This is a genomic window from Paenibacillus amylolyticus (genome assembly GCF_050990605.1).
Classification (GTDB): domain Bacteria; phylum Bacillota; class Bacilli; order Paenibacillales; family Paenibacillaceae; genus Paenibacillus; species Paenibacillus amylolyticus_H.
Genome location: NZ_CP158832.1, coordinates 980417 through 1038087, shown reverse-complemented (window position 1 = coordinate 1038087; position 57671 = coordinate 980417). Strand labels below are relative to the sequence as shown.

Annotated in this window: 49 protein-coding genes (2 of these 49 running past the window's edge); 12 read left to right on the top strand and 37 right to left on the bottom strand. The window is 46.7% G+C overall.

The genetic code is table 11. The features are described from left to right. Together ABTV53_RS04680 and ABTV53_RS04675 are read left to right on the top strand one after the other, a co-directional pair. Positions 1-812 carry the 3' portion of a S8 family peptidase gene (locus ABTV53_RS04680; RefSeq protein WP_433751195.1) on the top strand. 445 nt of this gene lie to the left of the window's left edge, so the window shows 812 of its 1257 coding nt (coding positions 446-1257); its start codon lies off the left edge, out of view; its stop codon occupies positions 810-812. Positions 813-1107: 295 nt separating this feature from the next. After that, positions 1108-2874: a DNA/RNA non-specific endonuclease gene (locus ABTV53_RS04675; protein WP_433754056.1), complete on the top strand. Its 1767-nt coding sequence runs from the start codon at positions 1108-1110 to the stop codon at positions 2872-2874. 728 nt (positions 2875-3602) lie between these two features. Here the strand turns inward: ABTV53_RS04675 and ABTV53_RS04670 are convergent. Further along, positions 3603-5108, bottom strand: a complete 1506-nt coding sequence (locus tag ABTV53_RS04670; protein ID WP_433751192.1) for an alpha-glucosidase/alpha-galactosidase — start codon at positions 5106-5108, stop codon at positions 3603-3605. 134 nt (positions 5109-5242) lie between these two features. Beyond that, positions 5243-6256 (bottom strand): AraC family transcriptional regulator, encoded by a 1014-nt coding sequence (locus ABTV53_RS04665; protein ID WP_433751190.1) that lies wholly within the window; start codon positions 6254-6256, stop codon positions 5243-5245. A 182-nt stretch (positions 6257-6438) separates the two neighbouring features. Between ABTV53_RS04665 and ABTV53_RS04660 the strand changes: the two genes are divergently transcribed. After that, positions 6439-7065 (top strand): histidine phosphatase family protein, encoded by a 627-nt coding sequence (locus ABTV53_RS04660; RefSeq protein ID WP_433751187.1) that lies wholly within the window; start codon positions 6439-6441, stop codon positions 7063-7065. Between the two features lie 219 nt (positions 7066-7284). Here the strand turns inward: ABTV53_RS04660 and ABTV53_RS04655 are convergent, their stop codons facing one another. Together ABTV53_RS04655 and ABTV53_RS04650 are read right to left on the bottom strand one after the other, a co-directional pair. Further along, a complete protein-coding gene (locus tag ABTV53_RS04655; RefSeq protein ID WP_433754054.1) occupies positions 7285-9621 on the bottom strand; it encodes a rhamnogalacturonan lyase in 2337 nt (778 codons plus the stop codon). A 497-nt stretch (positions 9622-10118) separates the two neighbouring features. Next, positions 10119-11105: a LacI family DNA-binding transcriptional regulator gene (locus tag ABTV53_RS04650; protein ID WP_433751184.1), complete on the bottom strand. Its 987-nt coding sequence runs from the start codon at positions 11103-11105 to the stop codon at positions 10119-10121. Positions 11106-11190: 85 nt separating this feature from the next. On the opposite strand from ABTV53_RS04650, the gene ABTV53_RS04645 reads away from it, so the two are divergent. Continuing rightward, positions 11191-12018: an HAD-IIB family hydrolase gene (locus ABTV53_RS04645; protein ID WP_433751181.1), complete on the top strand. Its 828-nt coding sequence runs from the start codon at positions 11191-11193 to the stop codon at positions 12016-12018. Between the two features lie 149 nt (positions 12019-12167). On the opposite strand, the gene ABTV53_RS04640 is transcribed toward ABTV53_RS04645, so the two are convergent. From ABTV53_RS04640 to ABTV53_RS04610, 7 genes are all read right to left on the bottom strand, one after another. After that, positions 12168-14594, bottom strand: coding sequence for a glycoside hydrolase family 6 protein (locus ABTV53_RS04640; protein ID WP_433751178.1), 2427 nt, complete (start codon positions 14592-14594; stop codon positions 12168-12170). 523 nt (positions 14595-15117) lie between these two features. Next, entirely contained in the window at positions 15118-16194 is a 1077-nt protein-coding gene (locus tag ABTV53_RS04635) for an efflux RND transporter periplasmic adaptor subunit (RefSeq protein WP_433751176.1), read from the bottom strand. Positions 16195-16222: 28 nt separating this feature from the next. Then, entirely contained in the window at positions 16223-17593 is a 1371-nt protein-coding gene (locus tag ABTV53_RS04630) for an ABC transporter permease (RefSeq protein ID WP_433751173.1), read from the bottom strand. A gap of 18 nt (positions 17594-17611) precedes the next feature. Further along, the gene (locus ABTV53_RS04625; RefSeq protein ID WP_433751171.1) at positions 17612-18295 is read right to left on the bottom strand and encodes an ABC transporter ATP-binding protein; all 684 of its coding nucleotides are present in this window, start codon (positions 18293-18295) and stop codon (positions 17612-17614) included. A 202-nt stretch (positions 18296-18497) separates the two neighbouring features. Further along, positions 18498-19661 carry a hypothetical protein gene (locus ABTV53_RS04620; protein WP_433751168.1) on the bottom strand — a complete coding sequence of 388 codons (1164 nt, stop codon included), beginning with the start codon at positions 19659-19661 and terminating at the stop codon, positions 18498-18500. Then, positions 19658-21124 carry a sensor histidine kinase gene (locus tag ABTV53_RS04615; protein WP_433751165.1) on the bottom strand — a complete coding sequence of 489 codons (1467 nt, stop codon included), beginning with the start codon at positions 21122-21124 and terminating at the stop codon, positions 19658-19660. Before ABTV53_RS04615 ends, ABTV53_RS04620 begins: the two co-directional genes overlap by 4 nt. After that, positions 21121-21834 (bottom strand): response regulator transcription factor, encoded by a 714-nt coding sequence (locus tag ABTV53_RS04610; protein WP_433751162.1) that lies wholly within the window; start codon positions 21832-21834, stop codon positions 21121-21123. The genes ABTV53_RS04615 and ABTV53_RS04610 overlap by 4 nt, the downstream gene beginning before the upstream one ends. A gap of 211 nt (positions 21835-22045) precedes the next feature. On the opposite strand from ABTV53_RS04610, the gene ABTV53_RS04605 reads away from it, so the two are divergent. Continuing rightward, positions 22046-22522 carry an RNA polymerase sigma factor gene (locus tag ABTV53_RS04605; RefSeq protein ID WP_433751159.1) on the top strand — a complete coding sequence of 159 codons (477 nt, stop codon included), beginning with the start codon at positions 22046-22048 and terminating at the stop codon, positions 22520-22522. A gap of 183 nt (positions 22523-22705) precedes the next feature. Beyond that, on the top strand, positions 22706-25492 hold the full coding sequence (locus tag ABTV53_RS04600) for a DUF5689 domain-containing protein (protein ID WP_433754052.1): 2787 nt from the start codon (positions 22706-22708) through the stop codon (positions 25490-25492). 96 nt (positions 25493-25588) lie between these two features. Here ABTV53_RS04600 and ABTV53_RS04595 read toward each other — a convergent pair whose 3' ends face one another. The 5 genes from ABTV53_RS04595 to ABTV53_RS04575 form a co-directional block, all read right to left on the bottom strand. Beyond that, the gene (locus ABTV53_RS04595; RefSeq protein ID WP_433751156.1) at positions 25589-25849 is read right to left on the bottom strand and encodes a hypothetical protein; all 261 of its coding nucleotides are present in this window, start codon (positions 25847-25849) and stop codon (positions 25589-25591) included. Positions 25850-26165: 316 nt separating this feature from the next. Further along, positions 26166-26972: a phosphonate ABC transporter, permease protein PhnE gene (gene phnE, locus ABTV53_RS04590; protein ID WP_139331943.1), complete on the bottom strand. Its 807-nt coding sequence runs from the start codon at positions 26970-26972 to the stop codon at positions 26166-26168. Beyond that, complete coding sequence (phnE, locus tag ABTV53_RS04585) at positions 26969-27820, bottom strand: phosphonate ABC transporter, permease protein PhnE (protein ID WP_433751153.1); 852 nt, start codon at positions 27818-27820, stop codon at positions 26969-26971. Before phnE (ABTV53_RS04585) ends, phnE (ABTV53_RS04590) begins: the two co-directional genes overlap by 4 nt. Continuing rightward, positions 27817-28614 (bottom strand): phosphonate ABC transporter ATP-binding protein, encoded by a 798-nt coding sequence (gene phnC, locus ABTV53_RS04580; RefSeq protein WP_433754050.1) that lies wholly within the window; start codon positions 28612-28614, stop codon positions 27817-27819. Before phnC ends, phnE (ABTV53_RS04585) begins: the two co-directional genes overlap by 4 nt. Before the next feature lie 178 nt (positions 28615-28792). Then, entirely contained in the window at positions 28793-29788 is a 996-nt protein-coding gene (locus ABTV53_RS04575; RefSeq protein WP_433751151.1) for a phosphate/phosphite/phosphonate ABC transporter substrate-binding protein, read from the bottom strand. 179 nt (positions 29789-29967) lie between these two features. Between ABTV53_RS04575 and ABTV53_RS04570 the strand changes: the two genes are divergently transcribed. After that, on the top strand, positions 29968-31578 hold the full coding sequence (locus tag ABTV53_RS04570; protein ID WP_433751149.1) for a bifunctional metallophosphatase/5'-nucleotidase: 1611 nt from the start codon (positions 29968-29970) through the stop codon (positions 31576-31578). Positions 31579-31670: 92 nt separating this feature from the next. Here the strand turns inward: ABTV53_RS04570 and ABTV53_RS04565 are convergent, their stop codons facing one another. The 19 genes from ABTV53_RS04565 to ABTV53_RS04475 form a co-directional block, all read right to left on the bottom strand. Beyond that, positions 31671-32006, bottom strand: coding sequence for a hypothetical protein (locus ABTV53_RS04565; RefSeq protein ID WP_433751146.1), 336 nt, complete (start codon positions 32004-32006; stop codon positions 31671-31673). Positions 32007-32281: 275 nt separating this feature from the next. Continuing rightward, the gene (locus tag ABTV53_RS04560; RefSeq protein ID WP_433751144.1) at positions 32282-34120 is read right to left on the bottom strand and encodes an ABC transporter ATP-binding protein; all 1839 of its coding nucleotides are present in this window, start codon (positions 34118-34120) and stop codon (positions 32282-32284) included. Next, positions 34101-35909 (bottom strand): ABC transporter ATP-binding protein, encoded by a 1809-nt coding sequence (locus ABTV53_RS04555; RefSeq protein ID WP_433751141.1) that lies wholly within the window; start codon positions 35907-35909, stop codon positions 34101-34103. The genes ABTV53_RS04560 and ABTV53_RS04555 overlap by 20 nt, the downstream gene beginning before the upstream one ends. Before the next feature lie 364 nt (positions 35910-36273). Continuing rightward, a complete protein-coding gene (locus ABTV53_RS04550; protein ID WP_433751138.1) occupies positions 36274-36840 on the bottom strand; it encodes a hypothetical protein in 567 nt (188 codons plus the stop codon). Between the two features lie 138 nt (positions 36841-36978). Then, on the bottom strand, positions 36979-38082 hold the full coding sequence (locus ABTV53_RS04545; RefSeq protein ID WP_036606281.1) for a toxic anion resistance protein: 1104 nt from the start codon (positions 38080-38082) through the stop codon (positions 36979-36981). Between the two features lie 11 nt (positions 38083-38093). Further along, positions 38094-38846 carry a hypothetical protein gene (locus ABTV53_RS04540; RefSeq protein ID WP_433751136.1) on the bottom strand — a complete coding sequence of 251 codons (753 nt, stop codon included), beginning with the start codon at positions 38844-38846 and terminating at the stop codon, positions 38094-38096. Positions 38847-38929: 83 nt separating this feature from the next. Further along, the gene (locus ABTV53_RS04535) at positions 38930-39979 is read right to left on the bottom strand and encodes an ATP-grasp domain-containing protein (RefSeq protein WP_433751133.1); all 1050 of its coding nucleotides are present in this window, start codon (positions 39977-39979) and stop codon (positions 38930-38932) included. Beyond that, positions 39980-40828: an HAD family hydrolase gene (locus ABTV53_RS04530; protein ID WP_433754048.1), complete on the bottom strand. Its 849-nt coding sequence runs from the start codon at positions 40826-40828 to the stop codon at positions 39980-39982. Next, positions 40828-41979: a cysteine protease StiP family protein gene (locus tag ABTV53_RS04525; RefSeq protein ID WP_433751130.1), complete on the bottom strand. Its 1152-nt coding sequence runs from the start codon at positions 41977-41979 to the stop codon at positions 40828-40830. Before ABTV53_RS04525 ends, ABTV53_RS04530 begins: the two co-directional genes overlap by 1 nt. Beyond that, positions 41976-43409 carry a phosphoribosyltransferase family protein gene (locus tag ABTV53_RS04520; RefSeq protein ID WP_433751127.1) on the bottom strand — a complete coding sequence of 478 codons (1434 nt, stop codon included), beginning with the start codon at positions 43407-43409 and terminating at the stop codon, positions 41976-41978. The genes ABTV53_RS04525 and ABTV53_RS04520 overlap by 4 nt, the downstream gene beginning before the upstream one ends. Then, positions 43339-44559, bottom strand: a complete 1221-nt coding sequence (locus tag ABTV53_RS04515) for an HpcH/HpaI aldolase/citrate lyase family protein (RefSeq protein WP_433754046.1) — start codon at positions 44557-44559, stop codon at positions 43339-43341. The genes ABTV53_RS04520 and ABTV53_RS04515 overlap by 71 nt, the downstream gene beginning before the upstream one ends. 117 nt (positions 44560-44676) lie before the next feature. After that, entirely contained in the window at positions 44677-45927 is a 1251-nt protein-coding gene (locus tag ABTV53_RS04510) for a TerD family protein (protein ID WP_433751124.1), read from the bottom strand. Between the two features lie 26 nt (positions 45928-45953). Then, positions 45954-46535 carry a TerD family protein gene (locus ABTV53_RS04505; protein ID WP_433751122.1) on the bottom strand — a complete coding sequence of 194 codons (582 nt, stop codon included), beginning with the start codon at positions 46533-46535 and terminating at the stop codon, positions 45954-45956. A 93-nt stretch (positions 46536-46628) separates the two neighbouring features. Then, positions 46629-47204: a TerD family protein gene (locus tag ABTV53_RS04500; protein ID WP_433751120.1), complete on the bottom strand. Its 576-nt coding sequence runs from the start codon at positions 47202-47204 to the stop codon at positions 46629-46631. 90 nt (positions 47205-47294) lie between these two features. Beyond that, complete coding sequence (locus tag ABTV53_RS04495) at positions 47295-47888, bottom strand: TerD family protein (RefSeq protein WP_315938033.1); 594 nt, start codon at positions 47886-47888, stop codon at positions 47295-47297. Positions 47889-47923: 35 nt separating this feature from the next. After that, complete coding sequence (locus ABTV53_RS04490) at positions 47924-48370, bottom strand: tellurite resistance TerB family protein (RefSeq protein ID WP_076253393.1); 447 nt, start codon at positions 48368-48370, stop codon at positions 47924-47926. Between the two features lie 314 nt (positions 48371-48684). Continuing rightward, positions 48685-49584, bottom strand: coding sequence for a hypothetical protein (locus ABTV53_RS04485; protein ID WP_433751117.1), 900 nt, complete (start codon positions 49582-49584; stop codon positions 48685-48687). Between the two features lie 267 nt (positions 49585-49851). Next, the gene (locus ABTV53_RS04480) at positions 49852-50583 is read right to left on the bottom strand and encodes a nuclease-related domain-containing protein (RefSeq protein WP_017690394.1); all 732 of its coding nucleotides are present in this window, start codon (positions 50581-50583) and stop codon (positions 49852-49854) included. A 276-nt stretch (positions 50584-50859) separates the two neighbouring features. Next, on the bottom strand, positions 50860-51753 hold the full coding sequence (locus tag ABTV53_RS04475) for an NAD(P)-dependent oxidoreductase (protein WP_433751113.1): 894 nt from the start codon (positions 51751-51753) through the stop codon (positions 50860-50862). Between the two features lie 195 nt (positions 51754-51948). Here ABTV53_RS04475 and ABTV53_RS04470 point away from each other — a divergent pair, with 195 nt between their 5' ends. From ABTV53_RS04470 to ABTV53_RS04460, 3 genes are read left to right on the top strand one after another with little or no spacing between them, the layout of a single operon-like run. Then, positions 51949-53070 (top strand): GerAB/ArcD/ProY family transporter, encoded by a 1122-nt coding sequence (locus ABTV53_RS04470; RefSeq protein WP_433751111.1) that lies wholly within the window; start codon positions 51949-51951, stop codon positions 53068-53070. Continuing rightward, positions 53042-54544 carry a spore germination protein gene (locus ABTV53_RS04465; protein ID WP_433751108.1) on the top strand — a complete coding sequence of 501 codons (1503 nt, stop codon included), beginning with the start codon at positions 53042-53044 and terminating at the stop codon, positions 54542-54544. Before ABTV53_RS04470 ends, ABTV53_RS04465 begins: the two co-directional genes overlap by 29 nt. Next, the gene (locus ABTV53_RS04460; RefSeq protein WP_433751106.1) at positions 54541-55704 is read left to right on the top strand and encodes a Ger(x)C family spore germination protein; all 1164 of its coding nucleotides are present in this window, start codon (positions 54541-54543) and stop codon (positions 55702-55704) included. Before ABTV53_RS04465 ends, ABTV53_RS04460 begins: the two co-directional genes overlap by 4 nt. 89 nt (positions 55705-55793) lie before the next feature. On the opposite strand, the gene ABTV53_RS04455 is transcribed toward ABTV53_RS04460, so the two are convergent. Together ABTV53_RS04455 and ABTV53_RS04450 are read right to left on the bottom strand one after the other, a co-directional pair. Further along, positions 55794-56297, bottom strand: a complete 504-nt coding sequence (locus ABTV53_RS04455) for a hypothetical protein (RefSeq protein WP_433751103.1) — start codon at positions 56295-56297, stop codon at positions 55794-55796. 47 nt (positions 56298-56344) lie between these two features. Further along, the gene (locus ABTV53_RS04450; protein WP_433751100.1) at positions 56345-56707 is read right to left on the bottom strand and encodes a hypothetical protein; all 363 of its coding nucleotides are present in this window, start codon (positions 56705-56707) and stop codon (positions 56345-56347) included. A gap of 100 nt (positions 56708-56807) precedes the next feature. Here ABTV53_RS04450 and ABTV53_RS04445 point away from each other — a divergent pair, with 100 nt between their 5' ends. Together ABTV53_RS04445 and ABTV53_RS04440 are read left to right on the top strand one after the other, a co-directional pair. Further along, on the top strand, positions 56808-57140 hold the full coding sequence (locus tag ABTV53_RS04445) for a hypothetical protein (protein WP_433751097.1): 333 nt from the start codon (positions 56808-56810) through the stop codon (positions 57138-57140). Positions 57141-57281: 141 nt separating this feature from the next. Then, a protein-coding gene (locus ABTV53_RS04440) for a hypothetical protein (RefSeq protein WP_433751095.1) crosses the window boundary here: on the top strand, positions 57282-57671 show its 5' portion. The gene runs 144 nt beyond the window's last position; only the first 390 of its 534 coding nucleotides appear in the window; its start codon is at positions 57282-57284; its stop codon lies off the right edge, out of view.

The following is a 57671-nucleotide window of genomic DNA, read 5'->3' as shown; positions in this document are numbered from 1 at the left end:
ATACATTCGCAAAAAAAGAAACTGCACCTTCCGATGATGGTGGACATGGAACTCACTGTGCAGGATGTGCAGCAGGAAATGGGAAAAGCAAAAACGGTAAATATAAGGGCCTTGCATATAATGCAAATTTAGTTGGAGTTAAAGTCTTCAATGGTCCTACTACTTCAACCTCAACCATAATCAGTGGAGTTCAGTGGTGCATTGATAACATGGAAAAATACGGTATTAAAGTTATGTCTCTTTCTTTAGGAGGAGCCGCTATAAATTCAGCGCAAACAGATCCCTTATGTGAAATACTAAGAGTTGCTCAAAGCAAAGGTATTACAGTCGTGGCCGCTGCTGGGAATCACCCACCTGGACTTGGCAAGATAGATTCGCCTGCAATTGAGCCTGAAATAATAACTGTAGGGTCCACCAATGATTTTAACAGTGTAGACAAAAATGATGATAAAATTAGTGGCTTTTCTAACGTAGGGCCAACTATAGACGGTGTACTGAAGCCAGATATAGTTGCTCCTGGCACGAATATTATTTCTTTACGTTCTCCAAATTCGGAATATGATGTGACGTTTCCCCAAAATCGTATAGACGACCATTATTGTTCAATGAGTGGGACTTCAATGGCGACTCCGATCGTAGCCGGTTTAGCTGCACTTTTGATTCAAGCTAAGCCAGAAGCATCTCCAATGGAAATCAAACAGGCCATCGTTGAAGGTGCCAAGGATATTTTCCATGATCCTAATAGGGCGGGAAAGGGATACGCAAGTCTAAAAGGAGCATTGGAGAAATTAAAGGTGCCCTTAAATGTCTAGTTGAACAAAAAAACGGAGAATCATTAATTGGGTTTTCCGTTTTAACAAGCCTCAGATTAATTTTCGGACCAATTTAATTTGTATAATGCTGACTGGATGGCTGGTGAATACTCCTCAATCTCACATCCATCAGATAAAGTACAAGATGTGCGATTAGAACGTTGAAGTATTGGAGTTATTTTGCAACTAATAATTGGAAGGGTGAGCTAAAGTGTCAATTTTAACAGTGAAAGGTACTGAATCCGAGTTTAAAGAACGAAATATCCTGCATGAACAGAAGGCTTTACAGCGATACATGAGCCATATGGCATCGAGAGAAAAAACATTGCTGAACCTACAACTAAAATCACCTTTGGAAGTAGATTCTCCAGAGCGCGTGGCTTCACGTAAAGCAATGATTGACCCTAAAGATGATTTTACACTTGAGAGAATCATTGGACAAAATGACTTAGTTCCACTGCATTTCTTGGAGAAAGGCCTTATTGTGGGAAAATCAGTCTGTAGGATTGAAATCAGTGACGAAAGCGGCCGAGTCTTGGGATATGGTACTGGCTTTCTCGTGGCCCCAAATTTATTACTTACAAATAATCACGTATTGTCAAACTCGGATATGGCCTCACTTAGTCAAGCCCAATTCAATTACGAAAAAGATATAAACTTTAATGATCGGATTATGCAAATATTCAAATTTGCTCCAGAAGTTTTTTTCATGACAAATGAAGAACTCGACTTCACATTGGTAGCAGTACAAGAAAAATCAAATGCGGGAACAAGCATCCATGATTTCGGTTATCTACCACTCATTAAGCAGACGGGTAAGGTCCTCCTTGGTGAATATGTTTCCATAATTCAGCATCCAGAAGGCCGATATAAAGCAGTTGTACTACGTGAAAACAAAATTACAGATATACTTGATCATTTTATTCACTACTCGGCTGACACTTGTCCAGGCTCTTCCGGCTCAGTAGTATGTAATGACGGATGGAAAGTTATTGCACTCCATCATTCAGGTGTACCCGACCCGCAACATCCGGGCCAATTCATTGCCAACGAAGGAGTACGGATTAGTAGCATTTTAGATTATATTGAACAGCAGGGTCCCTCCCTTACGGCTGAGCAGAAGGTATTAATTCAAAAGATAGGTCACGATTTTGGTGAGCAAAAAACATTGAACTATGTGTCAACCAACAATATATCGGTAAATTCAAAACTTGATGAAGACGTAGTGGCAGAAGACTTCAGTCTAGAATGGTATGAAGGCTCAACCGGCCATGATCCAAAATTTCTTGGAGATCAGTATGTCATTCCACATCCTAAGCTTCGGACTGACCTTGAACAAGATGTGGCAAAACTAAGAAACGGAACGAATGTTTTAAACTACACTCATTTCTCTATTGTGATGAGTAAGTCCCGTAAGCTGGCTTTTTATACGGTTGTTAATATTGATGGGCAGCAATTGAAGGATGAAAGACGAGACGATGCTTGGCGATATGATCCAAGAATTGATCGGGAGTTTCAATGCGGGAAAGAACTTTATGATGACAATCCACTGGATAAAGGCCACCTTGTTAGAAGAAGAGACCCTGTCTGGGGACAGGACAGTAATGAAGCGAATCAGGATACGTTCCATTTTACTAATTGCTCTCCACAACATAAAGATTTTAATCAAAGCTCCAATAAATGGCTGGGCTTGGAGGATTACCTTTTAGAACATATGAGAAACAACGCTCGCAAAGCAACGGTGTTTACTGGTCCAGTATTCAGAGAAGACGACATTGTCTATCGGGGAGTTAAAATTCCTGCTGAGTTTTGGAAGGTCGCCGCTGTCGTGAAGGATACTGGAGAAATATCTGCTACAGCATATCTCGTATCACAAAAAGAGTTAATTCGTAATCTGGAATCAGACGTACCGGGTGCTTTTAAAACTTTCCAAGTCAAAGTCTCACTTGTAGAAGCATTAACAGGGCTGGACTTCGGTGATTTGCGGAATCACGATCCATTAGAACGGGTAGAGTCAACAATGGGATATGTTATTGAACGCGCGGAGGATATTCGTATATAACTTTTAGATATTCCTAAACTTAATTTAAGGAATCTTATTTTGGCTCTTTTAAGGTATGGTGATTGATTCCATATAACGGTGAAGCAGCCATTCTCTAAAGAACAGGTTATCCAAATAAACAACTTAACTTTCGCAGTTCAATCTCCAAACAAACCCATGATATAGCTGGGTAAACCAGAGCTCCATTCCTGTAGTTGGAAAAATACGGACGTTTTGTTCTCATTAGCGGGGCCCCTGACATTTCAAGAAATAAAATCTAAAATCATCAGTTGCTGAAGTGCGTTATTTAAGTCCAGATCACGACCTCATCTGAAAAGAGAAAAAAAGTCCATCGAATGTAGGCTCTACTCGTCTCTCGACGCTTATATTCCATCGCCAAATTACGGCTGAATACACCGTTGTGTGGCTAATGATTTGGTCAAAGCAACGACCCCGAAACACCTTTCTTGTTGGTATGGTTGTTCGACACTTCCATAATACCAAACAAGCGAGGTGTTTTTTTATCAATGAAATTAGCTATATTAACTTCTGCTTACGCCTACAAGAATTCAGACTAATATTCTAGGTGACAAAGTTAATTAATTGATATTTATTTTAGTGCACAAGGTAGGAAAAGATTATGTTATAACACTTTTAATTCACTCCTCATGTAAAAAAGCCAAACCCTCCATCCGAAGGGTCTGGCCTTTCTCTATGTTTCTGTATGTCATCAACATTATTTCTCAACACTATTGCTGCACTTTCTCGCGATCTTTCCCTTTATCGGATTCACCTGCGTTTTTGTTGGCAGCATCACGATCCTGTTGCATCTCTTCCACCGTTTTCACCTTGAGACGTGCAGCACCTTCATATTCCTTCGTTGGAATCAAGTCACCAGCAGCAAGTCTTGCTTCTGCGACAGCAATCGCATCACCATACTGCGGCAACCACTGGGCCTGTGCAACCAGCATCTCGTCAACCATCTGCCAGATCTCTTTTGGATTACACACGGCACCCACGAGCGGGTCCATCATGAACGCCTGACGAAGTAATTGGTCGTCTCCGTTCACCGCAGCTTCGACCGCAAGCCGTTGCACGGAAATGCTCACATTACATACGGCGGCTGGTCCCAGTGGCAAATCGCCTACATGCGGCATGGAGATGCCGTTGCGATCCACATATCCCGGTGCTTCAATAATCGCATCATCTGGCAGGTTCGAGATTACTCCATTATTAACGGTATTAAAATGTCCACGATAGACACGTCCCGTCTCCAGCCCTTCAATAATATACGAACCGTGCTCCTCGCCCCGTTTTTCCGGAATGAATTGCATCGGTTCATCCTTCATCCAGTTAGGAAAATCCGTCTCAAACCAGTTGCGTCCCTCGGTACATACCCGCAGATACCCACCCGTCTCTCCGTTGATCCAGTTGCCCAGGTCGATCCATTCGTTGATCTCTTCCGGACGTTTGCGGTACCACGGCACATATTCACTCAGGTGACCATTCGATTCCGTACTGTAGTATCCGAAGCGTCGCAGCATATCGATCCGTACTTTTTCGGTACGGCTGTACTCTGGATGTTTCTCAAAGGCTTCGAGCAGATCACCTGTAAGGTCCTTCCCTTCATGAGAAGCCTGAATATACCAGGTCTGATGATTGATGCCGGCACAGACAATATCCACTTCACTCTTTTTCAAACCAAAAGCTTCCGCAATCTGATGATGACCATGCTGTACGCCATGACACAGTCCGATCGTCCGCACACCGCCGTACTTGTTGCAAGCCCATGTGAGCATCGCCATCGGATTGGAATAGTTCAAGAGCAGCACGTCCGGTGCGCTCTGTTCACGAATATCTTTACAGATCTCCAGCATCTCGGTGATTCCGCGTTGTCCATACATAATGCCGCCTGCACATAACGTGTCGCCGACACATTGGTCTACCCCATATTTCAGTGGAATATCCACATCGGTTGCAAATGCTTCCAGTCCCCCAACACGAATCGTACACAGTACATACTTCGCATCTTTCAACGCTTCTTTCCGATCCGTTGTCGGCTGAATCTGAATATTCAATCCATTCTCCCGGATATCCCGCTGACACAGCTCAGTCACCATGTCCAGATTGTGTTGGTTAATATCGCAGAACGCAATTTCGATGTTGTTAAACTCCGGTACCGTCAGCAAATCCCGCAGCAATCCCCGTGTGAATCCGATACTCCCAGCCCCGATAAACGCCACTTTAAACGACATGTTTATATCCTCCCCTAATCCAAATCTTTTGCTTCGGTTAATGACTTCTTCATGAAATCATTGTACCAATGGCAAATAGGGAAGCGTTATCAAAATCATGACCTGTTCAAGATCTTGTTGTCAAAAATCCTAACTTATTCATCCAGCGGGTACTGACTAACATGTCGTTCCATAGAGGAGCGAAATTCAACTGGCGTACGACCTGTATATTTCTTGAATAACATATGAAAATACTGACGACTGCCTACTCCAACATAGTCGGAGATTTCCGAAATCGGGATATTCGTCTGCTGAAGCAGCATCTTGGCCTTCTCCATGCGAAGCATCGTCAGATAGTCGGTCGGTGTCCGCTTCGTGTGCTGACGAAATATGCGATGTAAATAGCCTGGATGCAGATTGACGGCTGCTGCGATATCCTTCATCTGAATATTTCGATCCATATTGTGATGCATGAATTCAATGGTTCGTTTGACATACAGCTCCGCCTGATCTGGCGCACTCCGGCTCATCTCTCCGCGCAGTCGTGCAACACGGACCAGCAACTGGATGAACAGCGTACGCACCAGCATTCCCTGTTCCGGGGACGAGAGATTGCGTGCCTCGCAATGATGCGACCTTTCCTCTGACGGAATAATCCTCATTGGCTCAGTCGATCTTCCTTGCTCCAGCAGACCGCGCTGATCGAGTTCCAGCACCAGACTTTTCATAATGTGATACACCTCTTCCGGGTCAGGCAGTACCAGATATGGAGAAGCATTAGTCAGTAAAGCTTGGACTTCTTCCTCTTCCAGCGCAAGTTGACGGATGGATAGCTGTCCGGGAGGCGAGCCTGAGAATCCAAACTCCACATTGAGCATCCGGCAAGGGACACCATCTTCCACCAGCAAACGGTGCGGGACACCTGCGTCGAGCATAATGAACTGTCCTTTTTTCAAAACGGCCTGCTCCGAGCCCCCATCCGGCATCTGCACATCCACCCGGCACATTCCCGAAATAATATACATGATCTCCATCGAATCATGATCGTGATAGGACATACGGTAGTTGTCCCATTGCTTGTAATAATACGCGTAAAAACGCGGCCCGCAGTCCTCTGTGCGCAATGTCTCCTGGTACAGACTTCCTGTCCAGCGCTTCGAAATGCTCATGTCCTTGCCTCCATCCCTGCAACGATCGATCCTCACTTTTCTCCATTGTAGCAATTCTATAGGTTGAATATAAACTGTCTTGTTTAAAAGTCTCATTGCATTATTTAATTAGATGAATATATAATTAGTATATTATCTAATCTTAAATGTAAACGGTCAATAACTAAAGGAGGTTTTCATGCATGAGTACCACCTTTCATCTGGTAAGACATGGACTTAAAGAACGACAAATCGGGGATGTCCCCCTCACTTCCGAAGGCATTTTACAAGCCGAAGCCACAGCACTTCATTTTGCCAAAGCTGCCTATCCCGTTACTAAAATCCTGACCAGCCCACTTCGGCGAGCCCAAGAAACCGCCAGCATGATTGCCCGCCTTACCCATGCCTATATAACCGAAGATCCTCGTCTGCGTGAACGTGCCAATTGGGGAGATTGCCCCGATCAGTCATTCGATGATTTTATTGCGATGTGGAATCGATGTACGTCTGAGCCCGATTACATTCCACCCGTGGGAGATTCGGCCAAACAGGCTGGTGAACGTCTGGCCTCCCTCCTAACCGAATTGGCTAGTGAAGAGCCGGAGAATCGTAACATCATTGTGGTCGCACATGGTGGACTCATTACGGATTTTCTGGTGCAGACTTTTAACGAGCGCGAGCTAAACCTCTGGCATTCCGACTTTATAGCTATGCAGAATCAATTGATCCCCGAATGCTCCATCACCACATTGATCCATGATCAAGGAAATTACACCATTGAAGCGTTCGCTTCAACCGAGCATCTAGACTCTAACGATATAAAAGATTGACGTAACATGGATTGTCCGAACATGGCAAGCTCTATTCCCAACTCCATCAGATCCTCATGTAAAAAAGCTCTGAACCCCCCCTGTGCCGAGACACAGGGGAGAATCCAGAGCTTTACAACACTTCAAAATGCTTTAGAACTTGCTCATAACCATTGACGCTGCTTCTTTACGTTACAATCTGATCCAGTTTTATGCTATCTTACTATCTCATCGGTCTGCTTACTTTCCGCCCTTACCTGGCGTGTAGAACTTGGGCAGCGTTACCTTCGACCAGTCGATATCCGATGCCATGTAGAAGGACGGATAGGAAGGCTGGTTGTATCCACTGTTCTGTCCGGCAATGCCCACACGATACATCGCATCATGCATTAGCGTGTACAACTTGCGGTCCGTTTTCTCGGTACTGAGATAGATGCGGATCGCTGAGCTATCCGTCGTTCTCACCAGCATCTCTTCCCGCCAATCCCCGAAAATATCAGCCACAAGAGAAGGTGTACCTTTCGTGTGATTGTTAGTCAATGTGCCTGTTGCCGTCAGCAACGTGCCACGATTCCAGTCTTTGATGGTTGGTGTAACATCAATCGCACCATCAACGATCTGTGTCGTCATATCGGCAGCCCAACGGATATTCATGTTCGTTCCCGGCATCTGATCACTGATTTTCTCACCCTTAGCTGTCCACAAACCTACAGCCCATGTCTCCAGACCACGACGAGTCGGATCAACATCTCCCACCATGCCGCGACCGGTATCTTTCCCTGTGTATCCACCATAGATCACTTCTCCGGTCTTCGCATCACGCAGGGAATAGCCATACGGCGCCCACGGACCACCCTCGTGAACCATGAAAATCTCAAGTCCCGGACGATCCGGGTCGATATCTGCCACATGAAGAGCATCCCCATGACCCAGACGGGCAATGGTTCCCGGTGCAGCACTCTCGGCAGGCATCAGGTCCGTGGAGCTATACAGCACGCTGCCGTCATGATCAATCGTAGCAGAGCCATAGATGATCTCCTGTTTGCCATCTCCATCCACATCCGCCACACTGAACGAGTGTGCACCCTGGGTGGTAATGGAGCCATATTGCGGATCTGTGCCATCCACACCATGGGGCCCGTCATTAAACGGGTTTTTCATCGGCGTCCAGCCGCTGTCCACTTTCCATTCCTTTTTCAGCTTCTTGCCGTCCCAATTGTAGGCAACCATCGTTGAACGTGTATAATATCCGCGTGCAAAGATAGCAGACGGTTTCTTGCCATCCAGATATGCCACGCCTGCGAGGAAACGGTCCACCCGATTGCCCGGTTCAATCCGTGCCATAGCATAATCGCCCCACATCAGGCCATCATCATGACGTTCGGGTTCATATGGAATGGTCTCCAGCTCTTTGCCTGATTTGCCTTCAAATACCGTAACATACTCAGGACCATCCACGATAAAACCTTCGAACTTGCGCAGCTCATTTCGGTTACTGCGTTCTACCGCGTACACATCAATGAAGTAGTCGGCCAAGCTCTCGGCATCCTCCTGAGACAATGGATAGTTATACTTTTTCTCGATCCCAAAAGCCTCTTCCAATGTCGCAGGCCAGTTCCCCTTCACAACTTCATCGTGTTTATGCCAATTCCTGAACATATCCACCACGTGATCGTAGTACCCATCCGCACTTAAACGATAATCATCCTCGTTCTTCACGCCTGCCTTGCGATCTTCCTTCGGTAATGTGATATACTTCTCGGATGTCACTTTGCCTTTTTTGTTATATTGGATAATCTTCGTTCCCGGAGCGGTTTTAAACATCATCTCGGCTTTGCCATCCCCGTCAAAATCGTAAACGAGCATCTGTGTATAATGAGCACCCGCACGAATGTTGACCCCAAGATCGATCCGGTACAACAACTGTCCGTCCAGGGTGTAAGCATCAATGTAGGTTTTACCGGTGTATCCTTTTTGCGATACGTCCTTGGCGTTGGATGGGTCCCATTTGACGAAAAACTCATATTGGCCATCCCCGTCCACATCCCCCACGCTCATGTCATTGGCGGAATACGTATAAGCTTCTCCCGCAGGCGTCACACCATCGGCGGGTTTTTGCAGTGGAATGTCCACATACCCGTTCGCCCAAGGTTTGACGGATGCACTGCGTTTGCTCTCCTTGCCCTTCTTGTTCACTGCTGCCACTTCATAACGGGAAGACGATTTGCCTGCGGCATCTACATAGTTGGTGCTGTCGGTGACGGTAGCGATCTTTTTGCCATCACGATAGACGTTAAAGTCCGTACCTGTCAGCCCTTTGTCGCTATACCCTGTGGCCTCTTCACCAAGCAATCTCCAGCTGAGAAACACGCCTTCGGATGTCGACGCAGCCACCAGTCCCCGATCCAGATACTCCAGTTGGATACTTTTCATGTGACTGCCTCCTTTGCTAGATTGCAGGCTGGCTTCCGGCGCACTCTTCCCATTCGAAGCTTCTGCTCCAGTGATTCCTGCTGTTCCCCCAACAAGCAAAGCTACGCTAAGTGCCGAAGAGAGCACCTTGGCTGCAAGTGGCATACGTGCCTTCCTGCGGCCTGATTGCAGACCTGAAGCCGATCCTTTATGTACCGGCGCTGTTGTTTCTGAGTTCATCCACCTTCACTCTCCTTGAGACAGAATAGGTTACGTTTATACATATCGAATGATTAGACGTTCGGTAATCCATATGTCCACACTTTTTTTGAATACGCTTACAAAAATATAAAGGAATAATTCTCCTAAACAGACTTTCGGCTCCGTCCCCCTTTCTGCCCTCTTTACTCTGAGCAGCCCCATCCTGCCCATCGGGTATTATTATAGCTACCCTGCCTGGAATGACATAGGCAAATATCCGTCCAAAACGATTAATATTCAGTGTTTGTGAGGTTATCCCGCCAAAGAATTAATTAGCACATACTAACTAACTAACTAACTAACTAACTAACTAACTTGGGGTACACTTTTCCAATTCACATACATCGGGCTGTCGCATTCTTTAAAGGATTTCACCATCCTTCTTTTTCTTTTACTTTCTTCTAAGTAGACTCGCGTATAATCAACGAAGTCTTATAGGTTTTCACTATAGGAGCAGATTGCATCCCCTTCAATCGCCGGGTAAGACATTCCGTAACGTCCCTGACCATTTCGGGAATACAATTGGTTAATGTGGTCAGCTCCGGGTTAGTCATCAATCCGACAGGATGGTTATCAAATCCAATAACGGACATTTCCTGAGGCACGGGTATTCCCCTTTGCTTTGCTGCTCTCAATAAACCAGTAGCTACAAAGTCACTACCCGTTATCATTCCATCCGGCAATGGAGCAGAAATAAATAATTGTTCACCCAAGGCATAACCATCCTCCATAGTTACCAGACCTGCATAACATTGTGATTTCGCACACGGAAGGCCTAACTGTTGGTGAGCCCGTTGAAACCCGTTCCATCTTTTCTCTTGCAATGGTGTCAGGTAATCCATACAGAAAAACAGATGACGGCGTCCCTTCAACAGCAAATATGAGGTCGCTTGAAAAACCGCATCTTCTTCATCCATTCGAAAGACATCGAGAAACTCCCCGTCCATCGCTTCGTTGCATACGATCCCGATGCCTGAACCTAACCATTCTTTAATTTCTCTCTCCGAGAAATGGGAATGCGCAATAATTACAGCATCCATCTCCCGATGTAACAATCGGGCATACACATCACGTTCATACTCGCGGGATAATTCGGTCTGATAGATGACAAGTCGATACCCCGCGGAGGCTAAGGAACGACCTAATGCACTAACAAGCTGGCTGAAATAGGGATGCTCCACATCGGGGACAAGCACGCCGATATGATTGCTTGCCTGCAGGCGGAACTGAACCCCATGCGTATTGCGAACATATCCCAGCTCCTTGATAGCTTCTTTTACTTTTTGCCTGCTTTCAATGGATACATGAGGATGGTCGTTTAACACACGGGATACGGTAGATTTAGAAAGACCACTTACACGTGAAATATCAATTATGGTGGGCAACATAAACACCTCATATGAAAAGTATTGACCTGGGAACGTTCCCAGCAACTATGATATCGAAAACAACCTCTAGGGAGGAATAACACAAATGGAAGTCACCTATACCCCGGCTGTAACTGAATATCTGATATTTTTTGATTTTGACGAAACGTATTACCCCCATGAATGTTCGCCTGAACACCTCAGAAGAGTATACGAGTTGGAAAGATATATCCAGCACCTTGCCAGAAATCATCATGTAAAGGTAGCCTGGGTCACCGGAAGCAGCATTCAGCAAATACAGGCAAAAATGAAAACGGCCGGTATGACGCAGTTCCCCCATTTTATAGCAAGCAATCTGGGAACAGATCTATGGGAAGTCCGGCATGACGGACAATTGCTTACCCTTCCTTCATGGCAAAAGATCATTCGAGAATCCGGATTCTCCCGTAGAGATGTAGAAGATTTAATTGGTGAATTGAAATCAACATACAACATTACTCTCCACGAACAGACTCAATTTGGTCATTCCGGTTACAAAATGAACTACTATTATTATGCAGAATCTTTAGTCAAAACCCAATATGATATTCATATTATCAGGCATCTGGCTACCAATCACGGAATTGGAATCAATATCAATGAGTGTAATCCCAAGGCGGGTGATCCAGAGCACGCCTATGATGTTGATTTTATCCCCGTTGGAACCGGAAAGAAAGCGGCTGTGCAATTCCTGATCGATTACAATCAGGTGCTCCTGTCCAATACATTGGCCTTCGGTGACAGTGGAAATGACATCGAGATGCTTCAGATGGTTACCCATGGATATCTTCTCCAGAATGCAACGACCGAGGCAAAATCATTCCACCACAACGTTGCCCCCTATCCATACGCCGAAGGAATTTTGCATATATGTAGAAATTTCTTTGGCGAGTAATTCATGTTTTTGCGAAAGTTCTATCAACTGTACAATGTAAATACCGCCACTTTCCTCAACGGAGAAGGGCGGTATTTTACATATGATTGACGGGTTAACATGCTTGTAGCTTATCTTAACTCCGAATGACAAATCACCGATGATTCCTCTTAAGGCTCAATACCCCACACCAGGTTTTCACCTTGGTAGAGTGTTACCTTATTCCAATCCTGGTAGGATGTTTTGGTTGGATCGAAGGAATAGTCATTCGTCTCGTCAAAGTTGGACCAGTCTGTTTTGTACATGCGAAGCTGGATGTCTCCAGTCTGTCCACCAGCCTGAATGCTGCCAGCACCGGATGTGAAGCTCAGCTCCACATACGAGTCTGTGAAGGTACGCTGGATATTGGCTCCGCCAACTTGAGCGTAATCGATTGCAGAATCCATCGTAGCCGAGCCTTCTTTGGAGAAGTAATACCGGATCTTCAGATCACTCAGATTCACAGCGGTACTGCCCAGATTTTTGATGTTGAAATACGGTTTGATCTGGCTATCCTGCGCATTGGTATCTCCAGCACGATATTGCACGACAAGATCACTGGTTGGTACAACGACACTTTGAGGTGTCGCGGAAGCTACAGCGGAATCGGCACTTTGCCCTGCTGTATTCACTGCACTGACCACATAATGATACGTCGTACCGTTCGTGAGGGCAGTGTTGGTGTAGGACGTACCACTCACATTCGCCGCGATCGTTGTGAACGGACCTGATGCACTCAGCGCGCGTTTCACATTATAACTTGTTGCACCTGTAGAAGCGGTCCACGTCAGGCTCACCTGCGCATTGCCTGCGGTTGCTGTAAGAGCAGTCGGTGCAGCTGGCGCCGTTACCCCTGCAACCGGTGTAGCTGTTGCTGTTGCAGAGTTAACACTTTCACCTACTGCATTCGTTGCCGTTACCACATAATAATAGGTTGTGCCATTGATCAGGCCGGTATTGCTGTAAGACGTTCCACTCACATTGGCTGCAATCGTTGTGAATGGACCTGATGCACTCAGTGCCCGCTTCACACTATAACTTGTTGCACCTGTAGAAGCGGTCCACGTCAAGGAGACTTGAGCGTTACCGGCAGTAGCCGTCAATGCTGCTGGTGCTGCCGGAGCGGTATTGCCACCGTTACTTGCAGGCAACACAGGGAATGAATTCTTCACCAATGCAACGAATTGATCGTGGAACCAGTGACCGGATACCGGAGCATTAGGCAATGCACCTGTTAATACGCCATCCCGAGTAGTGAAGGTCGGATCACACATCCGGTCGAAACCTTTACCTTCGTTATTCGGAATTTCAGAACTGGAGCCATCGGATTCACCCGGAGGTTTCACCCATACATAAGCATCCAGATGTGCGGGTCCCGGTGCAGCCTTAGGGACTTCCCCTATACCAGCTCCACTGGCATTACACCAGTTACCCCGATGCTCCCGGCGGTCTACACGTCCGGAATTCACATAATCGTTGATGTTGCTGCCTGTAGCCGATGCCGGACGGTTTACCCCGCCCCAGCCATTCCGGCTAGTATCAATGAGGAAACCTGTGCTGCTTGGCCAGCCAGCTTGTACGAAATCGGCATACAGCGCAGCGGTGAAATCGGTTTCGTCAAAATACGGATTCCACTCATAAAACTTGGCAGATTTAATGGGTTGTCCACCGATATTAAGATCAGGGTTAGACAGGTTCGGCTCCCCTAGCGGTGTGGTGTTCGCTGTGTTCGTAATGAAGCCATCTGCACTCTGCAGGCCTGCGTCAGTATCATTTACTACGTCAGTATACAGCGCAACTGCTGCAGAACGGTTGTTATCCCATCCAAGCCAGCCGGAGTGGCCGATATCCAGATAGTTGTACACATTCGGAATGGCGTGCAGCTTGTCCAATGCATACTTCACACCCGCCTCATAGATCCCTGTGGAGCTGGCTTGACCACAAGCTGGTGTACTCAGATTGGTCACAAGGTTAGGCAGACTGTCAGGCTCAATGATCGCCACAATACGAATATCCTGATACTTCGGATCTGCGAAGATATCTGCAATCACATCAATATAATCCGTTTTATATGTTTGTAATGCAGCCTGTGTTAGTGGAAGTTCACCATTCGAAGCAAGGGCATGACAATCCCGACCTGGCAAGTTATAGATAACAAATGAAGCCGTTATTGGTGTCCCGGGTTTCTTTTGGGCGAGAACAGCATCAAGATGTTCCTCTACACTTTTGCGACCAGCATTGTCCGTACCACCATAGATCGCAGCAATCCGGTCAATCCACACTGCGGTTGGATACGATTTGACCGTCTCCATCTGGGCCTTCAGCGATGTGTCATTAGTTAACGCAATGGACGTATCCACCAGAGCCGAATAGTCCTGGTTCAGATAAGCCGTGGCTCCCACAAATGGATTATCTACATGTGCTTCAGCCGCCTGAGTCAGGCCTGGAGACATCCCCGGGAAAATCCCCGCGGCGAGCAGTGTTGCTGCCAGCATTTGTTTTACACCTTTGCGCAGGATCTTCTTACCTCTCGATTTAGTTTTCAATTTAGTCTTCATAGTTCCACCTTTCCTTTAGTTAGATTGGGTTGTACTCATGTCTGATCCTCTGTGTCATGAAGATGCTTAGCACGAAGAGAACGTCCGGATGAGTTGGTTGTATCACCTCCATAAGAAATGGTTGTAGAACTGGAATCTTGAGCAAAAAAATGGTGTGTGAGGGTGAATCATATGAATGAGTATAATGTGGTGGGTGTGGTTGAACGTGTGTTAGACATGAAGAAGTGTGAAAAAGGATTACGGGCTATCTGGCTCCTTATCATGGTAAGCGCTTTCCATAAAGTAATTTAAAAAGGTCTTCGCCTACCATCTACAATCATGACGTTTGGTGTCACCTCCTTATGTTCTGATTATACGACATGTAAATATTACTGTAAATTGAATTAAATAAATTTAATTATATTTTTTTCCATAATCCAGAGAGGAATCTGAACATTCCTTGCCACAACGACATAAAAGGCTCATCGTGGCGATATACCACAATGAACCTCATGTTATTCAATGCCGAATTAACCCGCTATCTCTACGGCAGAACGACGACATCTCCCGGTTTCAACCCGCTAACCACTTCCGTCTTGTCGCCCGATTCCATTCCAGCCTGGATGGTCAGCGGCTCTGTCTGTCCATTCCCTTTGTCTAACAATACATAAGGTTCAGTCTGATCCCGCATGATTGCCAGGCTGGACACAACCGTTACTTTATCCTTCCGCATCGTCTCGATATCGCCTTCCAGACTCACGCCTCCATACATTCTGGCATCCGGCTTCAGATCAATGACCACGTCAAACTGGGATGCTTGCTTGAGGTCCGTATCGGTACTCTTGCGGGCGAATTTGGATACCTTACTCACCTTCCCGGTGAATTGCAGGTCTTTCTGCGCTGTCATTCGCACCTTAACCGGCATTCCCACCTTGAGCCTGAACATTTCTTCCTCACCAACAATCGTCATAAATTTCAGTTTGCTGATGTTTGTAATGGACCCGATCAGCTGTCCTTCCGTCACCGCACGTGTCTTGCTGTCCTCTTCATTCATCTGAAATATACCGGAAACAGAGGCATATACAACGGACTTGCTTATTACTGCCTGCTTTTTCTGTATCTCCTTCTCCTTGAGCACCAGCGCTTTTTCGTTCAATTCATTCGTCAGGCGTTTGCCTTCCCGATCTGCAAATGCCTTCTTGCGTTCCTCTTCCGTCACGCCAAGCGTCTCACTCATATTCGCCTGATCCAGGCTAACCTGATTCATCTTGTTTTCCAGCTGAGCTTTCTCCAGATCACTCTGCAGTTGTTCTACTTCTGTTTGTATCGTGGACGTGTCGAGGGTAAACAGGATATCGCCTTTGCTCACCTGCTCACCACTTTTCACATGCCACTGTTTAATGTTGGAAGCATATGGGGCAAAGATATCGGTCTGATCGGTATATACGGATTTCCCCTTCACCTGTATCGTTTGTGTCATCGTTTCCTGTGTCACATCAAAGGTAATCGGGGGCGGCATCTCTATAGGTGCCTCCGGTTGTGGCTTATACTTTTCATACAGCCAATACCCTACACCTGCCAAAAGTACAACGGTGATGATGATTTTAATCCATTTCTTCATGTGCCCAAGTTCCCTTTCACTGATAAAGTTACATTGATTTGATCACCGTTAATGCATTGGTCCGAGATGCGCTGATTGCCGGATATATACCCGATACAATGCCAACCAGAACAGCAAAAACGATGCCCAGTGGCAAAGCCGACTGCTGAATAACCACCGTCATCGGGCCATTGACCTGATCTGCCATCTGACTCGCCAGCAGACTGTTCACCCCGCCGAGGGCAGCAAAGGCAATTCCCACTCCAGCCACGCCGCCCATTAATCCAAGCATCGCTGCTTCCGTAATAAACATCTGGCGGATCTGCCACAGATTTGCACCCAGCACCTTCATCACACCAATCTGTTTACGACGCTGATGCGTAGACATAATCATCGCTACAATGATGGATAACGAGGCCAGCAACATGATAAAACCACCGATTCCCAATGCCGCTTTTTGATACATCGCCAATTGGCCTGCCATCGCTTCCTCCTGGAATAGATTACTCTGTGTGTTTAACGTCAGCTTTTTAATCTGTTCTTCCACCTGGGATACATAACGTTTGTCCTCAACCTTGACCAGAGCCGAGTTCAGATGCTTGGCCGCATTGCTGTCAGCCTGCTGTAATCCAAGCTCATCCTGCAATGCACGAGCTGTATCGAGCGGTAGATATACTTTTTTATCGTTTTGAGCGCTCATATCATCCATGTTGGCAGGCTTCATCAGTTCTCCAGACACGCGTATAGAGCCACTCATTTTGGTTTTGCTCGCATTTGCATAATCTTCATATCGAAACTGAACCAGCTGCTGAACCAGCTGATCCTGCTTCGCAGACATTTCCGTAAACTGCTCCAAAAGCTCATTGTTATATGGATCAGCATTCAACTGCTCAAATAACTTCTGAGTTACTTTGGGGTCCACGAGTCCGAATGCAGCCCCATAACTGGTTACCGCCATACGACCATCCTCTGCCCCACGTCCCTCAGCATACTTGTATCCAAACCCGCCCAGGGTCTCCAGCTGGGTACCAATGACCTCAACATACGTGCTGCGACCATCCGGAAGCACCATTTCCAGCGAATCCAGCTTTAACATGGGAGCCACGGCAACCACATGGGGAAGTCTTTGGATAATCTGAATCTTTTCCAACGTCAATGCTCCCCGTTCAAACTTCGATGTCTGACCATTCCCCTTGCCGTTGCCGGTACGAATGCCCTCATTAGGCGTAATCGTGATTTCATCCATCTTGTAATTGTCGTTCAATGTTTTCTCGCTATAGGTCTGCACGGACTGCCCTACACTAAGTGCAATGATCATGGCGGCAGAGCCGATGGACAGCCCCATCATGCACAGCAGTGTGACCATTTTTCTGCGAATGATCTGTCCCCAGGCCATACGTGCTACATCCCGTATTCTCACATTTCCTCTCCTTTTGACTCAAACTTCCCTTACGGCCTCTTCGACCAGTATTCCATGTTGCAGGGTAAGCACAACTTGCATCTGCTCCGCGACCTCTGCTTCATGTGTCACAATGACAAAGGTTGTATTCAACTCCCGGTTAAGCTGCTGCAAAATCGCAATGATCTCTTCCTCCGTCTCGGTATCCAGATTCCCCGTAGGCTCATCTGCAAAGATCACCGAAGGTTCGGTAATGAGCGAACGTGCAATACTGACACGTTGTTGTTGACCGCCCGACAATTGGGACGGGAACAAGTTTGCTTTTTCACCCAGTCCAACCTGTTCCAGCAGCTTTAATGCTTTTGCTTTGCGTTTCGAAGGGCTCATCCCCATAAACACCAAAGGTAACTCTACATTTTCCCGGATCGTAAGGTTAGACAGCAGCTCATAAGATTGGAAAATAAACCCGATGTGACTGCGCCTGAACTCAGCCAGACGATTTTCGCTGAAACGTACAATATCTTGTCCCGCAATAAGAATCTTGCCCTGATCAGGTTTCATCAGCCCTGCCATCAGATTCAGCAGTGTGGACTTACCCGAACCAGAACTGCCCAGCAGGGCTACCATCTTGCCTTCTCCAATCGTCAGGTTGATATCCTGAAGCACAGGAACGGTTCCCTGGCCATTGCGGAACGAGTGGGATAACTGTTCAACTTGAAGCATTGCTGCATTTCTTCCTTTCCACTTGCTGTATATGTATAGATTCGCGTAGCATATTCCCTTTTCATTATAGGGTGGAGATGTATCCGGGCTGGCCGGAGTTGTATCCAACTTGTAAAATGTTATAACAAAAAGACCTTGTCCGCAGAGCAGATATCGTCAGCTCCATCAGACCAAGGTCTTATATTCGTATACCTTCCGCAGCTTACCAGGCTCTGAAACTAAAGCGGTACATTTCACTTTTATCCACTGAGCTGCTTACAGCAAATAATTCATCGTCATTCCATTTTAGATTGATGAAGTTATCCATATTGCGATAGATCACCGTATCCGACGAAATCTTGCTGTCATTCAGGTAGGCAACATGCAACTCATTCTTCTGATTCTGACTGTCCATCGGGAAAAAGTAAGCGATTCGGGATTCATCTGCATCCAGATCGAAGCTCCAGATGGAACCTTGTAATATTAGATCATACTGCTCCTGCGCAGCACGATATCGGTACAACCCCTGTACCTTATTCATCTTGCCCTGGATGAGCATGTCCCCATTTTTCAGCAACTTGAATTGTTGAATGTCTTCCATTGCAGCATATGCCTTCACTTCATGCGCCCCCTCAAGCGATACACGATAGATGGCATAATTGTCTTTCAGCATCACCAGCATATAGAACTGCTTCAGATCTTCACTGACCTGCAACACATCCGTAACGATAAACGTATCATTCGAATCTTTCCCTTGTGTTGGTCCTGTGAATATGGCCATCAGCTCTTCATGCGTGTAGATGACTTGACTCGTCTCCTGACTCAGATCGACGTGTTTAAATAAAAGATCATCCTGGCCGATGTAGGACTGGTTCCCGGTAAACACTCTATAATACGAGTTGTCGTTCGGAAGCTTGCGACGTTCCCCGCTCTCAATCACATACTCATATGTCGTCTTCTGCACTTGCCCCGCTCGGTACTGAGAGTAGATGATTTTCTTGTGATCCGGGCTGATCGCGACGCCGTAATCCGTATTACTTGCAATGCTCTTCACTGCGTTATCATCCAGATGCAGGAGAGATAGCTGAAGTCGTGAATAGGAGGGTTCCAAATGATTGATGATAATCGTGTTTCGATCAACCACTTCAAAATCAAAGATCGCGAAATCATTCGGAATCTTGGTAGCTGACTCAATCTGAATTGTACTGCTTGGTGGTGGCGCCAAACGGCTGTTGAATTGCTGACTTGGCAAAATTACTGTTCTTGGTTTGAGATTTGCGATACTGAACAGGCTTCCAATCCCAAAAATTCCGCTGACAAATGCGATCAACAACCCGGACAGCATCAATCTGTCACGGTGTTTACGCCAAAATCCGGGATGTCTCATGCGTTCATTTCCCCCGGAAGACTGATATTCACTTGTGTACCTTTCCCCATGATGCTCTTCATCTCCACTGTTCCTCCATGACGCTCAACGATGTTCTTCACAATAGACAACCCCAGCCCGGCACTGCCTTTCTCGGCCCTGTTGATTCCTTTATCCTGGTAAAAGGGTTCAAATACATGCTGGAGTGCTTCAGCACCGATCCCCTCCCCCTGATCACGAATCACGATAGCGATGGAATCACCTAACCGGAAGGATTGTACCTCGATAATGGAGTTCACATCACTATACTTGACCGAGTTATCCAGGATGTTGAGGAAGACCTCTTTCAACTTATCCCGATCTCCCTGTAAATACTGATGTTCCTCCAGCTCATAGTGAATGCCTATATTGTACTTGCTTGCTTTAATCGACATGTCCTCACAAGCTTCCCGAATAATATCGGATACATCCATACGTTCGAATCGGTACGCCTGAATGACCGCAGACGAGACAGAGACTTCCAGAATATCCGCAACCATCGTGTTGAGACGCCGGCTTTCTTTGATGATATAATTCATGCCTTTGTCAAAAAAGTCCTGGTCGGTAAATCCGTTATCCCGTAAAATCTGGGCGTACCCCAGAATCGTCGTTAAGGGTGTCTTCAATTCATGTGTCACATTGTCAAAAAAAACTTTGCTTCGCGCCTGTACTTGCTTCACTTCGTCCCGCTCTCGCTCAATCACATCAATCTGCTCCCGTACCCGATCGATCATGATGGTGAAGCTTGAAGCCAGTTCACCGATCTCATCCTTGGTTGTAATCTGAATGTCTGCATTCAGACTCCCTTGGGCCACTTCCGCGGAACGTTTCGTGAGTACACGGATGGGTTGTGTAATTTTCCGGGAAATAAAGATGGATGCGATAAATACAAATACGAAAATAACCGCTGCAAACAACTTGATCGTATTTTGAAAACGAAGGTTGCGTTTGAACAATTCCGTGTAATCCTTCTTCATCTGTACGATTCCAATCAATTGTTGATTCATCTGGAGCGGGAAGGACAGACTGGCTGTGACACGGCCCTTATCCACAACTGTAGTGTAAGCGATCCGGGACTTTATGGCCTCCTCCACATCAGGATGGTCAGACCGATTAGCAACGTTAACCTCGCTGCCAACAGATCCGTATGGCGAAGCATCCGGGCGATATACGGTAATCTCCCCACCAACGGCTGAACCAATCTGTTCCGCAAGCTCGCGACTTCCTGCTTCGAGCGAGTCTCTGCTCATGCGTTTGTTATGAATGAGAAAGTACTGATTCAGCGCGATGTCCAGATTTTTTTTCGATTGCACCATATCCTCATGCACTTCCCGGTACATATTCTCCTGTGCCACCTTATTGGACAGAATCAGCAGAGCGGAGAATCCGATGAAGACGATGACCGAGAATAACACCACCATTTTGAACTGGATCGTCCACTTCATGTCTGCACCTGAATATTCAGCTTATACCCTATACCAAATACCGTTTCAATCATCGAAATGCCCTGCACACCACTATCCAGCTTCTTGCGGATCCGTTGTACATGAATGTCCACAGTTCGGGTATCCCCTGCAAAATCAAATCCCCATACCTTGTCCAGCAGTTCAGAACGTGTATGCACCTTGCGATGATGGGTCACGAGAAATAACAACAGGTCATATTCCTTATTCGTGAGTCCTGCGCGTTCCCCGTCTTTCCACACTTCCCGTTCATCCTTGCGAATCTCAATATGTTTACCAAGCCTGACCACCTCATAGGAGTGATTCTCCAGTGTCTCGCTGATGAGATCAATCCGGCGAAAGATCGCCCGAATGCGCGCAACCACCTCACGGATATCAAAGGGCTTCGTGATATAATCATCCGCCCCAAGCTCCATGCCAAGTACCTTGTCCAGCATGTCCGACTTCGCAGTGATCATGATGACAGGTATCTTGGAGTTCACAGATAGTTGTCTGCACACATCAAAACCGCTCATATCTGGCAGCATCAGATCCAGCAGGATCAGATCCGGCTTCGAATCCCGAAGCAGATCCAGACCCTCTTTTCCCGTAGCTGCTTCCTTGATCTCAAATCCTTCCTTACGTAACGAATAGGACAAAATATCGCGAATGGACTCCTCGTCCTCAATAATTAAAATCTCTTTTTGTCTCATGATACCTTCGTAATCTCCCTGCTCTATGAATTTCATCTGCCTATATTTTGTATCCCAAGCCGTATGCTTGAATAGAGGGAAGCACGAAATGTTACAACTCCGATACAACTCTGAACCTTTTGGAAACAACCTCCCGCTATACTTGGATCAGAAGAGACTCATACCAGACCGGACCCAAGCCTGATCTGCATCCAAGGGGGATTCACATCATATGAACAGCACACAAATTAATGATGCTTATGTCAACTATAAATCAGAAATCACAAGGTATCTATCCCATATCGTCAAACAACCTCAAGACGCAGAAGATCTGGCTCAGGATTGTTTCATTCGACTAATGAACGTTACCGTGGATATCCCTGAAGATCGGCTTCTCTATTATCTCAAACGCATTGCCCGTAACCTTGCGATGGACAGTTTCCGCAGGCGGACCCGTACACTAAGACGCGACAGTCGTCTGGAGGTACCTACCCATCACTTCGATACACCCCACCTTGAAATTAATGAAGGTGTTCATGATCTTGTTTCCCATATTAACAACACCGAACACCGTAAAATATTAGAACTTCGCCTCATCCACGGTTACTCCATTAAGGAAACGGCAGAACTGGTGAATCGCAGTGAAGGCATGATTAAATCCTCTGTCTTCCATGCCGTCAATCGAATTCGGGCCAAAGTCATCTCTTAAGAGATGGCTTTTTTTATGCAGGACCGAAATACCTATGGATATGTCAAAAGACCCAAGTTTACAAATATCGAGTTAATTTTTACAAATTGTTATGACTATGTGAGATTTTCATGTGGTAGAATATGGACGAACTCATGAATCAACTAATATTTGGGAGGGATTTGGTTGGGTAAATTAACAGGTATGCGAGGAGTGTTTCTAAAATCACTCTTGGCATTGTCCATGGCTTTGCCGCTTCAGATCGGATTATGGAACGGAGATGCATCGGTTCATGCGGAAGGACCGACAGACCCGGCACCGTTCATCCAGGCAAAGGTTGTGAACCAAAATGCAGGCAAAAAAGTATTGTTCGACAACTCACACGGCCAGACGGCTGGAGCCGCAGACTGGGTCATCGATGGAGGTTTCTCCGACTTCGGGAATGCACTCGCGAATGATGGTTATTATGTCAAAGAACTTCGCAAGACAACTCCATTTACCTATGATGATCTGAAAGAGTACAACGTATTCGTTATTGCAGAGCCTCAAATTCCTTTCAAAACATCCGAACAAGCAGCACTCAAACAATATGTTGAAACGGGCGGCAGTATCTTCTTTGTTGGAGATCACTATAATGCAGACCGTAATAAAAACCGTTGGGATGGCTCTGAAGTCATCAATGGCTATCGTCGAGGAGCATTCGAAGATCCGGCCAAAGGTATGAGCACAGATGAGCGTAATTCTGAAGCGATGCAAAATATAACCAGCTCGGACTGGTTGTCCGATAACTTCGGCGTACGATTCCGCTATAACGCACTTGGCGATATCAACGCCAATATCGTCGTACCGGCAGATCAAGCCTTCGGCATCACAGAAGGGGTATCGGCTGTAGCCATGCACGCCGGTTCAACACTCGCAATCACCGATCCGGAAAAGGCAAAAGGTATTGTGTACCTGCCAAAAACCAACGCAAAATGGAATAACGCGGTAGACCAAGGTGTTTACAATGGTGGCGGGATTGAAGAAGGTCCTTACGTGGCTGTATCCAAGCTGGGCGCAGGTAAGGCTGCTTTCATCGGCGACTCCTCTCCAGTGGAAGATGCATCACCAAAATACTTGCGTGAAGAGACTGGCACACGCAAAACAACTTATGACGGTTTTAAAGAAGCCGATGATGCCGTGTTGCTCGTTAACACCGTGAACTGGCTCGCTACACAAGAGAACTACACGGATCTAACTCAAGTGAATGGACTTGAACTGGATACAGCTACAGCGCTGCTGCCTTTCGAAGAGCCGGCTGCTTCCACAGAACCACAGGCTGAACCTTGGTCCGCACCTGCTGCCGGATACAAGTGGTACGATCGTTCCACGTTCAAGGCTGGTTCTTACGGCGGCCCTGCATCCAGTGCAAATGCTGCTTACAGCTTCGTGAAACAGGATACGCTTCCGAATGCAGAAGACTTCCAGATTCGTGTCGTTGTAGAGAACATGGCTCCAAATACAACCGTATCCGGTTATAGTGCAGGTATCTATCTGACTGGCGGAACACAGGTTGCCATGATCCAGAATGATAGTGGTACTTGGCCGACTTCGTACGGTTACAGCTCCACATTCAGCGTAACTTCGGACAGCCAAGGTCGCGGGACCAAAGATCTGAACGTTCGCATCAAACCGGGTACAACTGGCGCTGCGAGCTTGCGTCTGCGTCTGAATGGCAGCAACCTGATCACCAATGCCGTTACCGTTGGTAATGTGCCAGCTGAACAGCTTCCGGAAGAAGAAGGCCCGATTCCAGCAGCGATTACCGTTGCTGAAGCACGGACCAAAGCGGTTGGCACTACTGTAACTATTGAAGGTGTTTTGACGACAGAGCCGGGTGCATTTGGTGGACAAGCCTTCTATCTTCAGGATGAAACTGCCGGAATCTACGTGTTCCAGCACACTAGCGGCTTCCATGCAGGTGACAAGGTTAAAGTAACAGCAGCAACAACCATCTATAACAGCGAGTTCGAACTTACGGATATCGTTGCGATTGAGAAAACAGGTACAGCTTCCGTACCTGCGCCAATTGAAGTTACAGCAATTACAGATGCGAACCAGGGTCAACTGGTTCAACTGAAAGATGTAACGATCGAGAATATCATCAGTGCTGCACCGGTTGGATCATTTGAATTCGACGCCGTAGCAGCAGATGGAACAAGTACGCACATCCGTGTGGATACACGTACAGGTGTGACAGATACTTCCTTCCCTTATGTTGCTGGTGACAAGATTAGTATCACAGGCATTTCCGCTATTTTCAAAGATGTATATCAATTGAAACCTAGAAGCTTGAATGATTTTGTACCTGCTGAAGAGCAAGGTGGCGGCGAAGTGCCTTCCACTCCAGCTGCAGGAGCACCGGGTAAACCGGTGCTTTCTTCTGATAATGGATATACGACTGGCCTGTTTGGAGGTTCATATAACGTAAGCATGAACCTCTGGTGGGGTGAAAACGGTTCTGAGTACAAACTGTATGAGAACGGTGTTCTGATCGACACGCAGAAACTGACTGCGACTACACCTTCTTCACAGTTTGCTAAAACAGCGATTACAGGCAAGGCTAACGGAACATACACGTATGTAGCCGAGCTAACCAATGACAAAGGAACCACACGCAGTGACGAGCTGACAGTTCAAGTAACGAACGCTGCTCCAGGAAAAGCTACGTTGTCCCAAAATAACTGGGATGGTGACGGCAACTACAACGTATCCATGAACCTCTGGTGGGGTACGAACGCTACTGAATACCGTCTCTATGAGAATGATGTATTGATTGATACACAAGCGTTGAACGCTGCAACACCTGCTTCTCAAAGTGCTACAACTGAATTGTCCGGTCGCGCTAACGGAACATATACGTACCGTGCTGAGCTGATCAACGCCGCAGGCGTAACCAGCACAGAGACGATTACGGTTCAAGTAACCAAAGCGTTGCCTTTGGCTAGTTAAGTCTCAGCTAAAGAAGCCTAACGTTAACCAAGCAACTAAAAAACCGAAACCAACATTGCCTGATTCACAGGGCAATATGGTTTCGGTTTATTTCATTCATTTCAAACGTTCCGGCTCATATCCATTTCTTGCAAATAGAACGCTGTTCCATACAGCACAATAAGCGGCTGCGGCGATAACACTAATGACAAAAATCAAGTTCATGTGTGTAAACGTATAACCGCTTCCCGTGAAAATGATCAGAATCACACTGAGTCCAATATTTTCTCTGTTATGTTTTTTAAACTTCTGAAAGATCATTCTGTATAGCAATAGGAGCACCATAAACCCAATCCATATAAAATAAAATATTTCCATAGGTCACCTTCCTTTCAAAAAAACTCACTTCTTGTATGGGTATCTAGCAGGAGTGTTGATTAATATCCTTAATTCCCTTTATATAGAAACCCATTAATCTTACATGTATTTGGAAAATAATTCAATCATCATTGTACATATTCTTGGACCACCCCACTCCTCAACTGTTAACAGAGTAATATGAGCACTCCATTTTATTTGCTGACACAAAAAAAAGACTATCCCTGCCAACATTCTGGCACCGAATAGCCCTCTCTTCTTCCTCTATCATCTAATCTTACTTAGTATCTAATATATTCGTAGCTCCATATTAACCCTACACCAGTTTCTTGCGAATATACCCCGAGATCAAGTCGATAATCGTGATCATCACGATGATACCCAGCAGGATAATACCTACTCGCGGCCAGTTCCGAGTACTTAACGCGAAGATTAGCGGTGTACCAATCCCCCCTGCTCCGATTACACCCAGTATGGTCGCGGAACGTACATTGATCTCGAAACGATACAACGTATAGTTCAGGAATCCAGGCATAACCTGTGGCAGAATGGCGAACCACAACTGCTGCATGCGATTGGCTCCAGAGGCAAGCAGCGCTTCAGATGGGCCATAGTCGATATTTTCTACTTCATCGGCGTACAGTTTGCCCAGCATCCCGATCGAGTGCAGTCCAAGGGCGAGTACCCCTGCGAACGATCCGGGACCTACTGCCTTGATGAACATCAAAGCCATGATAATCTCAGGGAATGTGCGGATAAAGCTGAGCACCATTTTGCCTGCACCCGAGATGGAGCGATGTCCACTCATATTGCGGGCAGACCAGAATGCAAACGGGATACAGAGTACCGCCGAGATTACAGTACCTAGTACGGAGATTGCCAACGTGTCCAGGAGACCTCGCAGCAAGTCTTCTCCCTCAGGCAGATATACAAAATCCCAGTCCGGTGAGAAAATCCCGGCTACAATAGCCTTCATAATCTGAGCGGCGGTTTCCTTGAAACCAGTAAACGGTACACCGGCAAGGGCCCAGGCATAGACAAGGATCAGTAGTAACACAATGACCCAGCGTAGCGGGTTCTTCCGTGGTTTAGGCCGGATACGGCTTGTTTCATTTTTCATCATAGCAATTTCTCCCGCAGCTTAGTACTTACATAATCAATGATCAGAACGATGACGAGGGTAAACAGAATGATTACGCTGGTCTTGTCATACTCCAGGAATCCAAGTGTGGCCTCATAGTAGAGTCCAATCCCTCCGGCTCCCACCAGTCCCAGGATTGCAGCAGCACGTATATTAATTTCGAAGGCATACAGCACATAGGATGTGAACTGGGCAGCCAGTTGCGGCACCACGCCATATACAATAAGCTGAATCCGGTTCATACCAACAGCCGTCATCGCTTCCAGCGGTCCTTGATCAATCGTTTCCAATGTCTCATACGTCAGCTTTGCAATCAGACCTACCGAGAATACAGCCAGTGCCAAGATTCCGGGGATTGGGCCCAGACCAAATACGGCTACAAATAAAGCTGCAAGCAACAAATCCGGAACTGTCCGAATCAGGTTCAACAGAAAACGTGCCGGATAGTAGATCCATCGACTCGGCATCAGGTTACCGGCACAGATGATCGAGACCGGAATCGCAATAATGGCACCAATCGTAGTCCCAATCAGGGCCATTCGGATCGTCTCCAGCATGCCTTGAACAATATTGTCAAAATAGGACCAACGAGGTGGAAACATATCCTTTAACAATTTCCACATTTCAGGGAATCCCTGAAATAACTCTGTGAAGCCGGCATCGGTCTGTTTTGCACTGGCCCACAATAAGAGCAGAATGATGATCAGCGTGAGCAGATGTTTCGTACGCCCAGGCGGTTTCGGGCGATTCACAACCTGAGCGGGGCTGGAACCAGGTTCCTTCCCCACTCCGCCTGAATTCTGAAGTGGAACGTTGGACTGCCCCTTCATACCACAACTTCTCCCTGCTCATGCACAGCCTGCTTGTCCAGCAATTCGTCAGCCAGAATCGGTCTGCCGTATATTTCTGCAAAGCGCTCATCCGTTGCCTCTTCCACCGGGCCGTCGAATACCACCTCACCTGCTCGCAATCCGACAATACGGGTCGCATACTCTCTGGCCAGATCAATAAAGTGAAGGTTGACGATGGTCGTAATCCCAAGCTCTTGATTGATGCGTTTCAGGTCATCCATAACCTGTTTCGTTGTAAGCGGGTCAAGTGAAGCAACCGGTTCGTCGGCCAAAATGATTTTCGCTTCCTGTGCCAGTACACGGGCAATAGCCACACGCTGTTGTTGACCACCGGACAGCTGATCTGCACGGGAATAGGCTTTCTCCGAGATATTCACGCGATCCAGGGCGCCAAATGCCAGTTCAATATCCTCTTTTGGAAAACGACCCAGAATGGTACGCATGGTGGAGTGGTATCCAACTCGTCCAGCGAGTACATTACGGAGTACACTGGACCGTTTCACGAGATTGAAGCTCTGGAAAATCATACCGATGTCGCGTCTGATCATGCGTAGCCGTTTGCCTTGTGCCTTCGTGATGGAACTTCCGTTAATCAGAATCTCTCCCTCACTAATGTCATGCAGTCGGTTAATGGAGCGTAAGAGCGTTGATTTACCCGCACCAGACAGGCCCACTACAGCAATGAATTCACCCTGCTCAAATTTAAGATTAATATTATCCAGGCCCTTGGTGCCGTTAGCGTAAGTTTTGGTAACGTTATGAAGCTCAATCATGGCAATAATCCTTCTTTCATTCATAATGATCAACCATACCTAAGTCCTTGCTATAATGGCACAAGCCAGCACAGCGTAGATCACGCTGAACTGGCCTGTCCATTGCTACGATTAAGCTGTTCCCATCCAAGAGAGCGACTACAAAGTGAACGGATCCCGAACTACTTTTGGATCAGAATTATTCACCTTTCACTTTTTCGCCATACTGACGAACGATCTCGAACTTGCTATCATCGGACTCTACATAACCTTCATGCGTATAGATTTCTTTGATGATCTGGTGACCCTCAGTATCTTTACCGATATCGATGAAGGCTTGTTTGATCTTCGCAGTCCAATCAGCATTCATGTCTGTACGAACGGCGATGGTATCATTAGGAATAGGCTCAGTGAACGCCAGTACACGTGTATCTTCAAATACAGTCGGATAGTCTTTGGCTACCGTATTACGGGCATCTTGGAAAATAGCTGCTGCGTCAACGTCACCATTCAATACAGCGATAACACCTTGGTCATGACCTTTCAACGTTACAGGTGATACATCTTTCAATGGATCAATGCCTCTGTCGAGCAACAGACCTGCCGGCCATACATAACCTGCCGAAGACGTTACGTTTTGGTAAGCGACTTTTTTACCTTTAAGTTCTTCGATGGATTGAATTGGCGAATCTTTTTTCACAATGAACATGGATTTATAGGAATCCGCCAACTCTTCGGTTGGAGCACCTGTCTCATCATTTACACCGAAACGTTGTGCTTGCAAAATAACCTGTGCAGCGCCTTTTTCTTTGGCCAGTACATAAGCTGTCGGAGGCAAGAAACCTACGTCTACTTTGTTGGAAGCCATTGCTTCAATAATCGTGTTGTAGTCCGTGGATACGCTGACTTTTACCGGAATGCCCAGTTTGTCACCCAGCAGCTTCTCCAGCGGTTTCGCTTTGGCTTCAAGCGTGTCTGCATTCTGGGAAGGTACGAATTGAACCGTCAGTTCCGTTGGCACATAACCTTCGACAGGCTTCTCTGTCTCTGTCGTCGCCGTACCGGATGCATTGGAACTCGAATTATCCCCGTTAGCCGAACCAGTTGTACTACTAGACCCACAAGCACTCAGAAACAGAACCAAAATCAACAATGGTAAAAATAAAGCAGACTTCTTCAAACGAACACCCTCCAAAGAGTTTCTATTTTTCAGTACTTGTCTACTATAATTGCCAAATATTTGCGCGATGTGAAACGAAATTTGGAGTTTTGTAAAGTTTCTTGTCAGGCTGTCAGCGCGTCTTGTATCTGTTAGAATAGGCTCATTATGGTTGAAGATATATCTGAACTTATATATTAGAGGAGATTGTAAAAATGACATCCACAACCACCCATACGGCAAGCTTCGACATCCTGTTCACCAGTGATCTGCACGGAGCCATCCGCCCCATTCATTACAATACCAATGCATACCGCCCGGCAGGACTTGCCCTGCTTGCTTCCCTGATTCGTCAGGAACGCGAACGTTTACCTGAATTGATGCTGGTGGATAACGGAGATTTACTGCAAGGATCCCCTTTGGCTTCATATGCCGCTTCACAGGTTTCCAACAACGAAGGGCACCCCTTCATCACAGTACTGAATGAACTCGGCTATGATGCTGCGGTGATGGGTAATCACGAGTTTAACTACGGTCAGAATCTGTTGCGCGGAGCAGTTGAAGCTTCCAACTTTCCCTGGCTGTCTGCCAATATTGTGAATGATGAGCATCCGGACGTACCTGCGTACGGTCCTCCGTATCTAATCAAAACCTTGTCTACGGGTGTCAAAGTAGCCCTGCTAGGCGCAACTACGCATTACATTCCAAACTGGGAGCACCCAAAAAATATTGAGGGTTTACAGTTCCTTGATGCCTTAGAGACTATTCGTACATGGGTTAGCTATATTCATGAGCATGAACAACCAGATGTAATGGTTGTGAGTTATCATGGCGGATTTGAGAGTGACCTTGAGACAGGCGAGCCCACCGAACGGTTAACTGGAGAAAATCAAGGCTATGCCATCTGCCGGGACATCGAAGGCATCGATGTGTTGCTTACCGGACATCAACATCGTCAGCTTACCGCTACTATTCATGGCGTAACCGTCATTCAGCCGGGATTCAGTGGAAATGGTGCCGGGCATGTATCCGTTCAGTTGGAACAATCATCGGGCGGGAAATGGCAGATTACAGATAAAAAGGCACGATTGTTGCTTCTGGATGAACATCGTGAGGAAATTGAGCCTGATGCTACAGTTATGAAGCTTACCGACGAACTGGAAGCTGAAGCACAAGCATGGCTGGATCAACCGATTGGTGAGGTGGCTGGGGATTTATCTATCACCAACGCGACATCCCTGCGACTCAAGGCACATCCATTCATTGCTTTTGTACATCAAGTGCAGATGGAAGCAACGGGAGCACAGCTCTCCAATACCGCCATGCTGAGTGAAGAAGCTCGCGGTTTCGGGAGTCACATCACCGTTCGGGACGTGTTATCCAACTTCATCTATCCTAATACTCTGACGGTGCTGGAGCTGAGTGGTGAAGATATCCGGGAGGCGTTGGAACAAACGGCCCGTTACTTTGAATTGAATGCTTCTGGCGAGGTGGCAGTCAATCCCGCTTATATGGAGCCCAAACCTCAGCATTATAATTACGATATGTGGGCTGGCTTAGAGTACGAACTGGATATCTCCCAACCTGTAGGCAGTCGAGTTGTGAAGTTGGAACGTGAAGGCAAACCCATGGACATGGATGGCAGTTACTCAGTAGTAATGAACAGCTACCGCGCTGCTGGCGGCGGGGATTATGCGATGTATCCAGGCAAAAAGGTACTGCACGAGGGTGCTACGGACATGGCCGCATTGGTGGAGGATTACATTCGCAGACATCAACCGTTAACGGTTGAACAGGCAAATAACTGGCAGGTTGTTGGAAGTTAAATAAGAAAGAGCAGGTCCTATGATCAGGATCTGCTCTTTTGTTTTCAACCTATTGCTTACTTGTTCTTATTGAACTACCCTGTCCCATCCCGTTATCCGATATATTGAAGAATTAACTGATATAAGGCTATGGAAAACCCTAGAATACTTGCTTTCATTTTAGATGGATGATTTCTTTCGCTGCGAAACAAGTAAAAGAAAACCACCATAAACCCTGCAGGAATCCATAGCTCAAAGACACCTTTTGTTGTACTTTGAGAATAAATTGGAGTAATGAACGTACTAATCAAAAAGTAAAAGAAAACCGTAAAACGTCTTGTTTCTAATTGCTTGCTCCACCTTACCAGAATGAAAATAATAATGATTGCGATAATCGTAATGTGTAACGGGGGAAGAAGAAGAGCAGCATTCCCAAATTTGAATTCCATTCCGCATTGCCCTCCTCTCTTCTAATGCATCCCATGACTGACTACAGGCATACGTGTAAAAATTCATTCTCATGCTTCAAAACCGCTGGCAACTTTCCAAAAACGGACCTATCCCAATATATTCTTATTTTAACATACAATCACAGTTCCATTTCCCAAATTTATTCAATAAAACATGCAAAAAGAGCAGAAGTGAGGAGCATAGTGCCCTCATCCCTGCTCTTTTTACATACCTACAAGTTTTTTTCTAATACATGTCACATATTATCCAAAAGCTATTGTGCCTTCTTACGCAGTTGACTATAATACAACTCGCTGTAGAAACCGCCTTGTTCCAGCAATGCATCATGCGAGCCTTGCTCCAGTAGATGCCCGTCCTTCAGCACCAAAATCCGATCAGCCTGACGGATCGTGTTCAGCCTGTGGGCAATGACAAAGCTGGTGCGGCCTTGCATCAGACGTTGCAGCCCTTCCTGGATTTTGATCTCAGTGACGGTATCAATACTGCTCGTCGCTTCGTCCAGTACGAGTATCGATGGATCGGCCAAGATTGCCCGGGCAATGGCGAGTAATTGCTTTTGTCCCTGACTAATGCCGCTCCCATCGGCCTGGAGCACTTTGTCGTACCCGTCCTTCATTCGCACTATGAAAGAATGGGCATTCGCCAGCCGGGAGGCTGCTTCCACCTCTTCATCCGTCGCATCGAGACGGCCAAACCGAATATTTTCTCGAATCGTACCCTGAAACAGAAATGAATCCTGTAGTACGAATGCCATATGTGACCGCAGATTCTCACGCCGAATGGTGGTCATGTCGCGACCATCTACCGTTAATGTGCCACCTGTCGGATCATAGAAACGGGATAATAGCTGAATCAATGTTGTTTTCCCCGCTCCGGTCGGACCTACAAGGGCAATCATCTCACCCGGTTTGGCTTCAAAGCTGATGTCATGCAAAATGTTACGTCCTTCATCGTATCCAAAGGATACTTTGTTGAAGCGAACCGCTCCCTCCACCTTATCCAGAGATACCGCTGCCCCTTCATCCTTCGCTTCCTCATCTTCGTCCAGTACCTCGAATACGCGCTCAGCCCCCGCAATCGCGGACAATAACGTATTCCACTGGTTCGCCAGATCATTCAGCGGACGGGTGAATTGACGGGCATACTCTACAAAGATAATAATCACCCCAACCGTAACCGAACCCTGAATCGCCAGAATACCACCGATGCCCGCAACAATCGCAAAGCTAAGGTTATTCAAGCCATTCATCAGTTTTGGGATAAAACCGGAGATTGTCTGTGCCCAGAAACCGGAAATCCGGATGCGGGTATTTCGTTCCTCAAAACCGCGAATTACCCGCTCCTCTTGGGAGAATGCCTTAATGATGCGCTGCCCGGATAATGTCTCCTCAATGTAACCGTTGAGTTCACCCAGATTGCGCTGCCGCTCCTTGAAGAGCGGTCCCGTTCTGCGCGTAATCCAACGCATGCCGATGGCCATCAAAGGCACAACGATAAAGGTAAGCAGGGTCAGTAGCGGACTGAGCCAGAGCATAACCCCAAACGTTCCGAGCAGTGTTAATACACTTGAGAAAATCTGGATGGCCGAGCTGTTCAACGTACCGCTGACATTCTCGATATCATTGGTCACCCGACTCATAATCTCCCCCTGCTGGCGTTTACCGAAGAATGGAATCGGCAGCTTGTGCAGATGGGAGAACAGATCATACCGCATGCGGAACACAGTTTCCTGTGCAATTTCGATCATCCATATGTTTTGTAACCAGGATGTAAGAGAGAACAAGACATACACTGCGGTTAATCCAATCAGAAACCGAGTCCAGCTTGAGCCGGCTTCACCCGCGATGAAATCATCCACGGCCACCCCTACCATGTAAGGGCCAAGCAAAGCGAGTGCGGAGCTGGCAAACACCATCAACAGTACCATGGACAGCTTGACTTTACGTCGTGCCAGATAGGTCCAGATCCGACCTAACGTCCCAGACCAGTTCTTCGCTCGTGCCTTGGGTTTGCGACCACCGCCTGATCGTAACGTCTCCGGATCAATCGGCGGTGGCGGCTGACGGAAAGGCTCAATGAATGCTTTGAACATGCTGTGCACCCTCCCCGTATTGTGATTCATGGATTCGACGATACAGTTCTGACGATTCCATTAGGTCTTCATGTTTTCCTTGCCCAATGAGTTGTCCATCATCAAGCAGCAGAATCAGATCCGCCGAAGTGGTCGAACTGATCTTCTGCGTAATGATAAACGTCGTACACGAAAGTTCTTCCAGCGCATCCAGCAGTCTGCCTTCTGTAGCTACATCCAGCGCACTTGTGCTATCGTCCAGAATCAGAATTCTTGGTCTGCGTACCAGCGCTCGTGCAATGGAAAGTCGCTGCTTCTGTCCACCGGAGAGATTCACTCCCCGTTGACCCAGCAATGTATCATAACCGTTTGGTAGATTCTCAATCGTTTCATGGATCTGCGCGCGCTTTGCAGCTTCCATGATCTCATCCAAGGTAGCATCTTCCTGACCCCAGGCAATATTCTCCCGGATGGAACCGGTAAACAGGACAACCTCCTGAGGCACATAACCAATCGCACCACGCAGCATGGACAGATCCAGCTCTGATGCATCGGCACCATCAATCCGTACCTTTCCTTGATCCTCTGTGTATAACCTTGGAATAAGCTGCACCAGTGAAGATTTGCCTGAGCCTGTTGCTCCCATTATGGCAATACGTTCCCCCGCTTTTGCAGTGAATGTGATGTTATCCAGTACTGTAATTTCACTATTCGGGTAACTGAAGCCTACGCTGCGGAATTCAATCGCTCCCTGCACAGCGCGTTGTTTCTTCGCTGAGTACACAGATTGCGGAAATTGCGAAGATTTCACAGATCCAGCAGATGGTGCAGACGTTGCTACCGCCTTATTCTGTTCAGTCTCGGACGTATCCTCCGTATTAAACACTTCATTCAGACGCTGCGCTGAAGCACTTGCTCTGGAGAACGTTACCAGAATCCATGACAATGCAGACATGGCACCAATTGTGCGAAGCAGATAGTTAATGACGGCAACCACTTCACCCACGGTCGCATTACCAGAGGCGATGTCTACTCGCCCAAACCACAGCACGGCGATGATACAAACATTCATCATCAGCAGCATGAACGGCATCGTGGTCTCCGTCAGGCGCAGCGCGGAGATTGTGCCTTTCATCAGCTTGCCGCTGAAACCGGCAAAGCGTTCAATCTCATGGCCCATCCGTACGAAGACACGGATCAGCCGAATGCCTGTCAGATTCTCCTGGATGACTCCATTGACGGCATCCAGTCTGCGCTGCACATTGCGGAACAGCAGCGCTGCCTTTTTGATCATCCACACCACAACGAGTAGCAATACAGGCACCATGACAACCAGTAGCAGACCTAACCTCGGATTCACGATTACTGCCATAATCATGCTACCCATAACCACCAGGGGCACCCGCGTCATGAAGCGCAGACTCATGAAGACCGTGTCCTGTACCTGGGTCACATCTCCCGTTAATCGCGTAATCAGAGACGACGTTGCGAAACGATTGAATACGGCATAAGAGAACGTTTGCACTTTCTCATACAGCTTCTCCCGCAGATCGTATCCGAACCCCAGGCTCGCATGGGATGCAAAAAACGAACTGGCAATTCCGGCAGCAAAAGCCACAACAGCACTGCCAACCAACACAGCGCCCCATAACCAGACGACAGATAAGTCTCCCTGCTGAATCCCGTTATCAATGATCTTGGAGATCAGATAAGGCTGAGCCAACTCCACCGCAAGCTCAATTAACATCATGACCAGGGCTGCAATCGCGGCAACTCGGTACTTCTTCAAGTAGTACAACAGCTTGATCATAAACATTCCTCCGGCTCGGAGCACCCTAAACCGATAACACGTTCCAGCTCAGAGCCTCCATTAGACATGTTGTTTTCTCCACTGCGTCCAATATGTAATCATTTCTATGTACACATATGGTTATTATAGCGTATTTTACAATGCCGCTTCTATTCTTATTACCCTACTTTTCCCAATACAATAAACTTCTCATCATTTTGGCAGTAAAAAAAGGAAGGTCTCCCTTCCCCACGTCAGATAAGTGCTTACAGCTGATGTATTCTCTCGGTCAAATATTCCCGCCGTTCTGTCACATAGGTACGAATCCGCTCTGCTAACTTCGTAGAAATATAGTTATTTGTTTACATATTAAGCGAGACTTCTTCTACCATCTTCTACGTCCACGCTCACCCCGATAGTCATCATTCAACTCGCCCAGGCGATCATATGTCTCTTTATATATCCGTATCACGGCCTGAACTCTGATAAAATCGGCATTCTCAGGTCCAAGTCCCTCCATAAACATTCTCTGAATGATCTGTTGAAAGAATTGCACTCTGGCCTCAATCTGTTCTTGCTCAAGCTGTAATATGTCTTCAAAACTGTGGTTCCCTATGTAATCCATCAACTCATCATCAGGACTAGAATAATCTGCATTTCTTCGATCTGTAACCCATTCATCCGACTCGTCGGACTGGAGATTAACACTGGTACGCAGTTGAGATAAGATGATTTTCTCTTTGGCCAACATGACATGAAAATCTTTGTTACGAAGCAGCTCAGATACAATCAGACTGCACATTTCACGATTTTGGATCAGTATGCCGTCAAATGGATGCAGTGTCCACTCCCCGTTTGCATAATACAGGTTAAAGTTAAAAAACTCACTGCCATATTTGTATTGAATATTAATCTTGGTCTCATCAATAATCTCGAATGAAAAGTCCAGCATGTTCAGCAAGCTCCTTCGTATAACCCCAGATTTTAACTTCATTCTATCAACCAAATAAAACAAAGAGACGCACTCAGCGTCCCTCGTAGAAAATAAAACCATGTAGCAATCTCGATACCATACGTAGCGAGTCCTACCCTAATCCAGGAAAGATCCTAATGCACTGGAATCCGGTTTGTTTTTCTCCGGAATGGCAGCAGCCTTTGGCCCTTCCAGACCCAGTCGATCGCTCATTTTCGCGTTAAGTGTTGTCATCTTGTTGGTATAGTCATTACAGCTCTCAATGATCCGGCGATTAGACTGCTCGGACAGATCCAGCGCAGACATCAGATCACCCATCGCTTGATTGACCGCTTCAAGGGACATGGCCGGTTTGGACAACAGCTCATTCGTTTTCTCTGTCGTTGTCTTCAACAATCGGGCATTCTCCTTGAATTGATCTTCAATTGTCTTATTCGTAGCTTCCACAGCAGAAATGACCTTCTCCTGATCATTAAGAGCCATCGCAATCATGGCCGAAACGGTGATCAGATTTGCTGTTTTATCAATAGCATTATTAACGGAATCAATCAGCTTGTCATTGTTATCATTAATGATGTCGGTAGCTGCGATCGCCTGATTGTACAGCATGATCATCTCTGTCATGGATTGGGTACGTGTTACCACTTTGCGCAACCCACGCTCCAGATGTGCTTTACGATTCTCGTTCTCAGGCTTGGCGATCTCGGTTTCAAACAAGGCTTTTAACTGATTACCAAAGGAGATTTTCGTCTGCAGATTGTAGATCTCCTGAATCGAAGAACGTTTCAGCTGACGCATATTCACGATACTTTCTTCCAGGTTATCCTTACCGTCGCGCAACCCGTTAATGATGGCATCAATGTTCGTGCGAACAGATTGATAGCGGTACACGTAGTTTTTCAGCGGGCTTTTACGTAACAACTTCCCGACAAAACTCACATTTTTACTCTGCTGCAGACTCTCACATTCATCACGGAGCTTCAGGATCATGTTTGATACCTCTGCCCGATTCCCGGACATCAGTTCATTGACTGGACGATCAAGCAGCTTGAGAGTCTGTCCTGCTCTCTCTTGTGTTTTCACACCCAACTTACCGATATCATCCATTAAGGTATCCAGGTGAGCCGGGTCACTTTGAGACACTTTCTGGATAAGCTGCGTTGCTTCCTGGTTAATCCGTTGCTCATCTTCCTGCTTCAACTGGGCCCATTCCGTTGCCATGCCAATCCCTCCTATAATTCAGAGCTGTTATACCGTTGATGTATTAGTTCCGCTTTGTTCTGAAGCTCCATTAAGTCTTTATGTTCAATCGTTGATACAATATCCGATATCTTGGAATCCACGTCTCGAAGACCATTCAGCAGCATACGCCGATTATTACGTTTGGCTTCTCCACTTAAACGTAGAAATGGATTAATAAAACCGTTCAGGTCTTTCAAAATCAGTCTGCGCACCGTATGGTTAATATCCCCGTTGTTCAGCTCCTGAAGGGAAGGAATCACACGCTGCAAACGTGCAAACAGCGCCAATGATTTTTCCACGATCTCATTATCCAGCTCGTTTTTCTGACCTTCAGAGATGATCATATCCTCCAGAACTTCCAGGTATTCAATCACCGGATCAAATACAGGATCTGGTTCAGTCCGGGAAGGCTTCGTTTGTTCTGAGCCCGCATGTTGTGCGGGAGTGGAACTCGAATGGGGCTGTGCGAGAGAAGTCTCATTCCCCCCTGTTGACACTGCGCTCGGCGCTTGTCCCCCATTCAAGCGGGATGGTTCATTCCCGATATCTGTAATGGGTACAGGGGCTGATGACGAACCCTCCACCTGTGTGCGTGGCGTGGAACGTGAAGGAATCAATCCACCCACTACAGTCGCCAGTGCCGGAATTGCCCACGTGATCACATCCGGTAGAAAGGGACTCGTGATTGCCGCGAGACCATAACCGACCAATGCGCCTATACCTATCTTCGTTTTCCGTAACATTACTTGTCCTCCTGCCTTAACAACACTTATCCGTATTGTAAAAAAACCATCCAGAAGGTGTCAATGTTGAGGGAAATTCTCAGCTAGACGTGGTGTACTCCGCTTACCTTCTGAACGTCGATTATAAATGGTTGCTCGATATGACTTCCCAGTATGCCAAACTTCGGATGAAGTGGTCCAATATCATGGCCAAGTGCAGACTTGACAGCCAGATAAGGGAAGTTCACGCCCGACAGACAAGACATATGCAATCCACCTGACATTCGCGGATTGATCTCAAGCAGCTTCGGTGTATCCTTGCGATATTTCATCTGAATATTAAAATTATAAGGAATCCGATATACTTCTGCCACATTGCGGGCAATCGCCAGCAATTCCTCGTTTTCTTCGAGCAAACGCAAACGACCTCTTTCTTTTCTACGCGGAATAGCCGTTAATAGTTTCCCATTGCGGTCCGAAAGACAATCAATGCTGTATTCATACCCTTCCAGTACCTCCATCACCATGACGTTGGGAAAAGACGGAGCAGAAGAGAAAGCGCGCAGGGCATCTTCATATGAAATCGAGTTAAGCGCATATCCGAACAACTCCTGCAACGGATCACGTTCGTTGTTGATCACCCGAAATCCCATGCCGCCCTCACCATTACATGGTTTGAAGCATACATCATGTCCACGTGCACGCAGCGCCTCATAGGCTTGCTGGAATTGGGCAGCATTACTGACCGTGAAATAATCCGGAATCTCCATAATGCCCTTCTCACGCACCGATTCATAGAACCGGTCTTTTTCCATCAATTGTTCCAGCAATTCCGTGTCCGAGCATACGATAACCCGTGTACCGATCTCTTCAAACAGGGAGATATGTCTGCTGATGTCCAGCATGTTCCACCGTGGAATAAACACATCAATCTGATGACGACGGCAAAAGTCGAGGCAAAAATCAACATATTCCCGGCCCGTTACACGAGGTTCAACTTCTGCAACATCACAGCCCTGTAATGCCATGTGTCCCGGATCAGGATGCGTGCCGTAGATTTCAAATTCCAACCCATCCTCATTGTCCCGAATCGCATTCATATAATGATACGTTACAGAGAACCAGCGGTTGAAGTAAATCTTCATTTTTGTCATTTATACGGTCTCCCTTATCACGGCATGGTCTATCTGGATCTGTTGATCGTTATGAATACGGTGGACGTAATCGAGAATCTCATCTGCTGCAAAAGCACCGAATTGTTCCGTAAATTGATACGGTACCTGCTCGGGTACACGCTGCCTCTCCACATGCAGCTCACCGTGGGACGGAGCAATGGCATGTTGCGCAAAGTCCAGCAAACAGCGATCCAGCAAGGAATCACCCGAAGCAATCACAGGCACATCGCCAATGCGTTGCCTAATGTGCTCCACTGCAGCTCGTTTGTTTACGGCCGAAGGCACCAGATAGAGCTTCCGACCCTGAATCGAGCTCTCCCATCCAAGCGTCTCTAACACCCGAATCTTCTCAGCAATGCGCTCCATTGGAAGCTTGTCACGTTCGATCAGCAATGCATAGAACAGCTCATCACACAATCGCTGATTAATTACCCATTCCGGACTCAGCACATCATCAAATAAATCGAGGATCTCTTCAGGAGCAGCTGCCTGCTGACGAAGCAAAGAGCGAATATGCAGGTTCCATTCATCGTCTACCTGACCGTCAACAATGATGTTGCCACCATTGCTCGTCACCGCATACTTCGGAATACATTCGTTCTGAAAAATATGAATGCGCCGGTACTGTTCCACCGTACGTGTCGTCACAGGCATAAATACAATGTCTTGCGGCAAAGACTGCAATCGCTCCAGTGCATATGCTGACATAAAAGCGGACAAATTGCCGTTAATCCACTCTGCGGGAACAAGTCCCGGTGTATCTTCGGGAATACGGAGCGCACGACGGGAGTACACCAGCGTCTGGTCCAGATCACTTGCGTAGATCATCATTCTCCTCCACCTCCCAGGGATTGAATAATGCCACAACAGGAATAGGTTAATCCCGGATATACCTCAACCGGAACCTCTCTGTCCCTGGCGAGCATCATGATATGTTGCAAATCCGGATTATCCAGTCGATCCACAAGAATCTTCCAAGGGACTCGGCGTAATAATACTCGGGTTGTTTCTCCGATTCCAGGTTTGATCAGATTAATGTTCGCAATGCCAAAGGATTGCTGGATGGACTCGATATCCTGCCAGCCTTTCCAGGTGATTTCCGAAGTACCGGTAGCATTGTCGTCCGTACGAATCTCCACTTGGTCCATCATCTGCGGAAAATGCTGAGCGATGGTATCCACATACTGGGTCGACACATCTGAAGAGGACCATTCGCGATACCATTTGGCTCCGTGAAAATCTGCCGGCCCAATCAGATCATCGCGAAGTACTGTACGGCTCACCAGTCCCGAGACGGTGGAATTCAGACAAGCGCTAGGAATGAGATAATCTTCCCTCGTCCCAAAGGTTCCTGAACATTGCCCCGGATCGGCCAACACGGCAAGATCATCATCCAGGTTTACGCCATAAGTCTGTTCCAATTGTTCACAGGATTCTTTCAGCACTTTGCGAATAGCCCCTTTGCCGGTCCAACCGTCTACAAACTGAATGGCTTTTTCCAGCCCATGCTGCTGTAAAATATATAAAATTGCATTCTCGTCCATACCTTTGCCACGAATAATGGAAATGCTATAATGCGGAATCGTCACCTTGTATTTCAATTCAATATAACGCTTGATCAGGATGCCAATAGGAGTTCCCGCTCGAGCCAAAGATACCAGCACAAGATTCAGCCCCCTGCGCTCTACGATCTTCTCAGCCACGATGGCGGTATGAAGTGCGATTCTTGCGGCGGATTGTTCCAACGTCTGGTGAAACAGCTTGATGTATTCGGCTGTGGGCTGATATTCCACAGGTAACATCTCCGAATAATGAACCCCGGATTGGATCGCCTGCTCCCGTTCACCCGTCCCCTTTTCCAGATCCACATGGCTGATATCCTTCAGCAGGAAAACAACGTCGGATGCAGCATAGCTGCCCATCGGCTCGGGAGACTGAATCTCACGTTGTCTGATTAGCTCCAGTGTTGTTAGATTCATTGCTCGTTGTCCCCTGTCTTCTCTGGCAAGCCGCAATATACGATATGAATGTGTCCACATCCCAGCTGCTCCAGTACCTTCACCATCGGTTCCATTCGTTCTTCGGACATCTGTCTCTCCAGCAGAACAAAAATCTCGTCATACTGTCCCGGGGCGATGTTGTAGATAAAGTTACGGACAGATGCGTCTTCCGGTGAGGCATATCCAGCACCACTACGAACAGCATATCCTGGCGCCGGATGGGTGTGGATTGGACTGCGAGTCGTGGATTGATACAACACACCTTCTCCCATCTCGGCAGCAATACGCATTGGAATGTACATGAATTCCCCTGTTCCCATCACCAACGTCCGTTCTCCCGTACGCTGTGACCGAAGTCGTTCTGCAATCCGGCTAATCTCCTGACGTAATACGCCATTATGCCGGGATTGCATACCAAACCTGCCCGTATGCTGGACGTAGCTCGCTGTGCTACGGTTACCTTCACTATCCTCCGAAGTAGCATGAAGCTGATCGAAGGCATCGGCAACGGTAGATGTCTGAAGTGTTACGACAGGATGGGACAGCTGCTCATCTTGCTGTGTTGCTTCCAACTGTGGAGTACCCACCACATCAATGCGGCCCTTCAACAGGCTTAATGGTGTAATGGTAATCCCAAGCTCAACTTCCAGTTCGGCAAATCGATTCTCGTCCGCTTCCGTACGCCAGTCCAGCAGTGAAGCAATCACATACTGCTTCCGGGGATATCTGGCCTGAATATCCCGAATGATATTCAACGTCGTTTTGCCCGTCGTAATCTCATCGTCCACCAGAACAATCGGGCCCTCTCCTGCAAAGGCTTCATGATCCAGCGCATAACAACGATGAGCCATCGCATGGGAATGTTCTTCTTCAAATTGAATATCCGGATGCATCGCTGGAACATATTCACGAGTGGTGTGGATATAGGAGGCTTGGTCAGCAAACATCTCGTACATGCTGTGTCCCAGCGCTGTAGCGGTCTCCGCAAAACCAACAAAACGAATCGTTTCCGGCAAACTCAAGCTTTCTTGCAACAGCATGTTATACACTTGCCGGGCTTGCTGGGGATCAATCAGCCCCTCGACCATTTCCCGTTTCCACTCGGTAATCTGATCTTTGGTCTCTTCCGTCTCCTCATTCAGGTGCTCATATAACAGAACAGCCAATGCAGCACCGCTCAGAAGCGAGGTATACGGGTTAACCGGGATATGCTTGCCCAGCAGTCTGCTTACAAACAAAAAAGAACGTTTTTTATTAATTCGCGCAGCCATTGAAAATAGTGATTCCAGTGGCAGTTGCAGCGGGTTATGTGTAACCTGAACGTTCAGACTGAATTGATCAAGAATTGGGAACGTAGTTATGTTGTTGTTCGTGCTTGGGCAAGAGCCCGACAAAATGCTGCTGTTCATGTAACACCCCATATATTTGTGATCGGATTAGAATTCGATTTGCCCAGCTCAAGTGTGGTTTAATCTCATTCATTTTGTTATAGTAATTACTTTTGAACACACCCAGGCTACCGTCATTACGGGCGATGATGTCTTGGGCATCGGAATATTCTTCATGTGTAACAACATACATCGCTTGTACGGGCTTGATATGAGAAGGATGAATGATCGTTTTGCCTACAATTCCATTTTCCTTGTCCATCATGACTTCACGCATCAATCCATCCATTGTATTCGTAATATATTTCATTCTCAGATGCAGCCCTGATTTGCCCAAGGTCTCTTCGAATGGAGTCTGTCGTAATTGAGGTTTGAACACGCGCTCCCGCTGACTGAAATATTCCCAGACCGGACCTGAGATCACATACGGCTTGTCCATCCGTCCGAACAGATTGATAATATCCGAGATGCAGTCACGGATCGTGGCGATATCGTATATGGTCAATTCGGGGCTTCGGCGTAGTCCAAACAGGCTGGAGAAATCGGTCGCACCAATGCGCACATTGAGAACATATTCAACATGTTCATCGAGGATGTTTCGAAGGCCTAGTAAGGTCTCCCAACGTGTCTCCCGATATATAATTGAAGCCGTTTCCAATATAGGCATTCCATAGAGAACGGGATAATGATCCGGTTTCCGTTGATTATACTTGCGGATCTGGTCGAAATAAGCTCTTCCATTGCCCACACAAAACTTGGGCAAAGCCACGCCTGTCAGCATGGACACCAATTCTCCCAACGTATCAATGAGACGTTCCAACTGTTGTGGTGAACGTACACGAGCGAACAGAAGAGGCATTCGATCCTGACTCAACATGCCTGTCTCCATATAAGTCATCAGTTGAGTTAAATGCTGTACCAGGCACTGCTCGGCAAACTCTACCTGATCGTCACCAACAGCGTCCTCCAGATCAATAATAATGGTCGTCAGACCTTCATGTTTACCATTCACAATGTCGTCCGCGATATGTGTTCGCGTCGCGGGCATATATAAAGCAGCCCCAACAGCATATGCCAGTAGATCTTTGGAAGTCCGGTGATTGAACGAGACGGGTGAAGAGAAAAATAAAGTATCTTCTTCTTCCAGACTCAAAAAGTTGAAATATTTCAGGATAGTCTCCTCCTCGCACCTTTGGCAATAGCCAATCTGCAATAGTTGATTCCAGCTGTCGGGGCATAAAAACCAATCCCTCCTAATATGGAGGGATTGATGAATAGATAGAAATGATTACTTTCTTCCGGCAACCCACTGCATTCCCCAATCATGAGCATCGTCCAACGCCTGATGCCCATTATAGAACTGCACAATTCGTTCAATACTGAATGTCTCATTGTTAACATTACGTAACATCGCGATGCCACACATGCCAAGCGGACTCCCGTATTCATTCATTCGAACAATGATATCGGGGCCGTCCTTCTGCTGGATGGTTACCACACCGTCTACTTGAGACCAGTTGGCCACGCCGCCATAAATGTAGGTAAATACCAGGATGCGCTCAATTTCCGAAATGCGTGCTCCATTAATCCGTAGATTCTCTCCCGTCTTAATCGATCCCGTCCGGTCATCCCCATCCAGGGCGATATAAGGAAAACGATTCAGTGAACCAAACGTCCGTCCCAATGCCTGAATTACATCCCGTGTACCATCCTTCATCTCGAACAGGCAGCCCAGGTCCAGATCAATACTCTTGTTACGACCAAATAACCCTTTGCTACCCTGTTGATTCCAGTTCAGGTTAATCAGGATTTCACCAAGTCCCCCCGCATTTTTCTTGAGGTTAATGGTGTCCCCCTTCTTCTTCAATTCAATTTTGCTGAAATTGATCGAATTCACAGGAGAAGGCGTCGGTTCCGGTGCCGGGGGTGGTGGAGTCGGTACAGCTGTCGGAGGAACGGTTGAAGTCGTGGGTGCAGGGTCTGATCCACCATCCACATCCACACCAAAGTTAGCGCAAAGTGCATTCAAACCACCTGCAAAACCCGACCCTATTGCATTGAACTTCCATTCTCCGTTATGGTGATACAATTCACCGATGACAATCGCGGTCTCCACTGTAAAACCGCTTCCCAGATCATATCTCATCACTTCCTGACCTGTAGCTGCATTGGCAAACCGTAGAAAACCATGCTGAACCTGTCCAAAATGATGCCGCCGCGCTTCACCGTCATGAATCGTCAGGCTGAAGGCGATTTTCTCAATTCGGGCAGGGATTTTGCCTAGATCAATGGCGAACTGTTTCTTCTCGCCACCAACCTGTCCACCATCCATATACGTGATGAACGAGGTAGAGGGCTGATTATAAAAGATAAAATCCTCATCTCCAGCCACTTTATTGTCTGAACCCAGAAGGAATGCTGATGTGTCCAGCTCTACACCCGAGGCTGCCTCCCAACCAATGCCTACCGTTAGGCGGGACAAATCCGGATTGGTTTTGGTCAGATCACTCTTCTGGCCTTTCACGACAGAAATCGCCATAGCAGACTCACCTTTCTTATGCCAAGTTATTGTGCATCCAGTCCGTAATTTTTGCATAGAGCAGATAGTCCACCTGTGAAGCCGCTGCCTACCGCTTGGAATTTCCAGTCCGCACCTGCACGGTAAAACTCACAGAACACCACAGCTGTTTCCGTGGAGTAGTCTTCTCCCAGGTCAAACCGGAGCACTTCCCGATCACTCGTAGCATCCACAACACGAACAAAAGCGTTGGAGACTTGTCCAAAATTCTGCCCTCGTCCATCTCCATCATAGATGGTTACCGTAATACCGATTCGGTGGATGTGCGCAGGGATTTTACTGAAGTCAACGACAACTTGCTCATCATCGCCGTCACCCTCACCTGTACGATTGTCACCGGTATGTGTCACTGAACCCGCACCGCCGCTTGGATTGTTGTAAAAAACAAAGTCATCCGTGCCTTTGGCTTTTCCATCTTCGTACAACAAAAAAGCCGAAGCGTCCAGGTCAAAATCGACTCCACCACTATATTTGTTTGTGTCCCAACCTAAACCAACTACCACACGGGTAAGGCCCGGATTTGTCTTAGTCAAGTCAATACGTTGTCCTTTGGCAAGACTGATCGTCATTTGTTTTTCCACCTTTCCAAGATATCTGATTAAATGAAAAGGAGAACCGTCCAGGAGACGGTTCTTCCCATCCTGTAAGTCGTTCTGTACGTCCTATTGCAAACCGTAGTCGCGAGTCAATCCAACCAGTCCATCCTGGTAACCACTACCGATGGCACTGAACTTCCACTCACCGCTATGACGATACAATTCACCAACAACTACACCCGTTTCAATGGAGAAATCTTCTCCCAGATCGAAACGAATCAGTTCTTCGTTGTTTGCTTCGTTAACAATTCGCACATAAGCACGGGAGACTTGTCCGAAGTTCTGGCTACGTTCCGTAGCTTCGTAGATCGTAATGGAGAATGCAATTTTCTCTACATCAGCGGGTACGTTAGGCAGGTCGATGTTGACCTGTTCATCATCACCGTCGCCATCACCTGTACGATTGTCCCCTGTGTGAACAACAGAACCATTTTCATTTTGAGGATTATTGAAGAAGATGAAGTTTTTCTCGCCTACTACTTTACCGTTTGCATTGGCACAGAATACCGATACATCCAGGTCAAAGTCTTTTCCGCCATCATACTTGTTGGTATCCCAGCCTAAGCCTACTGTGATTTTAGTCAAACCTGGGTTCGTTTTAGTCAGATCGATTTTTTGACCTTTGGAGAGATTAATTGCCATCGTATGATCATCCTCGCTTATTTAAATGTATTGTAGTTATCGTGACATATGAATATCAGGATTATTGTCGATTTAGGTTAAATTTTGTACTTAGGAGTACCTGCGAGCGAGTTCGTTAATATGTACCGCATGGGAACCCTCCCCGATTGCCGAGAATTTCCATTCGCCTCCATGACGATACAATTCACCACAGATCAACGCTGTTGAACCTGTGTAGTTATCGGATAGATTGAACTTCACCAGCTCACTGGAATTTTTACCATCCAGAATACGAATATAAGCTCTCTCAATCATGCCAAAATCTTGCTTGCGATTGACACAGTCATAGATATTAACAACGATTAATACTTTATGAACATCAGCAGGAATACGGGACAGATCCATTTTGATCTGTTCGTCGTCACCGTCTCCCTGTCCTGTTAGATTGTCACCTGAATGGATAACCGAACGACATGCACTCTGCTTGTTGTGGAAGCAAACCAGGTTGGAGTCCTTGACCAACTTGCCTTCCTCATTCAACATGATCGCCGATGCATCACAATCGATATCCGCTTGTTTTTTTCTTCCAAAGAAACCTTTGGCAGTTACCGGGTCCCAACCGAGACCAGCAATCACCTCAGTAAGTCCTGCATTGCCTTTGGTTAAATCAATTTTCTGTCCTTTGACCAAATTAATGCTTGCCACTGATTTTCACCTCCCTTCATATGTAAAATAGCTACTTAAAGATTAAATTCACCAGGGTTCAGTCCAAGTACAATGCATATCTCGGCAACGACTCTTTTCTCCTGATCATCAAAGTTGCCGTCAGCTGAACCAATTGCACTGCATACACCAACAATAACGCGCCCTACATCCGGCTTGGCTTTGAATTTCCCAATGGCTTTCAGCGCTTCCTGCTTCCCGATCTCTGGAGAGAACTCAAAGTTCGCGACATAATGATTAAAGCGTGTAATCACTTCAGCCATATCGAATACTTTCAATTCCTGACTTAGGTTGATATAACCGGCCATCTTGTTCTTTTCCGCTTCGTCAATGGAACCATCTGCAAAAGCAACCAGTGCACACCCTGCAACCACGGCATCCATAAAATCTTTATTTTTAAACTTTTTGACTTGCTCTTCAAGTCCTTGTTTTGTAGAATTTAACCAGCTTTTAAATGAACTCATACTCAACCTCCAATAGTTTCAACCTGGTGTTCCGTACATTCTTTTCAAGATTTTTCAGTAAATTTCATGTCTACATCATGTTGAATATAAGTTAAATTATTCCTTAACTATACTCTGAAATACGGCAATATTCTACATTAAAAAACAATTAATACCTTATGATACGCACCATTCTGGATATAGTTTCAAGCAGATTTCAAAAAAATGCATACAACACATAGAACCCCGACCACCGATTTCCCGGCAGTCAGGGTTCCATATAATACCTCAGTATATTTCTATAATTCATTCAACTCATATTCTATTCCATACAACTATTGCTTTCCGTAAATCTCCTGCATACGTTCTTCCTCATTGGTAGACAAGAGAACATTAAGCAACCCCATGGCATTATTGGCATCAGTCCTCGTAGTCTTGTACATCTCGGCAAACGCCGCTTCATCCTGCTCCGGGTCCAACGCAGCAAGCTTGCCCCATGACGTGCGGGCTTTGTCGTATAACGTACTCAACGTAATGTCACGCGGATGCTGTGCAACAGGTGCCATGGATTCAAATTTTGCTGTGACCCTGAAGAAATCCATCGAATCCTGGAACGCAGTACTGCTATAATCCTTATTTTTCATCACATCTTCCGTAATCAACAGACCTTCACGGGCGATGAACAGCGTTTTCACCATGGCACGTTCCAGATTGGTTGCTTCTTCCCAGGTAACATAGGATTCATCAGGTGCTTGTACGGTTGTAAAATAAGGAAAGGCATCATCAATCAACCGCTGTGAATCGGAATGAATCGGCATCTCTGCGTTCATGTCCACAACAGCGTCGCTATAATTGGCAACATTAATGTTTTTGGAACCAGCCTCACTGACCCGACGCACCGGATGATCATTAAGCGGGATACGGATATAACCGAGCTTATCGGCATACTGCTGTTTCAACTCTTCCAGCGTGGAGTCCTTTCCAATCTTTCCGTCATCAGTCGAAGAAGATTCTTTGGCGTCTGAACCTGTCTCCTCACCAGCAGTCGAGCCAGTTGCTGCGGTTTCTGTTACAGCAGCATTCGAGCTGCTTGTTTCGGATGAAGCAACTTCTGTACCGGAAGCAGACTCCGCTGATGACGTCTCTTTCACTCCGCCACCACAAGCTGTCAGAATCGCTACCAAACCAAGCATAACTGTGAACGTCTTTATCGTATCATTCCACTTCATCTTCATCGTATAATCTTCCCCTTATCGTATGTATATTCCTGAGAACCATTAACCTCTGCTCCAAGATTTGAACAGCAACTTTACAAAAATATCCTTTCATATAACATGCTTGATTCACACAATTAGACATGGTCTACATTCTATCATAAGTTAAAAATCGGTTGTATACGACGATATACCTGTGTCTAAAGCCTTTTACTACTCGCACATTAACTCTCAAACCAACACAAAAACACTGCCGCCGGTATGGACAACAGTGTTCGTGAAGCGTAATTACTTGATACCTTTAGCCTTCTCCATATGCTCTGACCGAATCTGAGGATCCGTGGAATTAACCGATGATAATAGAGCGTAAATCGCCTGGATATCCTTCTCTTGAAATACGGTTTCGGGAACCTCCGTCTCAAGTCGTTCCGTCTTGCGCTGAATCGTTTCCACCAATTCATGATCGTAGATGATCAGTTCATCCGAATTCACATACCTCACAGCAGGATCAACACTGATGCGGCAACGGTTGGTGAAGGTCACCATGGAGACGAGACGTACTCTTTTGTAGTCTCCGAGGTGTGCATGGATGGCTTCCACATGTGCACGATGCTGCATGAGTGGATTGTACATTTTGACCCGGCTGCTGCTGACCGACCAATTGGCCTCTCTTCTTCCGCCGCGAATCTCACCTGTCGTCAGATTTCGGGTTTCGATCACAAAGATTGCCCGAGGGCCGATCACGACATGATCAATCTGCGAGTAACCGGAGCGCGACTTTGGATTGGTAACGAGCAGGTCGTTCAGCACTTTATATTGACTTGGAAGACCGATCAGCTGATCTGCTGTACTGGGCTCCTCCGGCTGGCGTGTCCAATCCCCTTCTGCTTTTTTCTTGCGCTTACTGCGGACCATACGCGGGGGAATGGTTGTCGTCGATGGTAACGCTGAAGCGGAGGCTGTAATCTGGTTCGCAAGCTCTGGTTGTGTCTTGAACAGAGACAGGATTTTCTTGAACATGGGCAAGCTCCGTTCTATTATAGTGTGGGTTACGGGTGACCATTACAGGAGGAATAACATCCTTTGACATATTCATTATGTAAACTTCTATTACTTATGTCGGATAAAGCGGGGTAAAAATAAAGGGAAAACGATCAAAATCTCTCCAATACGCAAAGTACATATAAACATTTAACCAATTCCATGACTTTAGACGCATAAATTAGCCGCAAAATCAAAAAAAACAGCGCAACCTTTCCTGAATCGAAAAAGAATGCGCTGCTGTTCTCTTGGTTGTTAAGCCTGAAGGTAATAGGTGTAGAGCACCTGAGTACCCTTCTCTTCCAGACCATTATTCGCTATTTCCTGATACAGAGATTCGGCCAGAGCCAGCCCAGGCGTTTTCATGCCCATCGCTTTTGCAGACTCCAGTGCAATGCCCATGTCTTTGATAAAATGTTTCACATAGAATCCAGGCTCATAATCGCCTGCGATCATGCGCGGACCGAGATTGCTGAGCGACCAGCTTCCGGCTGCACCGGTAGCAATGCTCTTCAGCACGGTCTCCGCGTCCAGACCAGACGTCTTGGCATAGGCGAGTGCTTCGCATACGCCCATCATGCCAGAGGCAATGGCAATCTGGTTGCACATTTTGGTATGCTGACCCGCTCCCGACTTGCCTTGCAGCACAATGTTGCTTCCCATCTGCTCAAACAGCGGACGCACCGCTTCAAAGGCCTCCGAACTGCCACCAACCATAATGGACAGCTTCGCGTTCTGCGCTCCGATATCACCGCCCGATACAGGTGCGTCCAGTGCATGCAGTCCTTTGGTTTCAGCAGCTTCAGAGATTCGTGCAGCCAGTAACGGACTGGATGTTGTCATATCAATCAGATATGAACCCGGTTTGGCATTGGCTACGAGCCCATCTTCACCGAGATAAATCTCCTCCACATCTTTTGGATATCCCACCATTGTGATGATGACATCACACGCGGCAGCCAGCTTGCCTGGCGTATCATGCCATACGGCACCTTCCTTCACCAACGCTTCTGCCTTGGCAGCAGTTCGCGTGTACACATGCAGCGGATATCCCGCTTGCTGAATGTGCCCAGCCATGCTTTTACCCATCACGCCTGTACCAATAAAGCCAACTTTCGTCTCTCCAGGTGCCTTCGTTGTATTTGTCATCGTAGGTTTCCTCCCTATTTCTCTATGCTTCGCTCAGTGCTTGTCTTCGACATTGCTATATCTGTATGTTAAAGCTTTCTGCTTAGTCCGTCCATATCGGTTGCAGCTTTCTGTGAAAAAATCTGAAAAAGGAATCAACTTCCTGTATGCTGTACAACCTAACGGAAACTTCCTTCATTGGAAAGGAGGATTCGCATGAGTCGTGAAAAAGGTCAAATTACCATTTGGTTGTCCTTTTCCATCATTTTATTAAGTGCCGGACTGGTCTGTCATGTCTTGTCCATTCCAGCAATTCTCGAAGCTGGCGGCAGAGATGGATGGTTGTCTGTCGTGGCAGCCGCTCCCTTGTTCATGCTGTTTCTGTGTATGATGTACATCATCATTCGACGGGTACGTGGACAGCGATTAACAGATTGGATCACGAGAGAATTCGGTGCGGTTCCTTCCTGGATCTTCCGAATTTCCGCTTCCATTCTGCTGTTCACGCTTGGCACGCATACGCTGTATGAGACAACGAACTGGACCGTGTCCACATATCTTCAATTCACGCCACCTTACGTTCTGGCTGGTGGCGGTGCACTGGTTGCAGCGTGGGCAGCGGCTAAAGGCATACGCTCCATTGCGATGACTTCCAGTCTGCTGCTGCCCTTTGTAATATTGCTTGGTTATTTTGTAATGTCCGCCAATATGAAATACAAAGACTACAGTCTATTGTTCCCGATTATGGAGAACGGCATGGGTCCCGTGTGGCGGGGCATGATCTACTCCTTAGCCGGGCTTATGGAAATCTGGATTCTGATGTTGTTCCAACATGAAGTCAAAGGCAAAATTCGGTGGTGGTATGTTCTGCTCCTAGGCGTGTTTATGCTCAGTATGGCGATAGGGCCAACGATCGGAGCCATCGTGGAATTTGGCCCTGAAGAAGCAGCGAAACAACGGAACAGCCCCTATGAGCAATGGAAACTTGTGAATATAGGCAAACTGTTGCAGCACGTTGATTTTCTGTCCATCTATCAATGGCTTAGTGGTTCCTTCGCAAGGATTGCCATATCCATGTATCTCATCGTGGATCTGCTTAATTTCCGCAGGCCGAAGAAACGATATATCGCTATCCTCACCATCACCATCATTATGAGCTTTATGGCGATGCAATGGTGGCGCATTGATTACGTGGATTATTATGTAGACCATGTTCAGTTCCCGGTCATGCTCGCCTATGTCTCAATCGTTACCGTGATATTAACCATTGCTGCATTAATCCACAAAAAGGACAAGGAGGCTCCCAAACGTGCCGATCTCAACCCAACCCAAGAATAATCGTGAAGTTGAACCGTTCCGAATGAACGAGCACAACCTGAATACCTTTTTTGCCGGATCTGATGATGTCATCATTAATAATCATATGTTTGGAGAACCTCCGATGCAACTCCTTATGACCTATTGCAGCGGTATGGTCGATAGTGAAGCGATTTACGATATTATTCTCCCGGAACTCAAACGAACATATGAAAATACACACTTTATCCGTACATCCGACATTGAAAAGTGCATCAGCCTGGATTGGACCCGAATGGATCTGCAAGATCCGGCATTTGGAACTGAACTGATGTCTCTTCGTGTTTTTGAAGGCCATATGTTGATCTGTATTCCTTCCCTGCAAACCATGTGGAGTATTGATATATCTAACCTCCCTACTCGGACACCGGAGGAATCGACCACCGAAGTTTCAATCCGCGGGGCAAGAGATGGATTCATTGAACCACTTGCCGTGAATGTTGCCCTGATACGCACCCGACTGCGTACGTCCCAGCTGGCCTGTAATATCGAACTGATCGGTTCACGTTCTGCAACCAAGGTGGCATTGATGTATATCAAGAATATCGCCAATCCGGAGCTGATTGAAGATGTTCAGGATCGATTACGCAAGATTGAGACTGAACGTATCATGACCGCCAACGAACTGGAAGAATTATTATCCCCTTCAAAAATCACCTTGTTTCCCCTGACCCATTACACAGGCAGGCCCGACTTTGCGGCGGAGTGCCTTCTGAACGGTCGTTTCATTCTTATCGTGGACGGTAATCCCAGCGCCATTATTGGGCCAGTCAATCTGTTTCTTTTGCTCAAATCACCGGAGGATGCCAGCTTTCCCTTCTTGCCTGTAAACGTTGGACGAATGCTGCGCTTTCTGGGTCTGATGATCACTGTTTTCCTACCGGGATTCTATATTGCGCTGACATCCTTTCATATGGATCAGATCCCCTTCCCACTGGTTGCCACGATATCGGTAGGCCGTATGGGACTGCCAATGGAATCGGGGGTGGAGATGTTTCTCATTATGCTTCTCATGGAGCTGTTCCGTGAGGCGGGGGTACGTTTGCCTAGTGCCATCGGCCAGACATTGACTGTCGTCGGGGGTCTCATTATTGGAGATTCCGCCATCCGAGCCGGTATGGTCTCTCCACTCATGATTGTCATTATCGCAGTTACTGTTGTGGCGGGTGCAACCATTGTGAACCAGGTTATGACCAGTTCTGTGCTGATCCTGCGCTTCCTTTGTTTTGTCCTGGGAGCTTCCCTCGGTATCTTTGGGTTCATTCTGTCGTTAATTCTGTTCCTCATCTACCTGACCGATCTCAAATCATTTGGTATTCCGTATCTCGCTCCGTTAACGCCGCTTCATTTCAAACAAGCCATAGCTTCATTATTCAAATTGCCAAAAGGGTTGGGTAAACGCAAACCCGTCTATCTCGAAACCCAAGAGCCCCGCAAGAAAGGGAACGGACGATGAAACACTTGTTACAGCGATGTTTGCTGGGTCTGTTAAGCCTATCAATGTGTGTGATGACAAGCGGCTGCTGGAGTGCTTTTGAGATTCAACAGGTAGACTACGCCAAAGCCTTTGGGATTGATTACAAAGACGGCATGTATCACCTTTATGTACAAACGCTGGATTTTGCCAGTGTCGCCAAAAGTGAAAGTTCAACCAAAACTGCAGATACGCCGCCCGTATGGGTCGGTCATGCTGAAGGGAAAACGATGAGTCTGGCGCTGAACGAACTGTTCCGCACAGCTCAATTGCACATGGCTTGGGGGCATGTGACAGCCATCGTCATGGCCGAAGGAGTGCTCACCAGCAAACATATCAAAGAAGTGTTCGATATGCTGGGACGGTTCCCAGAATCCCGTTATACGACCTGGGTGTATGGAACTCGAGCACCTCTGGAGAAAATTCTGAGCGCAACGTCCATCTATAATATGTCGCCCTTGGATAGCATTCTTCACAATCCGCTCCCCACTTATATGGAAGAATCGTTGTATCCGCCAGTGCTCAGCTTTGAGCTCATTGCAACGCATAATGATCCAGCTACCACGACATATCTTCCGAGTATTGCATTGAACAATACCCAGTGGTCAGAGAACCAGAAGAAACATGATTTGTTTCTGGTGGAAGGGGCCTTTTTCGAGAAGACTGGCTATGACTTTGAATACTTTCCACGCAGTCAGCTTCCCGGTTATCACTGGTTAATCAAAGACATGCGCCGGGCTCCCTTACTTATCCAGAAGGATGGAACGATCTACGGGGCACTCAGTGTAGGATTGCCAAAGATTAAAATTAAACCTGTCATTCATGGGGAAGAAGTCAAGTTTAACATTGACGCCCAATACCTCACTGCCTTGTACGAATACCTGGTGCCCACCTCTTATGAAGAGATGATCCAGATTAGTGAAGTGAAATTGCGGGAGCAGATCATGCAGACCTATCGTCACGGCCTTGAGCGTGGTGTAGATATTTACGGTCTTCAGGATAAGCTGTATCGCAAAAATCCAAAGCTCTGGCGCAAGTTATCCAACAATGGCAGCAAGATGATGCTTACCGAAGACTCGATTCAAGATCTGAAAATCCATCTCACCATCCCGTATACAGGGAAATATAAGAGGAAAGTATAGCAAGAACGCGAAAGACCCCTTGCCCGTCTGGTACGACGGATAAGGGGTTTTAAGTTTATGATGTCGTTCGTTTTCGTTTGCAGTTCGGATCATGCGGACTTATGACTGCGAAGTCTCCATTCCATAATCCAACCTATCAATATTGAAAAAGACAGGCCGAACAGCAGGATGGGAATGTTGTAAAATAGTGTGTTCGTGTACTGGTTCAGCCAGCCAAAACGGTATACTGCCGAATACGTATCATTCGTATATCCGTTGAGTTGGATTCCTAAGTCATTGATTACACCTAACTCCAGAAAGACTGACAACACACACAGCAGGAGAGCAACCCGGGGTACACAGGCGTGCACCTTCCCTCCCCAGCGCTGACGTTGATCATATAACCACCATTTGGACAATATTGTCGTCCAGATACATAGAATCAGAAAGGTCAGAAGAGATGGAGCTAACACCAGAAGTCCCAGGTTACCGTTACCAGACACCCCTCTGCCGGGTTCGTGCTGAAAGGTTAATCCACGTACAGCACCGATTATGAGTACGTTCCAGATAAGAAAGATGAAGTATGGCTTGTTGATCCTTTTTAAGAGACTCATATTTGCTTCCTCTAATCCTTGTACGTTCGCCTATTCTAAATTGACTTTCACTTCTTATAATAATGCATTACCCGCAACCGAGTAGTCAGAATTAAGGTCTGGGGAATGAGCACAAAGACAATATACATAAGTACAATTAACCATAGATGTGCGGCAAAATGTTCTGCACCGAACGATGGTTTCGGACGTTCAATCCAATACCACCAACACGGGATGGCAACAAACCATGTCAGCCCAGTCGAGAGGAACATGTCCTTTACATCGCTCCACAGAAAGCAGAACAAAGCGACAAACAAAATGGGCCCCGCCCAAGAATCCAATATCGGTCCCCAACTCTGGAAGACAAAGATAATGGCAGGATACAGAAGATTGATGGTCCAGCGCCATATGTTATTAGTATAAAGATTCATATTGCTTCTCACCTCATTACATAACGTTGCAATTGTACTAGCAGAAAAATTAGTATTAAAGTGTCTTTAGAGTTTATCATCAAAAAGGAGAATTGAAAGCTTGATGAAAACAAAACATATGGCTATATTCTTACTTGTTTTTACACTTGCAATAGGAGGATGTTCTAGCCTGTCCACATCAGATAAGCAAAACATTCTTGAAAAAGCTACACCCGTCAGCATCCAATACATTAAGGAGTATTACGACGCAGACTTTGTCATCACGAGTCATGATATTGACGACCCTTCAGTCCATTCCCGCTTGTACCTGTATGGTCATGTAACAGGTCACGAAAATGAGCACATTACCGTTTCATATAACTATGAAACACGGGAAGTCATCAGTGTGACAGGACCGGGTTGGTTCATCGATAGCCGCAATCCAAAAAAATAAGATCCGGCTAAACTGCAATGATACATACAGTTAGCTCGTTATTTTCCTTTGTTAATTATGGGAAAGAAATGAACAGATGAAGCATGATTTTGGATATTATAGCTCATACTACCTTCAGGAAATTATCGAAGGAGTGACAGTATGAGGTTAAAAAGTATCATCGCCGTTGGAGCCGTGTTAACTTGCTCAACTTTGTTATGGGGATGTGGTAACGACACTGCGAATAATGCATCCCAGCAGCAGAATGACACCGTTCGATCGGAGAGTTGGAGCGATCCCAAACGACTGGAAGCTTCCCATCTCGAGGCGCTTGAGCGTATGGAGAAAGATCATATTCACCGGATGGTTTCGTTTAGTGCAAGTATAGATGGAGACAAAGTGATGACTACGCTTGAACGGTCGAGCCAGAAGTTGGAGGAGATGAGACCGCTCGCTGAGATGCTTCAGCACGATGGCCATCCTGCATTACTACAGCGAATCCAGGAGATGTCCGGTGATATCCAAGGTTCCAAATCCGTCATTGCTGAGATG

Bases quoted from the DNA above. Each gene is read 5' to 3' on its own strand.
- ABTV53_RS04675 (WP_433754056.1), top strand. From the start codon at position 1,108: ATGAGCCATATGGCATCGAGAGAAAAAACATTGCTGAACCTACAACTA.
- ABTV53_RS04670 (WP_433751192.1), bottom strand. From the start codon at position 5,108: ATGTCGTTTAAAGTGGCGTTTATCGGGGCTGGGAGTATCGGATTCACA.
- ABTV53_RS04665 (WP_433751190.1), bottom strand. From the start codon at position 6,256: ATGAGCATTTCGAAGCGCTGGACAGGAAGTCTGTACCAGGAGACATTG.
- ABTV53_RS04660 (WP_433751187.1), top strand. From the start codon at position 6,439: ATGAGTACCACCTTTCATCTGGTAAGACATGGACTTAAAGAACGACAA.
- ABTV53_RS04655 (WP_433754054.1), bottom strand. From the start codon at position 9,621: ATGCCACTTGCAGCCAAGGTGCTCTCTTCGGCACTTAGCGTAGCTTTG.
- ABTV53_RS04650 (WP_433751184.1), bottom strand. From the start codon at position 11,105: ATGTTGCCCACCATAATTGATATTTCACGTGTAAGTGGTCTTTCTAAA.
- ABTV53_RS04645 (WP_433751181.1), top strand. From the start codon at position 11,191: ATGGAAGTCACCTATACCCCGGCTGTAACTGAATATCTGATATTTTTT.
- ABTV53_RS04640 (WP_433751178.1), bottom strand. From the start codon at position 14,594: ATGAAGACTAAATTGAAAACTAAATCGAGAGGTAAGAAGATCCTGCGC.
- ABTV53_RS04635 (WP_433751176.1), bottom strand. From the start codon at position 16,194: ATGAAGAAATGGATTAAAATCATCATCACCGTTGTACTTTTGGCAGGT.
- ABTV53_RS04625 (WP_433751171.1), bottom strand. From the start codon at position 18,295: ATGCTTCAAGTTGAACAGTTATCCCACTCGTTCCGCAATGGCCAGGGA.
- ABTV53_RS04620 (WP_433751168.1), bottom strand. From the start codon at position 19,661: ATGAGACATCCCGGATTTTGGCGTAAACACCGTGACAGATTGATGCTG.
- ABTV53_RS04615 (WP_433751165.1), bottom strand. From the start codon at position 21,124: ATGAAGTGGACGATCCAGTTCAAAATGGTGGTGTTATTCTCGGTCATC.
- ABTV53_RS04610 (WP_433751162.1), bottom strand. From the start codon at position 21,834: ATGAGACAAAAAGAGATTTTAATTATTGAGGACGAGGAGTCCATTCGC.
- ABTV53_RS04605 (WP_433751159.1), top strand. From the start codon at position 22,046: ATGAACAGCACACAAATTAATGATGCTTATGTCAACTATAAATCAGAA.
- ABTV53_RS04600 (WP_433754052.1), top strand. From the start codon at position 22,706: ATGCGAGGAGTGTTTCTAAAATCACTCTTGGCATTGTCCATGGCTTTG.
- ABTV53_RS04595 (WP_433751156.1), bottom strand. From the start codon at position 25,849: ATGGAAATATTTTATTTTATATGGATTGGGTTTATGGTGCTCCTATTG.
- phnE (WP_139331943.1), bottom strand. From the start codon at position 26,972: ATGATGAAAAATGAAACAAGCCGTATCCGGCCTAAACCACGGAAGAAC.
- phnE (WP_433751153.1), bottom strand. From the start codon at position 27,820: ATGAAGGGGCAGTCCAACGTTCCACTTCAGAATTCAGGCGGAGTGGGG.
- phnC (WP_433754050.1), bottom strand. From the start codon at position 28,614: ATGATTGAGCTTCATAACGTTACCAAAACTTACGCTAACGGCACCAAG.
- ABTV53_RS04570 (WP_433751149.1), top strand. From the start codon at position 29,968: ATGACATCCACAACCACCCATACGGCAAGCTTCGACATCCTGTTCACC.
- ABTV53_RS04565 (WP_433751146.1), bottom strand. From the start codon at position 32,006: ATGGAATTCAAATTTGGGAATGCTGCTCTTCTTCTTCCCCCGTTACAC.
- ABTV53_RS04560 (WP_433751144.1), bottom strand. From the start codon at position 34,120: ATGTTCAAAGCATTCATTGAGCCTTTCCGTCAGCCGCCACCGCCGATT.
- ABTV53_RS04555 (WP_433751141.1), bottom strand. From the start codon at position 35,909: ATGATCAAGCTGTTGTACTACTTGAAGAAGTACCGAGTTGCCGCGATT.
- ABTV53_RS04550 (WP_433751138.1), bottom strand. From the start codon at position 36,840: ATGCTGGACTTTTCATTCGAGATTATTGATGAGACCAAGATTAATATT.
- ABTV53_RS04545 (WP_036606281.1), bottom strand. From the start codon at position 38,082: ATGGCAACGGAATGGGCCCAGTTGAAGCAGGAAGATGAGCAACGGATT.
- ABTV53_RS04540 (WP_433751136.1), bottom strand. From the start codon at position 38,846: ATGTTACGGAAAACGAAGATAGGTATAGGCGCATTGGTCGGTTATGGT.
- ABTV53_RS04535 (WP_433751133.1), bottom strand. From the start codon at position 39,979: ATGACAAAAATGAAGATTTACTTCAACCGCTGGTTCTCTGTAACGTAT.
- ABTV53_RS04530 (WP_433754048.1), bottom strand. From the start codon at position 40,828: ATGATCTACGCAAGTGATCTGGACCAGACGCTGGTGTACTCCCGTCGT.
- ABTV53_RS04525 (WP_433751130.1), bottom strand. From the start codon at position 41,979: ATGAATCTAACAACACTGGAGCTAATCAGACAACGTGAGATTCAGTCT.
- ABTV53_RS04520 (WP_433751127.1), bottom strand. From the start codon at position 43,409: ATGAACAGCAGCATTTTGTCGGGCTCTTGCCCAAGCACGAACAACAAC.
- ABTV53_RS04510 (WP_433751124.1), bottom strand. From the start codon at position 45,927: ATGGCGATTTCTGTCGTGAAAGGCCAGAAGAGTGATCTGACCAAAACC.
- ABTV53_RS04505 (WP_433751122.1), bottom strand. From the start codon at position 46,535: ATGACGATCAGTCTTGCCAAAGGACAACGTATTGACTTGACTAAGACA.
- ABTV53_RS04500 (WP_433751120.1), bottom strand. From the start codon at position 47,204: ATGGCAATTAATCTCTCCAAAGGTCAAAAAATCGATCTGACTAAAACG.
- ABTV53_RS04490 (WP_076253393.1), bottom strand. From the start codon at position 48,370: ATGAGTTCATTTAAAAGCTGGTTAAATTCTACAAAACAAGGACTTGAA.
- ABTV53_RS04485 (WP_433751117.1), bottom strand. From the start codon at position 49,584: ATGAAGATGAAGTGGAATGATACGATAAAGACGTTCACAGTTATGCTT.
- ABTV53_RS04480 (WP_017690394.1), bottom strand. From the start codon at position 50,583: ATGTTCAAGAAAATCCTGTCTCTGTTCAAGACACAACCAGAGCTTGCG.
- ABTV53_RS04475 (WP_433751113.1), bottom strand. From the start codon at position 51,753: ATGACAAATACAACGAAGGCACCTGGAGAGACGAAAGTTGGCTTTATT.
- ABTV53_RS04470 (WP_433751111.1), top strand. From the start codon at position 51,949: ATGAGTCGTGAAAAAGGTCAAATTACCATTTGGTTGTCCTTTTCCATC.
- ABTV53_RS04460 (WP_433751106.1), top strand. From the start codon at position 54,541: ATGAAACACTTGTTACAGCGATGTTTGCTGGGTCTGTTAAGCCTATCA.
- ABTV53_RS04455 (WP_433751103.1), bottom strand. From the start codon at position 56,297: ATGAGTCTCTTAAAAAGGATCAACAAGCCATACTTCATCTTTCTTATC.
- ABTV53_RS04450 (WP_433751100.1), bottom strand. From the start codon at position 56,707: ATGAATCTTTATACTAATAACATATGGCGCTGGACCATCAATCTTCTG.